This is a genomic window from Asticcacaulis sp., from assembly GCF_035497195.1.
Classification (GTDB): Bacteria; Pseudomonadota; Alphaproteobacteria; order Caulobacterales; family Caulobacteraceae; genus Asticcacaulis.
This window is the reverse complement of sequence record NZ_DATJDZ010000030.1, coordinates 1-55,823: the sequence shown is the minus strand read 5'-3', so window position 1 is coordinate 55,823 and position 55,823 is coordinate 1. Positions and strand designations below refer to the sequence as shown.

Genomic DNA, 55,823 nt, shown 5'->3' with positions numbered 1-55,823 from the left:
ACTATCCACTATCCACTATCCACTATCCACTATCCACTATCCACTATCCACTATCCACTATCCACTATCCACTATCCACTATCCACTATCCACTATCCACTATCCACTATCCACTATCCACTATCCACTATCCACTTTCCCCGCAGCGCAAGGGGATTTTTTTTGCCCGGTAGGAAACGGCAAGGCGCTTCGGAAAATAACATCGAGGCCCCCAAGCTGGCGAAGAGGGCGCGCGCCCGTTTCCGTCACAGACATTGGGTGGGCCCCGAAGCGCGGTAGCGACTGAAGCTATATGGCTTTTGTGTGAAGTTCTGACGAATTTGTGATGCGGGCAGTGAGGCGAAATGAACACAATCAACATAAAGTAATACTTTCTTATATGAAATCTATTTCCATTCGTGATGTATGAGCTTAGAGAAATCCTAGGCCGGACCGTTTTAAGACGGGCGGTGTATCAGGAAGGAAAATAGAAAATGGGAACAATGTCTCGTTCATTAGCGGGCGCGTCGGTTTTTGCGCTTGCGACGGTCTGCATGGCCTCGCCGGCCTTTGCTCAAATAGAAGATAACAAGGTCGCGCCGGCAGCGACTGCCACGACAAATGATTCGGAAACCGTCATCGTGGTGATGGGCTTGCGTAACAGTCTGGCGACTGCGCAGGCCGTTAAGCAAAAATCCGACCAGATCGTTGATTCGATCACCGCGACGGACATCGGCCGTTTCCCGGACGTGGACATCGCCGAATCGCTTCAACGTATTACGAACACCTGGACTCCGCGGTCAACCAGAAAGGTATGAATGAGTACCTTTTCTCAAACTCGACCCGAGCCAGCTATAACTATGTCTTCGACAATACGGGTAAATTCCCGGTTCATGGTACGGACACACCGGGTTATCTGGCAGATCCGGCGAACTATAATTACGGGGCGGTTCAACCAACCGCGACCCGCAATACCGCGACTGCCGATGCCATCAAGCTCGATCTGACTTGGGATTTCGACAACGGCTTCCCAATTACCCCGCCGCACCTCGACTGGTCGCTTGATGATGTTCATCCGAGCTGGACCTGGCCTGGTCAGGAAGGCAAACGGGTTGACGTGGTTGTTTATTCGGAATTCCCGGAAGTCGAACTTTTCCTGAATGGCAAAAGCCTGGGGCGTAAGGCGGTCGGACCGGAATATAAGGCCACCTATTCACTGACCTATGCGCCGGGCGCCCTGACGGCTGTCGGTTATGAAAATGGCAAGCCGGCCGGACGTTGGGAATTGCGCACCGCCGGTAAGCCTGCCGATACGCGCATTTCACTCGACAAGACGCAGATTAAGGCTGACGGCGAGGGCCTGGCCTACGTAACGGTGGCGCTGGTCGATACCAACGGGACACCCATCTATGCCCGGTCTGATGATCGCCAGGTGCAGGTTCGTGTTTCCGGCGCCGGTCAGCTCGCCGGGATTGGTAATGGCGATCCGCAGGACGCGGCCAGTTTCCAGTCCGGAGATCGCAAAACGTTTCATGGGCAGGTGGTGGCGGCCATTCAGGCGGGCACGACAGCGGGCCCGATCGGGGTTGAGGTGACCGTCGAAGGCCTGCCTGCACGCAAGGTTTGGCTGAATGCGATATCCAGATAAGGACACTTATGGGAACTAACTGCGGGCTTAACCCAAACGCGCATGAAAAGTACGACTTTTGCCGTTGAAATAATATTTCATATATGCCGCTAATTTGTGAAGATTGCAGCGTGCCCGGTTCATACAATTGCCGGAAATGGGCTGCGAAAAACAGGGCGCCGCTTGCTCGCGGCCAAGGAGTGAAACATGCGGATCAGTAAACGAAACCTGCTGGCTGGCGCGCCGATTTTGGCGGCATTGGGCCTGGCGACGGCTGGGCGGGCTAAGGCGGGAACGGCTGATCTGGCCTGTAGCACCGCGCCGGTCGCGCCCGATTACAAGCTGCCTATTGCTAAAGGCCCTTTCAAGCCGACGGTCGAGTCCCTGGAAACATATGAGACGCCTGAGTGGTTCCGTGACGCCAAATTCGGCATCTGGGCACACTGGGGACCGCAGGCGGTGCCACGCGCCGGCGATTGGTATGCCCGCTTCATGTATGTGCCAGGGCATCCGCACTATGATCAGCATCTGAAGGCCTACGGCCATCCGTCCGAATTTGGCTACAAGGACATTATCCCGCTGTGGACGGCGGAAAAGTTCGATCCCGAAGCCCTGATGGACAAGTATGTGGCCGCCGGCGCCAAGTATTTCGTCAGCATGGGCGTCCACCACGACAATTTTGACCTGTGGGATTCCAAGCTGCACGGCTGGAACGCCGTGAAGATGGGACCGAAGCGCGACGTGGTCGGCGAATGGAGCAAGGCCGCCCGTAAACGCGGCCTGCGGTTTGGTGTGTCGGAGCATCTGGGCGCCAGCCATAACTGGTTCTATACCAGCCACCAGTTTGACCGCTTCTGGCCCAAGATGGGCGTCAATTATGACGGCGCTGACCCGAAATTCGCCGATCTGTATCATGACAATAAGGGGGAGGAGTATCGTGGCGATGGTAAGAGCTGGTACACCACCGATCCGGCCTATCATCAATTATGGTATAACCGCATCAGCGACCTGATCGACTCCTACAAGCCGGACCTGCTCTATTCCGATGGCGGCCTGCCGTTCGGTGTGGTTGGCCGCTCTCTGGTGTCGCACCTCTATAACGGCAGCGTTGACAAAAAAGGCGCAGTGCAGGCCGTTTATAACTGCAAGGACCTGGGTTCGGGCGAATTCCACGCCAAGACCTGTGTGCAGGATGTCGAGCGCGGCGTGCTCAAGGGCATCAATCCGCGGCCGTGGCAGACCGATACGTCAAACGGCGACTGGTTCTACAGCGACAACTATACCTACAAGACCGCGCCGCAGGTGATTACCATGCTGACCGATATCGTCAGCAAGAACGGCAATCTGCTGCTCAATGTCGTTCTGTATCCCGATGGCAGCCTGCCGCCGGAATCACAGACCCTGCTTGATGAACTGGCGGCGTGGATGAAGATCAATGGTGACGCCATTTACGGTACGCGCCCGTGGCACACCTTTGGCGAGGGGCCATCCGCTACGGTGGACGGCGCTTTCCAAGAAAACAACAGCTACACGGCGCAGGATATCCGCTTCACCACCAAGGGCAATAAACTGTACGCGATCACGCTCGGTGAACCGTCGCAAAGCGTGGCTGTGAAGGCCTTGCATGCGGGGCAGGGGGCGAAGGTCGTGCGTAGTATCAGGCTGCTGGGCGCAAAGAAAGCGCTGACCTTCCGTCAGACCGATGAGGCGCTGGTGATTGATCTGCCGGCCTCGCTGCCCACCCGTCACGCCAGCGCCTTTGAAATCACCTTCAAGGCCTAGATATCTTCACTTACCGGCATCGCCCTGGTGCGGCGTCAGTCTGCCGTTCCGTTTTCAGGAAAATACCTCATGAAACTCAAAGCTCTTCTTATCAGCACCGCCGCCCTGTTCGTGGCGGTCACGGGTGTGGCTTCGGCGCAAAGCGCCGTCGGGCATCCGGACTGGCCGGGCGCCGGGGAACTCTATATCGGCGCCAACTATCAGCCGGTCGATCGGTCGCCGGAGGAGATTCACGCCGATATCGCCCTGATGAAGAAGGCCGGTTTTACGGTCGTCAGAATGGGTGACCTGTCGTGGGATTATTTCCAGCCGGCCGAGGGTGTCTTCACATTTGAGAAGTTCGACAAGGTGCTCGCGGAAATGCACGCCAACGGCATCAAGGTCATTGTCGACATTCCGGGCCAACCCGCGCCGATGTGGCTGCACAAAAAATATCCCGGCGTCGATCTGGTGACACAGAACGGCACCCGGCTTTATGCCGCAGAACGCTATATGGACGATACCAGCGATCCCGACTATCGCCGTCTCGCCAGGGACCTGGCCGAGGCCATGACCAAGCGCTATGGCAAAAACCCGGCGGTCATCGCCATTGGCTACAATAACGAGATCGGCAACGGTTTCATGTCCTATTCGGCGGCCGACCGCGACCGCTTTATCATCTGGCTGAAGAAGAAGTATGTCACGCTGGAGGCCCTGAACAAGGCGTGGGCCACGCAGCGCTGGAGCCGTACCCTGACCGACTGGGATCAGGTCGAGCTGCCTTACGCAGAAGGGCCGGGGCCTTTTGAGCGTTACCTGGATCTGCGCCGTTACTGGTCTGAGGTCACCATAGACAACCTGATGGATCTGGAGCAGGCCCGCCGGAAGAATGCGCCTGACAAGCCGACGATTTCCAACCTGTGGGATTCAAGTGACCGCAAGGGGTTTGACTATCTGTCGACCTATAAGAACTATGTCACCTATGGCTCTTTTGGTTACTATGCCGGCGAGCCTATTGGCGGTGCCTATGAAACCCTGATGATGAAGGGCGCCTTGCCGACAGCGTCGTGGTTCAACGAGTTTCAGGCAGGTGGGGGCGGCTTCTATGGCCAGAAGGGCAAGTCGCGCATGTGGGCCTATTTCGGCCTTCTCAACGGCGGGCAGGGTATGCTGGCCTGGACCTTCAACAGCCACCTCGGCGGCGAGGAGCAGGCCTTGTTCGGCCTGGTCGATCACGACAATACACCTTCATGGAAACTGGACGAATGGGGCCGGATCGCTTCGGAGTTCAAAAAGTTTGAAAAGTTAGGCTTTCCGCGAGAAGTCAAGCCTGACGTGGCCTTTGCCTATTCGTTTGAGAGCCGTGTAGCGTCGGCGCCGATCAGCTGGTCGAATACAGTCAAGCAATACTATACCACGCCCTATCTGACGCAGCAGCACAATGCGTTTGCCCCCATCTATAATGACAATATCGACTCGGCCGTCATCAATATCGGTCATGAAGACCTGAGCCGTTATAAAATGGTCGTGGTGCCGGGCGATTATCTGATGGATCAGGCTTCGGCCGACGCCATCCGCACCTATGTCAAGGGCGGCGGCACGGTGATTATGACGGCGTTTTCCGCGAAGGTCGATGAGCACAATCAATGGTTCAATATCCCCTTGCCGGGGCGGCTATCGGATGTCTTCGGCCTGAAGACGAACGAATTCTACCGCACCGATACGCCGCTGACGGGCAAGATCGGCGACACCGATTTCTCCACCTCAATCAATTTCTATGAGGTTTTGGAGCCGTCCACCGCCAAGGTCATGGCGCGTTTCTCGAATGTGGATGGCGCACCGCCGGTTATTACGGTCAATAGCTTCGGCAAGGGACAGGCGATATACGTCGCCACGCCCGCCCAGCCTTCGATCATGCAGCCGCTTTATCGCAGCCTCTATGCGCAACTGCACATCACGCCGGGACCAAAAACGCCGGAAGGCGTCTATGCGCGGGTCGTCGAAGGGCGAACACTTTACGTCAACACGACGGGAAAGGCGCAGGATATTGCCATCTCCGGGGAAAAGACCGGTGTCATTTCCGGTCAGGCCTGGAAGGGCACGTTACGGCTTGAACCATTGGGCGTCGACCTTCTCCAATAGGCCGTCATGTACCGAAGGCCGTCTCACGCACTTACCTGCGGGGGGCGGCCTTCGGTTTAGGCCCTACTGTTGCGACAACGCGTAAATGCGTTCCATCGGCACCCATTTTTGATCCGGACGAGCAAACGGCAACTGCTTTTGAAATCTCCACATTAGCGTTTCCCACTTTTGAACGTCCGGATTTGCTTCATCGGCCGTCGCCTTGGCCTCAGAATTGTAGTGCGGGCCTGGGGTTAGAACCATAACGAGGCGGTTGCCGGCCAGGAAGATTTCGAGTTCTTCGATATCGGCGCCGCGAATTGATTTGGTTACCTGTTCGGGCACGGCGCCTGCCATATGCCATTTCTTATATGCGTCTATCGTCGCGGCGTCATCCTTCAGATCGAGGACGAAATATTGCTTTTCCATTTGGCTTTTCCGTATTGGGGGAGCGAATTAAGGGTAATTTCAAAATATCTTATACGGTAATTGATATTATTTATAAAACACGCAAATGGCTAATCCCATTTTATCCGGATTGGCCTGTCCTGAATTTACCTCAATGATATGACGCCTGATTGGTTTGTACGGGAATCGCTGTCGCCTATTTGCTGAGGCCGAATACAGCCAAGATTCTGGGTGAGGTAGCGGTTATATTTTGCCGATTATCCGGCGAAGCTTAAATCATCCGCCTTTCACCAGACTGGAACGCCAGGCATTTGATTTTCCAATCGAATTTTCACCGATGCGGCAAGCCGGCGGGCCGCGCATTCACCTAGTGTGCGTTCTGTCATTTGCCTTGCGGATTGGTTGTCATATATGATAGCGAATGTCATATACGATATTTTGACGCACTAACACGAAATGAAATAACGATGAAAGCCATTGTGTGTGATAGACCCTTCTCACTCGAAATTGAGGAACGGCCCGTGCCCGGTCGTAAGGCAGGGGAGGTGATGATCCGAATTCGCCGGGTGGGACTCTGCGGTACGGACTATCATATCTTTTCCGGCGACCAGCCGTTCCTGGCCTATCCGCGCGTTATGGGGCACGAATTGGCGGGAGAGGTTGTCGAGGCTGACGAGGGGACGGCATTGGAGGTGGGGCAACTCGTCACAGTCAATCCCTATATTCCTTGCGGCGATTGCATTGCCTGCCGGAAAAACAAGCCGAATTGTTGTGTAAAAATAAATGTGCTGGGGGTTCATGTTGACGGGGGGATGACCGAATTCATCTGCGTGCCGGCCGCGGCTGTGATCCCGGTCGATGGATTGACGCCCGACCAGGCGGCCATGGTCGAATTTCTTTCGGTTGGCGCTCACGCCATTCGGCGCGGCCAGACAACCAGGGGAGACCGCGCCCTGGTCGTCGGCGCGGGGCCTATCGGTGTCGGGGTAGCGCTGTTTTGCAAGTTTGCCGGCGCCGAGGTCACCCTCATCGATACAAGCGCCGACCGTCTCAACTATGCCCGCGACAAGGTTGGAATTGACCACGTGGGGCAGGTTGGTGATGAGCTGGAGGATTTCCTCAAGGGGCGGTCCGATGGTGAATATTTCGATGTCGTGTTCGACGCGACGGGCAATGGAAAGGCAATTGAAAAAGGCTTTTCATACGTCGCGCATGGCGGCCGTTATGTCCTTGTGAGCGTTGTAAAGGACGTAATTTCTTTTTCAGACCCGGAATTCCACAAGAGGGAAACGACGCTTTTAGGCAGTCGGAACGCGACCCGCGAGGATTTCGAATACGTTATCGAGAAACTGCGATCTGGCGCCATCCCGAGCGAGATGCTTCAAACTCACAATTTTGATCTCATGGACACGCCGACAATGATCAGAGATCTCATGGCAAATCAAGGCTCGGTACTGAAAGCAATCGCAACGTTCTGATCGGCGTCAAAAAAGCAAAAAATCGCATCACAGGAGAGAAAGTATGGCGGATATATCAGGTATGACCGGCCAGTTGAAACAGGAGCATGCGACGGGCGGGCACTTTATCACCCGTGGGTAATGCTTGTCGGGAAGGTCATGACGGGCGTTTCGATCAATTGCCTTTATTATTGCGGCGAATAATGGAGGCGGTAGATCGTGTCCCATCCCCTCGATCAACATGAAGTCGGCCTTAGGGATGCTATTGGCTGTATCCAGGCCACAAGCAGGCAGAAAAAGCGGATCGTCTGAACCGTGAATAACGAGCGTTGGCACGGTAATCGTGGCCAGCCGTGAACGCCGATCGCCTGTGACGGCAACCGCCGCGATCTGGCGCGCCGTCCCGGCTGGGTCGTAGGCACGGCGTAGTTCCGCAAGCACAAGTTCACGGCATGCGCTTTCGTCGAATGGAAAACCTGTGCCTGCGATACGCCGGGCGAACGTAACGCGATTAGCCAGGAAGCCCACCTCATCGGCCGCCGGGTCGGGGGCCGGAGTCGTCATCAGAGCCATTGCATCAGCCATTGGAGGCGGAAGCGCGGGGTTACCGGTGCTTGACATAATCGAGGTCAACGAAAAGGCGCGATCGGGGTACTCACTTGCAACAATTTGCGCGATCATGCCCCCCATCGACCGGCCGACCAGGTGGGCTCCATCTATCCCTAGTGCATCCATGAGGCCGATAGTGTCTTTCGCCATCTCACATAGGGTGTACGGCGCTTCGGGGCGTCGACCAGCCATGAGCGCTTGCCCGATCATTGCGAAATCAGGTGTCCCGCTCCGATCGAAATGGGTTGATCGTCCGACGTCGCGATTGTCGAAGCGGATGACCCGGTAGCCCTTGTCGGCCAAGTCTTCGCAAAACGCGGACGTCCAGCGGATCATTTGTGTGCCGAGACCGGCTATAAGCAGGAGCGGAGCGTCATCCGCCTTGCCAAAACAGTCATAGGCCAGCTCGATGCCATTCGATTTTGCCATATTCATTTGGTGTGTCCGTTTCAATTGTGTTGAGGCGCAGAGCAGTTCCTGCCGGTTGTTGTTTGCGTTAGACGCTAGGCCGCCGCGAGGGACAGTGCATACTCACGGATATCGGCGGGCCAGGCTTCCATCTGCTGAGCCAGCCTGGAAAGATCACCTGTGAATAGCGTGCGAATGGCCTCCTCATAGCCAGAAAAATCGCCGGCGATGGCCGTCATGAACTGGTAGGCCGCCTCCTGTGCAATGCGCTGCTTGGCCTTCGGTAGTTCAGTGCGCCTCGCGTTATCGACGAGCCGGCGCAACGCGGCCGACGCGCCGCCCGGTTGGGCACCCAGCCATTCCCAATGCCGCGGAAGCAAGGTGATTTCGCGCGGAACGACACCCAATTTCGGCCGGCCCCGGCCTCTTGGTTCGGAATCCCTAGTGTCGTCGGCTTTAACTGGCTGACTGACGGGAGAGCGAAATCGGCCAATAAATGTCTGCGGGGGCTGTGACAGTCTTTCGCGGACGTCTTCCGCATTTCCGCGCAGGTCTATGTCGACGGACCGGCCCGTTGCGTCGTCGAACACAAGGAGGCACTCTGTTGAACCGGCGTCTGATGCGGCTTTGACGGTGAGCGCGACTTCCGGGAGCGACGACCTGACAATCAGCCGGTGCCCCTCGAATGCAGTAAAAAGCTTGATTGCAGGTTCAGTCACAGCGTTTTCGCTCCCAATGTATTTTTATTTTACCCGGATAAAATACTTGCGTCAATATTACCCGTATAATAATGCGTGGTGCCGCAAATTGCGGTGCGAAGTTGTGACCAATCAGGAGCCAGGATGAAGAGTGAAGCGCGAAAGGTTGCGATCGCCGCATATAAGGAGCGTAAAAGCAACGCGGGAATTTATGCCGTACGCTGTACCGCGTCCGACGCAGTCTGGGTCGGACACTGGTCAGATGTTGAAACCATCCGAACGCGAATGTGGTTCACGCTACGGCTAGGAACTTACCCAAACAAGGCGGTCCAGGACGCCTGGCGGTCGCATGGCGAAGCACAGTTCAGTTTCGAAGTCTTAGAACGCATCGCGGAGGAGGCTACGCCCTACTTGCTCACAGCAAAGCTGAAAGACCGGGCGGACCACTGGCGTGCGACATTGCTTGCCCATCCGATTTGATCATGCGTGAGATGAAATCGTCCGGCGTTTCGGTGTACGTCCGCTTCTGGGCAATAATAAAGGCCGTCGGCAATTGTCTGCAACGGGTGCGCAAGAGACTGTTGCATCAGCGCAGGCCGTACAATGCGGCCGGTATTTTCCTCATCGATATCTTTGTAGTTTAGCTTGGTTCGTCGGTTTGGTTTTCGATATCTTGTAGATATCTTATTCGGCTCATGATCGCAGCTTTTACACTTTCGTGAATATCCATGTGCCTTCCGACGCGATTTGCATTTCCGTTTAGGAAAGTTTGTGGGGGCAGCTATCGGGTTGTTTACGTCCTCATTCGCCGGTTGTGACGCTCCTGGGGGGCGAATAATTGCCCATAATGGTCGGGCGAAAGGTTCGAAAAATATGACGCTGGGTGCGCCATTTTTCATGATTTAGATATTTGAAGAGTTGGCCCGTCAAATAGTGTTGTCGGTCCGTTTGGGTCCATTACAGATGTTCGCGGCCTCAGCCGATGGCCAAAAAGCAGTCGTCAATTGATTAAAGCTTATCTCGATTGAACGATTAACTCTAAATTTTTAACCGGTAGTCAAGCGGGGCGGCGCCATGATCGAGTGCGCCGTTAAGTGCGACGCGATACTGATCCTTGCATGGCGCCGAATGGCATTGCCGTGTTGGTTTCTTTTATGCTGTTATCTTGTTTTATTTCTCAGTTTGGATCTCTGGCTCGATGCCGGCGCGCGCGATAATTGCCTTGGCCGCTTCCGGCCAGGCATTACTGTGGACCTTGGTGTTGTCGATGAACTGGTTATTCAGATAGTCGGTCCATGAGCCGCTGCGTACGCCGGAATTATACCAATTGCCCTTGGCGGTATTATCCATCGCGGTCCGTCGCGGCGCCAGATTGTCCTGAGAGTTGATGTTGAGCCAGATGCCGACATTGCTGACGACGTTGTTGCGCACCGTGACATATCTTGACCCTTCGTCGAGATACAAGGCAATGCCGCCGGGCACGTCATAGACGTAGTTTTCCGCGATCAGGGCGCCGGGATCGGCGGACAGATGATAGATCGCGCCCCCGTCAGGAAAAGATTGTTTTACCTCATGCACACGGTTGGCGAAGACCACGGTGTCATGAAGGATGGTGGGCGTATTATACACCAGATTGCCGGGCTGATCGTAATAGCCGCGGTTGGCGGTGCGGTAGGCCGGCGACCCGCCCGGATCGTTGGCGCCCCAGCCCCAGCCGATGTCGATGCCGTCATAAGGGGCCTGCGACACGTCATTGTGAGTGATGGTCGTGCCAGCGGCATAGGTCACCATGATGCCGGCCTGCTCGTGATAGTCCTGAGAGATATTTTGCACGAGATTATTGGAGATCAGAATGTCCGCGACGGTCATTTCCGGGCGCGAAGGATGGTGCGCGTCCGGCGTGACGCCGCCAACCATGATCGCGCCGCCAGCCAGATCGACGAAGCGGCTGCGCACGACGTTGATGGTGCTGGCGCCCAGACCGATTCCGCTGGCATTGGCTTCCGCATTGTTGCCGATGCCGAGGCCAATCTGGCCGAGGTGGGTAAATTCGTCATGGGAGAAGGTGATACGCTCGGCGGCTGAGACCTGAATGGCCGCGAGCTGCTGACTCCATTTGTTGCGCATGGCCTCGAAGGCCGTGCAACCCCAGCTACAATCGCGGATCGGGTCCTTTGGGTAGTTGGGCATGTCACCGGCAAGGTAAGCGCCGCTTTGCTGACTGGCGTAGCCTTCGGCCCCCGATGGTTGCAGCCAGCTCGTATGCTGGAAGCTAAGGCCGGTAAATTCGAGGTCGACAATCGGCCGCTCATAGGCGCCGCTGATCGACATCAGCCATTCCAGATGTGGCGCTTCGACATCGGCTGAAGCCATGTCCTCGCCCTTGCGCGGCTTATAATAGATTTTGCCGGCGTTCGGGTCGGCAAACCACTCGCCTTCTGTGCGCAGGAAGGCCAGAGAATTGACGAATTCCAGGCGGGCATTTTCCGGTGAAACCGGCCTGGCCAGGGTGTCGTAACCGACGATATTGTTGCGCCAGCCCGGCTGCTGCATGACAATGCGGTCGCCTTCGATGCGCTGGATCGTAGCGTGTCGATCGGTGAACCAGCCAAGATTTTCGACTTCGAGACGACTTTGATCGGGAAGGTCAGCCAGAAAGCGCCAGGCCGGATCGACGATCTTTAGACCCCAGTCATAGAATTCGAAGGCATTGCGTGGCGCGATGACAGCGGCGCGGCGCGACAGTTTTTCATTCACCCAGATCTGGCGCGGGTCCATGCCCCGTGGCATATCGGCCACCCAGATGTCGCGGTCCACATCGGCGCGGGTCCAGCCCTGGATGCGCACGCCGCCCGAAATGACCGGATGCGCGCCGGGCGCGGCCTGGTAACGCACGGTAAAGCCGCTTTGTCCGCCATCAGCGGCGGTGAATCTCAGAGGGGCGTGGAGTCGATAAACACCGTCGGCAACGCTGACGGTAACGTCACTGTCCTGATTAAGGGTGCGCACGGCGGCTTGAGCGCGCGCGAACGTGGCGAAGGGATGCGTGGACGAGCCGTCGCCATCGTCGGCCCCTTGCGGGGAGAGATAGACAATCGAGGGAATGGGAGCTGGACGGTGCGCCAGATGGACCGAACCGGACATACGATCCGATCTGGGCGGCACGACAACTGGGATATCAGGCGCGGGCGGCAGTTGCGCGAAGGCCGACGTGGCGAACGTCACCAGGGCAGCCGCGCCCAAGGCGGTGCCGCAGACGAAGAGGTTGTCTCTTGGCTTTTTCATGGAGGCGTGTCCTTCCTGTGGGCACTCTGATTATTTTGCGCATAGGATGATCGTTGCGCCGCAGCCCATCACATCATACGTATTATGTTGCAATTGACTTCTCGTCCATTCCGAATCCGGAATTTTTTAACAGACGACAATATTTGATAGATAAAGAATGAGAAAAATAGTGACGCCGGCTGGGCATTTCTGCTGACTGGCTTTCGCAGGCTTTTCCAGTTTGAAGGCGATGGCGACTACATCAGGACTGACGATAATGGCCGGCAGGGTTACTTCCACGTCACCGATGGTCGGTACAAAGTCCGGCGTGGTACGGCGGCGCTAAGCGAAAATGACCGAAGCGACTGGAGCGAACATACGGGCTCGGAAATGCGGTTCTGGTCGGTGAAAAGGAATTTAATCATCCAGCCCCGTCAGAAATGGCGTTTTTTTTGATGCAACCCGAAGTCATACGATGTTTTGACAGTGGTGGGTGATTTATTTTAATAAATTCAATAATTTATCTATATAATGGCGGACAGGGAGGGATTCGAACCCTCGGTACGCTTTCACGTACACACGCTTTCCAAGCGTGCGCGATCGACCACTCCGCCACCTGTCCATCCATCAAATCGCGACAGGTCGAGTGTCGCGCGGAAGGCGGTCTTTATACTCACGCCGCGCAAAGTCGCAAGCGAAGTTTGCCCCTTACCACCGCTTTTTTTGTAACTATATTGACGGCATGGGCGTATATTCGACGCAACAAGAAGGAAAACACCATGTTCGGCCTTAAATCCCAGATGATTTCCGCCACGCAGGCCCTGGCTGGCCGCAACGAAGCCATCCCCACTGAGGACACCCATTTCGTCCTGCATACCCCACTGAAAGGCCCTTATCCGGCCGGTATGGAAACGGTTGTGTTCGCCATGGGCTGCTTTTGGGGCGTCGAGCGCAAGCTGTGGCAACAGGAAGGCGTTTACGTCACCGCCGCCGGCTATATCGGCGGCTATACGTCCAATCCGACCTACAAGGAGGTCTGCTCCGGCCAGACCGGACATACCGAAGGCGTGCTCGTGGTTTATGACCCCAAAAAGATTACCTTCCAGCAGTTGCTGAAAGTCTTTTGGGAAAGCCATGACCCGACGCAAGGCTTCCGTCAGGGCAATGATGTCGGCACGCAATATCGTTCGGCCATCTTCACCAAGACGGAGGCGCAATACGATGCCGCCGTCACCAGCAAGGCGGCCTTCCAGAAATCGCTGAATGCGCTCGGCAAGGGGCTGATCACCACCGAGATCGAACCGGACGCGCCTTTCTATTTCGCAGAGGGCTATCATCAGGGTTACCTCGCCAAGAATCCCGAAGGCTATTGCGGTCTGAAAGGCACCGGCGCGGTCTGCGCCATCTGAGTCAGCGGCCTAGTTGGCTTAAAACCCGCGGCGCGATCTCGCTGAGATCTTCCGAGATCAGGCCCGGTCCGAACAACCGGGCACACTCGGCGTGAATCCAGGCGGCGGCGCAGGCGGCATCGAAGACGTCCATGCCCTGGGCCATCAATCCACCGGCAAAGCCCGCCAGCACATCGCCGGAACCCGCCGTGGCCAAGGTCGGTGGTGCGGCGCGATTGACCACCATACGGCCGTCCGGCGCAGCGATGATTGTATCGGCGCCCTTCAACAGCACCACCGCGCCGCTGGCCTTTGCCGCTTGCAGGGCATCGCTTTCCCGATTGATCACCTTGCCGAACAGCCGGGCGAATTCGCCTTCGTGCGGGGTGAGAAGAACCGGCGAGCGGACGGCCTTGAAAAGCTCTGTCGGCTCATCCTTGAAAACGGTCAGGGCGTCGGCATCGAGCACACAGGCTTTTTCCGCTTTCAGGGTCGTCAGCACGAACGCCTTGGTGCGCTCATTGACGCCGGCGGCCGGCCCCAGGACGACGGCGGTGATGCGCCGGTCGGCCATCAGTTCAGCGAAGGCCGCTTCGTCGCGCACCACTTTCGTCATCACCGCTTCCAGCGCCGTGGCATAGACGATCAGGCTCGACGGATCGCAGGCCACCGACACCAGTCCGGCGCCGATGCGCAAAGCCGCGCGCGCCGCCAGACGCGCCGCACCGGTTGAGGCCACCGGTCCGCCGAGCACCACGCAATGACCACGATCATATTTGCTGCCATCGGTTTTGAGGGCGGGCAGGGCGGAAAGCCACAGGTCTGGGGAATTGTCGGTCATAGGAAGGGTATGATCTCTTTCAGTGTGGCTGAGTCAACCTGTCCGTAACGTGGGGAAAATCCCGCTCGCAACCGCATCCAGTCCTCCATCATCGCCGCTTGTTGTTCGTAGCCGTAATCCGTATAGGCGCGGCCATCGATCCGGTAATGGTATTGCCCGCGTTCGCGCAGGATATAGCGCCACAGGGTCAGGCCATTTTCATACTGCCAGACATGGACCAGTTCATGCGCCAGCAGGCTCATGGCGACCGGATTGCCGCTCATATCCGCCGGCGGACGTGGCCAGTGTATCCGCCGTCTCCGCACCACGATTTGCGGGCCACGTCCGATCAGCCGCGCCAGCCACGATACCCAGTGATGCCGATCGACAAGCCGGACGTCTTCAAACGGCACGGCCGCGAGAAGGCCGGTCGGGAGGGCTTTGATTTCAGTAGTGGTAAGGGCGCGCATTTGAACCATTGTGAGGAAGCCTAACCGCTTATACAGTGTCCGCCAATAATAAACGGGGCGGCCATGCCAGAGGATAGAACGAAAAAACCTTTTTACCGCCATCTCTATGTGCAGGTCCTTTTCGGCGTGGTGCTCGGCGCTGCCATCGGGTTGATATGGCCGGAAGTGGCGGCGCAGCCGTGGGTCAAGGCGGTGGGCGACGGCTTCGTCAAGCTGATCAAGATGATGATCGCCGTGCTGATCTTCTGCACCGTGGTGTCGGGCATCGGTCAGGTGGCTGAAGCCAAGCAGGTCGGGCGGGTCGGCGTCAAGGCCATCGCCTATTTCGAGGTGATCTCGACCTTTGCGCTGATCCTCGGCCTGATTGTCGCCAATGTGGTCCGGCCCGGCGCCGGTATGCACGCCGCCGGCAACGCCGCGGCGGTGGCTAAATATGTGGCGCCGGAAACCCATGAGAGCCTCGTTGATTTTGTCCTGCATCTGATCCCCGATACTTTCCTCAGTGGTTTTGCCGAGGGTAATATCCTCCAGGTCCTGCTGGTCGCTATTCTGACCGGTTTCGCGCTCCAGCGTATCGGCCCGCCGGTTCAGGGCGTGCGTAACCTGATCGATGAAGGCACCAAGATCATTTTCGACATCATCACCCTGATCATGAAACTGGCCCCCGTAGGCGCCGGCGCGGCCATGGCCTATACCCTGGGCAAGTTTGGCGCGGCGGCGCTCGGTTCGCTGTTGATGCTGATCGGCACCTTCTATCTGACGGCGGCCTTGTTCGTGTTCGTCGTGCTCGGCAGTGTGGCCTGGCTGACCGGCTTTTCGATCTTCCGCTTCGTCGCCTATATCAAGGATGAGCTACTGATCGTGCTCGGCACCTCGTCTTCGGAAAGTGCCCTGCCAAACCTGATGCGCAAGATGGAGGCGCTCGGCTGTTCGAAACCGGTGGTGGGACTGGTCATCCCGACCGGCTATTCGTTCAATCTCGACGGCACCAATATCTACATGACCCTGGCGTCGCTGTTCATCGCCCAGGCGATGGGCTACGACCTCAGCCTGATGCAGGAACTGACCCTGCTTGGTGTCGCCATGCTGACCTCGAAAGGCGCTTCGGGCGTCACCGGTGCGGGCTTCATCACGCTGGGGGCGACCCTGGCGGTGGTCAACCCGGCGCTGGTGCCCGGCATGGCCATTGTGCTCGGTATCGACAAGTTCATGAGCGAATGCCGGGCGCTGACCAACTTTATCGGTAATGGCGTCGCCTGCGTGGTGGTGTCGCGCTGGGAAGGCGAACTGGACAAGGCGGCGCTCAGGGCGGGTCTGCATCGTAACGCATTGGAAGTACCGGCGGAATAAGACGCGATTCCCGCCGCAAGCGCGCCTTATTGTAAATTTATGATCGCCGGCGCAGGCTGGCTGGCAAAGGCCTTTTTGCGCCTGTAGGAGAACCCCATGAGACACCTCACAAAATATATTGCGCCCTCCCTGGCGGCGCTCGGCCTGGCCCTGACGTTTGGTTTGCCGTCCGTGGCCCAGGCGCAATACGACAACAAGGCCTATGACGGCTATTGCTACGCCCGCAAGGACAACGCCAAGACCAACGGCGCCGTGATCGGCGCGGTGGTCGGCGGTCTGGCCGGCAGCCAGATTTCCAAGCACGAACGCGGCCTCGGCACGGTCGGCGGCGCGGTACTGGGCGGCGTGGTTGGTTCGCAGATCGGCAAGTCGTCGGTCAAATGCTATAATGGCGCCTATTATGCCTATCGTCAGGGCAACTATTATGCGCCACCGCCGGCGCCAGATGGCTATCAGGTGCTGTACTTCCGCGACCGCCCGCAAAGCGGCTATTACGACAACGTCTATTATGATGCGCCGTCCACCCGCTACAGCCAGCAGGACGACAGCGGATACAACACCGTCCCCTACACGGACAACAGCGACTACCAGTCCCGGCCTTACGATAACAACGGCCCGGATCGCCCCTATGTCGATGACCGGTATAATTCCGGTTCGCAATACGGTTCCAGCCGTCCCGACAATGCCGACGAAGGCTGGCGCGACGACCAGGGCCAGTGGCACAATGGCCGTCCGCGCGCCGTCGGCTGGCAGGATGACGACGGGCGCTGGCATATCGGCCAGGTCGTCGCCTATGGCTGGCGCGACCGTGACGGCGGCTGGCACGAGGAATCCTCCAGCTATTCGAGCAGCAGCTATAATAGTCCGGGTTACTGAGATCATATAGCCAGGGCGGAAGGTGGGAACATCTTCCGCCTGCGTTTATCAGTTACCATGACCATCCCATACTGATCCTTTACACGCGTCGGGCTATGTTCCGGCCATATGTAACAGGGTGCGGCATGAGTAAACTCAGTGCAGCGACAAACCGGCTGGTTCTGCTGGCCGATGACAATGACGAGACCGCTTTCGTCATCGAGGCCATGCTCGATATGATGGACTTCGCCGTCGAGCGCGCCCGCAATGGCCAGGACGCGCTGGAGATGTCGGCCGCCAATGCCTATGCCCTGATCCTTATGGATATCGAAATGCCGGTGATGGATGGTCTGGCCGCCACCAAGGCAATCCGCAGTCAGGAGATTGCGGCGCTGGTGCCGGCGGTGCCGATCGTGGGGATCACGGGGCATTCGGACAAGGCGACGCACCGGCTGTGTCAACTGGCCGGGATGGACGAGGTTTTGTGTAAGCCGTTCCTGATGGAAGAGCTTGAGGCGCGATTGACGGCGCTGTGTGCAAAGCGGGTGAATTGAGCTTTTAAGAAAGTAAGAAACCCCTCACCCCAACCCTCTCCCCTCAGGTGGGGAGAGGGGGCTTTAAAGGTGGAGGAGGGTGTTGCGGCACTTTTCTGACCAGCCACCAGGGGAAACCGATGGTGTTGGGGATTTCCTTGTGATCCGTCGGGGTATCAGGTGGCGGCTTGTTGAGCACCTGTTCGTCATAGCGCGCCGACAGGCTGTAATAGTCCGGATCGTCTTCGCCAAAGAGCGCATAGTCGGGCCAGCGGCCATCGCGGCGGGCCATGGCGCGTGTGACCGCATTGGCGCGGTTCAGCATCAGCAGGGCAGGCCAGCGGTCCTTTTGCAGCGGATCACTATCACACTGGAAAATGGTGAGGCTGTCCGCCCAGCACCACCGATCTTTCGGCGCGGTGGTGTCTTTGTCGAAAGCGGTGCCGTCCGGCCAAATGCCGCTTTCGCGGGCACAGCCTGTGGCGAAGCGATCGGCCTTGGCCATGAATTCAGCGCGCCAATCGGTGGTTTCGGCCTGATCGTCTTCGTCCAGGTCGTCGGCGAAGGCGGGTGATTTGGGGAAGCGCGCATTATACTTATTTGGGCTTTGCGGCGCTTCATAGAGCTGGGAGAGCATGCGGTCGGTGGCCAGCAGGCAGCGACCGGCGCGTTCACCTTCCAGGAAGCTGTCCGGATCGGGGATAAGGCCGATGACCTCCAGCAACTGGTCGGCTCTGGCGCGCAGACGGCGGCGCGGCGGCTTGATAATGACCGGCGCCTGATCGGCGTCGCTGTCATTGTTGTTTGGGTTTTCCGGCTGGTCTTCCGGGATTGTGGGGAGTTGCTGGATAATCCGATCGGCGGCGGTGATGGCGCGCGCGGCGCGTTCAGCCTCCAGAAAGGTGTCTGGCAGGTCCAGGCCTTCGACGATCTGCGCGATCCGGTCGGCATAGGCGCGCACGGTCAGCCGGCGCGTGGCCAGCGCCGCGGCATCGTCCTCGGTTTGCGCAACCCTGTCGGCAGAGGTGTCCATCCGGATATGATGGGGGTGATGGAGGGGAGGGGGATTTGTTTGCTTCTCCTCCCTTGCGAAGCGGGGGAGCCGGGCCGCCGCTGCGGTGGCGGGCGTAGTCCCGCCAGAGGGGGCCTCTTTGTCATAATGATGAAAGAAACCCAGAAACCCCACCACCACATCTAACCGCTACCCGGTGTGGTGAGGTTCCCTTTGAGCGTTCAGTGGGCTGTGCTGTGTCATCGTCTTTGATTTACAGAGCCGGATTGGCAGTGGTATTTGACTGTTTATTTCGTTGCATTGACATATAGTCGTATTTTGACAGCGTGTTTGTTTAAGTTGTGGGGTGCTAAATGCGAATTCAACAAATTAAAATTGATCAATGGCGCCATTTTGAAAACTTAGATATTCGGATGCCCGATGACGCACCTGTTGTATGTATAGTTGGAGGCAATGGCACAGGCAAAAGTCAAATCCTCGAATTGATAGCAGCATGCGCACAACGTGTTGGGTTATCTCCCGGTGTTGAACACCGTCGCGGGGACCCATTTAGTGACAACTCGACCTTTGAAATTACCTTTTTTGTGTCAATCGGTGTGGTGCCTGAGGTGGAGAACTCCGATGTGTATGCACCAGGTTTAAGAGAGGACCTTACGACTTGGGACAGAACTCTTGTAGTTGGTAATCGAAAAGACCACGGATATTACTTGAGAGCAGGCAAGGTTCGTCCAGAGGGAGGAGATCAATTTGCGCATGCAGTTGTGCAAATCATTCAGCAAAGCAAATCAGTCCATTATCTATCTCTTGATGCCGACCGATCATACCATAAGGTCGAAATTCAGCACCACGAACTCGGCCAAGTATTTGACAGAGACTGGGATGCTACGAACAAGCAAAGTTCCTTTAGGATAACAAAAAATTTATATGATGAGTGGTTTAGATTTTTGATTGGAAGCGAAAATCAACAAAACAACAAGTATGTTCAATCAATACGAATTGCAAGAGATACGCAAACTGTTGAACCTATATTTATAGATCAATTTGAAGCATACAAAGACTCTATAAAGAAAGTTTTGCCTCATCTATTATTCATAGGAATTAATCCCCAAACGCGCCAAATTAACTTCAACTCGACTGGATTGCCGCTAACCTTTGATCAACTCAGCGGAGGGGAGCGGGAAATCGCTTTTCTCATTGGGCAGATCGAACGTTTTGGATTAAAAAAAGGTTTAATGCTGGTAGATGAACCCGAGCTTCATTTAAATTACGATCTTTTGAGGTCATGGATTGGTTTTTTAAAAGATAGCGTTGAACTGGGCCAAATTTGGCTGGCCAGCCATTCCCTAGAGGTTGTCGAAGTTACTGGCCGTGACGCAACCATCGTTTTGCAGCGAAACGAGCAAACACGAAAAATAAGTGGCGCAACACGACTTAGCGATCAACCGGTTATGGCAACACTTTCACGTGCCGTGGGCTCTCCTTGTTTTTCAATTTCAAATTTGGCTTTTGTTTGGATTGAGGGTGAGGAGGAGATCGGAGAACGCGAACGTTTGCGGTTGTTATGCAATATACCTTCTCATGTACGCTTTTTGGAAGCAGGGTCTTGCAAAGAAGTGATTAGAAAGGTGTCTAATCTTAAAGAACTTGCAGATGTTTCTGGGCAGCAAATTCGCCTTGGAGGCATTATTGATCGTGACTGGAGACCGTCCGCTGAGCTTAAAGAGTTTACAGATAGAGGTATCTTCATTCTAGGTGTACACGAAATAGAAAACTTATTCATACACCCAGACACAGTAAGGGATTATTCTAATACAAATGGCCAAGATATTGACGATGTTGAGGGGTTAATCCGCGATGCCGCTGACGAAAGAGCTGGTACTTGGATATTTGACGGTGCACGCACAGATCGTCGTTTCAGGGAATATCCGGAACCATCTAAAGCTGTAAGAGAGCTAGTACATCGTTTAAAATGGCAGGATTTTTCAGACATCAAAACTTGTTGTAGCGAAATTGCAAATGCTCATGGAGAGATCAACGCAGAGGAATCCAAAGCGCTCTGTAGAATGTTAGAGGCTCGTGCTGCAATATATGGCCGTAAGAGAGTAGAAAATGATCTTTGGATGATTTGCGAAGGGAAAGAGGTGTCCAAAGCTATTTTCAAAGCACTGGGACTAGCAGATCGACAAAGTGCCGAGCGCGCTATGTTCGCTGTCTGGAAGCGTAGACCCGATCTAGTACCTAACGAATTATCGGCTTTACGAACTTACGTAAATAATCTTTAGAGAGACTGTAATCCGTCTGAATGTCCAATAAACAAATTAGGCTTTCGGGTGCAGGGTCCGTGACCCTGCCCTTTCGCGCTTGCGAAAAATAATCCACCGGGGCTATGGCCATTTGCCGCAGATTCGGTTATAGAGCGCGCAATTCCAAACGATCCAACCCTTCCGGCCTCTCTGTCGAGAGGCTTTTTTGGTGTTCGGAGCGGGAGGCCCCCTCCGTCAGCGACACTCGCGCTGACACCTCCCCCGTTTTACAGGGGAGGAGAAGAGGTCTCTCCTCGCTGCGCGCCACCTCCTCGAAAGAGGGGAGGAGAGAAGGGAAGTCAGAACCCCCACCACCACGCCTTTCAGGCGCGGTCCCCCTCCCCAGCAAGCTGGGGAGGTATAAGTATAGAGACCTTCCCGGCAAGCGGGGAGGTATAAGATGAGAAACCTTTCCGACGAGCGGGGAGGTATGAAGATGAAGTCCTTTTCCAATATGTGGAGAGGGACGAGAGAAGCCCCCTCCGGCGCTGCGCGCCACCTCCCCCATAAATAGGGGAGGCGTATATTGAATAAAAGGCCCTTTATGAACCTGCGTAATATCGCCATTATCGCCCACGTTGACCACGGCAAGACCACGCTTGTCGACGCCCTGCTGGCCCAGTCCGGCGTCTTCCGCGCCAATGAAGCGACGGTTGAGCGCGCCATGGACTCCAACGACCAGGAACGCGAGCGCGGCATCACCATTCTCGCCAAGTGTACCTCCGTGCTGTGGCACGGCAAGGCCGGCGAAACCCGCATCAACATCATCGACACGCCGGGCCACGCCGACTTCGGCGGCGAAGTCGAACGCATTCTCGGCATGGTTGACGGCTGCGTCATCCTGATCGACGCCGAAGAAGGCGTCATGCCGCAAACCAAGTTCGTGCTCGGCAAGGCGCTGAAGCTCGGCCTGCGCCCGATCCTCTGCATCAACAAGGTTGACCGCCCGCACGCCGATCCGGACCGCGTTCACAACGAAGCCTTCGACCTGTTCGCCATCATGGGCGCCACCGAAGAACAACTCGACTTCCCGCACATCTATGCTTCGGGCAAGAACGGCTGGGCGACGATGGACATGAACGTGCCTTCCGATAACCTGGGGCCTTTGTTCGACCTGATCGTTGAGCACGTGCCGGCGCCGAAGGTTGTTGAGAATAAAGACAAGCCGTTCCAGATGCTGGCCGTTCTGATCGAATCCGATCCGTTCCTCGGCCGCGTGCTTACCGGCCGCGTCAATTCGGGCCGCGCCGTTCCGGGCCTGGCCATCAAGGCGCTGAACCGTGACGGCGTTGAAATCGAGCGCGGCCGCATCACCAAGGTGCTGGCCTTCCGCGGCCTGAAGCGTCAGCCGATTGACGAAGGCACCGAAGCCGGTGACATCTGCGCCATTGCCGGCCTTTCCAAGGCGACCGTGGCCGATACGCTGTGCGATATGAGCCTGGTGGAAGCGCTGCCGGCGCAACCGATCGATCCGCCCACGATTTCCATGACTGTTTCGGTCAACGATTCGCCGCTGGCCGGCAAGGAAGGCACCAAGGTGCAGTCGCGCGTTATTCGTGAGCGCCTGCTGAAGGAAGCCGAATCGAACGTCGCCATCCGCGTGACCGAAACCGACGAGAAGGACGCTTTTGAAGTGGCCGGCCGTGGGGAACTGCAACTGGGCGTGCTGATCGAAAACATGCGCCGCGAAGGCTTTGAAGTGGCCATTTCGCGTCCGCGCGTGGTGTTCAAAAACGATCCGGAAACCGGTGAGAAGATGGAGCCGATCGAAGACGTCATGATCGATGTCGACGAAGAATATACCGGCGTGGTGATCGAAAAGCTCTCCGCCCGCAAGGCCGAGCTGAAGGACATGGGGCCTTCGGGCGCCGGCAAGACGCGCCTGACGCTGAAGGCGCCTTCACGTTCGCTGATCGGTTATCAGGGCGAGTTCCTGACCGATACGCGTGGTTCGGGCGTGCTGAACCGCGTGTTCTCGCACTACGAAAGCTACAAGGGCATTATCGACCAGAACCGCAAGGGTGTGCTGATCTCGAACGGTGACGGCGAAACTGCGGCGTTTGCGCTGTGGAAGCTGGAAGAGCGCGGCACCATGTTCGTGGGCGGCAACGAAAAGACCTATATGGGCATGATCATCGGCGAGAATTCGCGTCTCGACGATCTCGACGTCAACCCGATGAAGACCAAGCAGCTGACCAACATCCGCGCTTCGGGCACGGACGAAGCCATCCGCCTGACGCCGCCGCGCCGTCCGACCCTGGAACAGGCGATCGCCTATATCGAAGACGATGAACTGGTGGAAGTGACACCGAAGTCGATCCGTTTGCGCAAGAAGGAACTCAATCCTTCGTTCCGCAAGAAGCGCGTTCGCGCTGACGCATAAGAGACAGGAACGGCCCCGGAAACGGGGCCGTTTTTTATGGGCGCAAAAGCGTTAGTTGCGAGTGCACCGATCCGGCTTGCTATATGTGCAATTCGGCGTACTTTGGTTAACAAAGTCGTCGGGAGCACGGCATGTCGGGCGAGGTGGATGCGTTAAAAGCAGGGCAGCGCCTTGCGGTGATTGATATCCTGCGCGGGTTAATCATCGTGATCATGGCGCTGGACCATGTCCGCCGTTACACGCATATCAGTGGTTTCGCGCTCGATCCCATGGATTTTCATGTCAGCAATCCGGTCCTTTTCGCCATGCGCTGGTCGGCGCATCTGTGCGCGCCGGCCTTTGTCTTCCTGGCCGGTGTTTCGGCCTGGCTGCAATATGTGCGGTTGCCGGAAATCCGCCGACTGTCGATTTTCCTGTTGAGCCGGGGACTGTGGCTGATGGTCGTGGAGGTGACCATTGTGGGGCTGGGCTGGTCATTTGGCTGGCCGGTGCCGGTGCTGCTGGGGATATTGTGGGCCATCGGCTGGTCCATGATCGCGCTGGCAGGGCTGGTCTATCTGCCGCGCAAGTGGGTGCTGATCGTGAGGCTGGTCATCACACTGGGGCATAATCTGCTCGATTCCATACATGCATCGCAATTGGGGGTGTTCGGTATTGTCTGGAACTTCCTGTATGAGCCGCGACTGGTCAGCCTGGGGGGGATGCCTGTGCTGGCGCTATCCTATCCGGTATTGCCGTGGATCGGGGTGATCGCGCTGGGCTTCGGCATGGGCCACATCTTCCTGGCGCCGGACCGGGACAGGCGGCTGATCCTGTTGGGGGCGGGATTGTTGGTCCTCTTCCTGACCCTGCGCGGCGGCAATTTCTACGGCGATCCACGGCCCTGGGCGGTGCAGGCGCACCTGGAAGACAGTGTGATGGACTTCCTGAACGTGCAGAAATACCCGCCTTCGCTGCTGTATTTATGCGTGACGCTGGGCGCTGTTTTGTTGCTGGCCCCGTGGCTTGAACGGTTGCCGGCAAGGCTGGGAGGTATTCTTCGCACCTTCGGCGCCGTGCCTCTGATGGCCTATGTAGCGCATTTGTACATCGTACATGCGGTTACAATTGTGACGCATCTGGCGATGGGCAAGTCGCTGACCGGGCAGTTCAACAGCCTTTACATGGCTCTCAAGCATCCGATGGCTTTGCAAGGCACAGACATGCCCTTGTGGGTAGTCTGGGTCTGCTGGGTGATCGTGATTGCGCTGCTTTATCCGGTCTGCCGGTGGTGGCTAGGTATCAAACATCGGCACAAGAACTGGTGGCTGGCTTATTTGTAGTCGGCAGTGCTTGTTTTTCTTTTGTTCCGCCGGTTGACTCTTATCCACAGTTGGAACAAAATGGGAACATTAACTAGGGAGTGTTCACCATGCTGGATACCAAAGTCTATAGCTGTCCGCCGCAAGTGAAGGATTTGCCGCGCGATACAAAGATCGGTGTCACCTGCCGGAGTTGCGGGCAGCAATGGGGGGAGAGCGTGCAGGGGCTGATCGAAAACCACATGGGTGTGGAGTTCGTCGACCTGCTTGAATGGAAATACCGCTGCACGGATGCGGCCTGCGGCGGCATGGTGCGCATCGCCATTAATGGCGAGGCGCCGGTCGTGCCGCAGGTGCAGCCGCGCGTCAGTGTGCTGGTGCGGCCGAAGGTTTCCGCGCGCACGGCCTATCCGGTGAAAGCGGTGGTGAAGGCGCGGACCTATGCGCCGGTGGTTATTCCGGCGGCAAAGCGGCAGCTTTCCCTGCCATTGGTTCCGCATTGAGATTTTAGGAGCGTGTGGTCTATTTTCGGGTCATGAAAGAAAATCGCGCTGCCTCTGCCGGACCGGATGCCTTGTGGCGATTGCTGGCGGCATTCATTTTCACCCTTATCCCCGCGATCAGCTTGCCGATGTTTCTGGCGCACCTCTATGCGGTGCGCCCGCATGTGACGGATGCGGCGGGGGGCTTCGTGCAGCCGCGGTATCATGACGGCGTGACCTGGTATTTTGCCCATTCGGATGAAGTGATCATCAGGGGGCTGTTTTTCTGGCTGCTGGCCGGGGTTCTGCTGGTGATGTTTCTGGGCGGGATGATGTTGCGCCGGCGGGTCAAGATATGGCTGCGTCCGCCGCGGGATGTCGCAAAAGTGGCGACGGACACGGACGACGAGACCTCTAAGCCAGGGTGACGTCGGCGGTTTTGACCACGCGGGAAATGCGCGGGAAGATGTATTTGAACGCCAGGGCATGGGCTTCGACGGAGGTGGTGGTGCAGGCGTCCTCGACCACCATGAGATTGTAATTGCGTTCCCAGGCGTCGCGCGCCGTCGATTCGACGCCAAAATTGCTGGCGATGCCGGCCAGTACGATGGTCTGGATGCCGCGGCGGCGCAGGTGCAGGTCAAGATCGGTGCCGTGAAAAGCGCCCCAGTTGCGTTTGTGGATGATAATGTCGCCGTCGTGTTTCAGACCATCGACCAAATCCGCCCAACCGGCGGGCGGGCCGTCGGCGGGTAGCTGTGCGGGCTGATCGACCGGTTGTTTCAGGGCGTCACTGTAATCCTTCGCCCAGTGGACGTGGACGAGAAAAACGGGGCTGCTGGCGGCGCGGAAACGTTCGGCCAGAGCCTTGCTCCTGGCCACGACATCCTCGCTGGCATATGGGGCGCGGCCATCACCGGCTATACCCTTTTGCAGGTCGATCAGGACAAGGGCTGTGGTGCGGGGATCAAGCGGGGGGAGGGACATGGCAAGGCCTTTAATGGAAATGATCAGCCCCGGATGCGGTTCTTTAGTAAGGTCAGGCGGAGGCTGTCCACCGCCTTTTCGCGGACGGCCCTAGCTTAAATCCAGAGAAAGTACCCCCACCGCCGCATCTAGCGCTTCGCGCGACGTGCGGTCCCCGGCACCGGCCGCCCGGCTCCCCGACAAGCGGGAAGGTACAAGAAAAGCAAAGTTCCTGTGTTTAAACGCCGCTAACTGCACCGGGGCATTGGCGCAATGAAACGCCTATTGTATCGCGGCGCAGGCCACGCGGACACCGGCGCCGCCGATCGGTTGGGTGGTGTAGTCGTCCGGCAGGGCGTGGATGACGACCGAAGAGCCGTCTTCATCCATCAGGGCGGGCAGCTTGCCGCCGGGCTTGGCCGAAACGAGGCTGGAATAGACCTCGGCGGTGGCCGTGCCGTCGGCATGGGCGAAGAGATTGGGCAGGTCGCCGGCGTCATTGGCGTCGGCATTGAGCAGGCCGTGGGTGACCGGGGTCATGCTGTGAACATGGCCGCCGGCGGAGGCGAATTTCTCGTCGCTGCAGGAGGCCTTTTCATGGAAGTGCATGGCGTGCCAGCCGGGTGTCAGGCCCTTGGCTTCGACGCGCAGGATGACGCCGTTCGGCGCCGGCTTGATGGTGATGGTGCCGAGATCGGCGCCATCAGGGCCGGCCAGCTTGCCGGTCAGGGCGTCGGATACCGGGGGCGCGGTTTGGGCCAGGGCCGGGGCGGCGGCCAGGAGGGCGAGGGCGGCAAGCGTATAACGGATCATGCGGAGGTTCCCTGTTTGCGAATGGTTCTTAAAGCGAGTGCCACAAAAACAAGGCTGTGCAAAGGCGGGATTGTCAGGAATCCATCAAAATTGCGGCATAAAGCTATCAGCCGAGGCGCGATCCCATTCGCGTTTCAGCCGGTCATCGACATCGCCGCTCAGCAGGGCGCCGCGCGGTAAGTGGTGGTAGGCGACATCGCCGCGCACCACTTCGCCGGTGGCCGAGCGCATATGGATATGCCACGGGCGCAGGTCGGCCGGATGGGCGAGGCCGGCGGCGCCGATCACCTGGGCGATGGCGCCGAGTGTATTGTGGTGGAAACTGGCGACGCGCGGGGCCTTGTCGGCGACCACCAGGGCGCGCTGGCGGTGCTTGTCCTGGGTGGTGATGCCGGTCGGGCATTTGTTGGTATGGCAGGCGCGGGCCTGGACGCAGCCGAGCGAGAACATGAAGGCGCGGGCAGCCATGACGTAATCGGCGCCGAGCGCATGGATGCGGCAGAAATCAAAGGCCGTGACCATTTTGCCGGAAGCGCCCAGATGCAGATCATCGCGCAGGCCAGCGCCGGTCAGGGCGTTGTGCATGAAGCTGAGGCCTTCGATGAGGGGCAGGCCGACATGATCGGACAGTTCCATGGGGGCCGCGCCGGTGCCGCCTTCGCCGCCATCGATGACGATGAAATCGGGCCGGATGCCGGTTTCGAGCATGGCCTTGATCATGGCCAGCACCTCGAAGCGGTGGCCGACGCACATCTTGATACCGACAGGCTTGCCGCCGGAAAGCGTGCGCAATTGCTGGATAAAAGACAGCATTTCCAAAGGTGTGGAGAAGGCTGAGTGCCGAGACGGGGAAATGCAGTCGTGCGTGGTGTCGATCAGGCGAGTGGCGGCGATTTCCGGGGTGATCTTGGCCTTGGGCAGCACCCCGCCGTGGCCGGGCTTGGCGCCCTGGCTGAGCTTGAGTTCGATCATCTTGACCTGCGGATCGGTGGCGGTGAGGGCGAACAGGTCGGGATCGAAACGGCCATCGGGCGTGCGGCAGCCGAAATAGCCGGTGGCGACCTGCCAGATGATGTCGCCGCCGCCTTCACGGTGATAGGGACTGATCGATCCCTCGCCGGTGTCGTGGGCGAAGCCGCCCATTTTCGCGCCGGTATTGAGGGCCAGGATAGCGTTGCGGCCGATAGCGCCGAAGCTCATGCCTGAGATATTGAGGATGGAGGCGTTATAGGGCTGGGTGCAGGCGGCGGCGCCGATGGTGATGCGGAAGTCGGCGTCTTTTATCTCGACCGGCATGACCGAATGCGACACCCAGCCGTAGCCGGTGGCGCTGGTATCGAGCACGGTGCCGAAGGGCCGCATATCCGAGGCGTTCTTGGCGCGCTGGTAGACGATGGCGCGCTGGTCGCGGGAAAAGGGCAGGGGGTCGCGCTCGTCCTCGATCAGGTACTGGCGGATTTCCGGGCGGATATATTCGAAGATGAAGCGGAAATGCCCCATCAGCGGATAGTTGCGCAGGATCGAATGGTGCGGCTGGATCAGGTCATAGACGCCGAGCAGGCTGAGGGGCAGCAGCAGAATGAGCGGCCAGGCGAAGTCGGGGTTTGTCGTTAAGGCGAGGGCCAGAAACAGCAGGGTCAGGGCGACGGTCAGATTAAAAACGAAGAAACGCGACATGGATCTGCTCTCTGCTGCCCCCATGCGGTCTTAACACACCGGCCCGCGACGGCAATCATCAGGTGACAAACTATTCATGCGCGCCCGGTTGCAGGCGTGACGAGTTCGGCATAGGTTCGGCTATAATAATAAACCATAAAAGTGGGTTAATATGATCGATCGTCGTTTTCTGGTCGGCGCGCTGGGCGCTTTGCTGGGCCTGACCGCTACCGAAGCGCTGGCCGCAAAGAAGAAAAAACCGGCTGCGAAGAAGACTTCCAAAAAGAGCAAGTCGCGTAAAAAGACACCGAAAACAAAGGCCAGGGCCGCGCCAAGGAAGGCCGCCCCGCCACCCAAGCCCGTTGAGCCGCCGGTGCCCAGCGTGACGCCGCCCGAAGTGGCCGCCGCGCTGAAATCGGCGTTTGATGCGATTCTGCGCGATATGCTGATCGCCTCGCCGGCGCTGGCCACCTATGCGGGACTGGACAAGGGCGAATATGCCGCGTTGAAATCGAAGCTGGACGACCGCAGCGCCGCCGGCCAGGCGGCGCATGTCACGCGGCTGAAGCGGGCGGTCGATCGCCTGAGCGCCATTCCGCGCGATCAATTGGCGGCAACGGACCGGGTGAATTACGATGCCGTGCTGTGGGACAATACCAACCAACTGGCCCTGGCGCGCAATTTCAGCTTTGGCGACAGCGCGCCGTGTGGGGGGCTATGGAGCGGTGGTTTCCCCAATCCCTATGTGGTCAGCCAGCTTTCGGGGTCTTGGCAATATATTCCGGACTTCCTCGACAGCCAGCACACCATTGAAAACGCGGGTGATGCGCAGGCCTATCTCAGCCGGTTAAGCGCTTTTGCGGTCGTGCTCGATCAGGAAACGGCGCGGCTGAAGGCCGATTTCGCGCGCGGTGTGGTGCCACCCGATTTCATAATGAACAAGACGATCGCGGCCCTGACGGCCATGCGCGACACCGATCCGGCGACGTCCGTGCTGGTGACGTCTCTGGCGACGCGCACGGCGGCGAAGGGCGTGGCTGGCGACTGGCAGGCACAGGCCACGGCCATCGTCACCGGACCGGTGAAGGACGCTTTGACGCGCCAGATCGACGCCCTGACGGCGCAGCAAAGCATGGCGAAACATGACGCGGGGGTGCGTTACCTGGGGAATGGCGCCGCCTATTACGACCAGTGCGTGAAGCTCAATACCTCGACAAGCCTGACGGCGAAGGACATCCACACGCTGGGCCTGCAAAAGGTCAGCGAGATCACCGCCGAACTGGAGACGCGCTTCCGGGGGATGGGCCGCACGCAAGGCTCGGTGGGGGAGCGGATGAAGGCGATGTATAAAGACCCGCAATATCTCTATGCCAATGATGACGCCGGCAAGGCGAAGTTGCTTGATGATCTCAACGGCAAGGTGAAGGCCGTGCAGGCCCGCCTGCCGCAGTGGTTCGGCGTGCTGCCGCGGTCCCAGGTGCAGGTCAAGCGTGTGCCGGTGGCGATCGAGGCCGGGGCGCCGGGCGGCTATTACAGTCCGGGCTCGATCGATGGGGCGCGGCCGGGGATGTATTACATCAATCTGCGCGATATTTCGGAACTGCCGAGCTGGACCTTGCCGACCCTGACCTATCATGAGGCCATACCAGGTCACCATTTGCAGGGCACGATCCAGCAGGAGGCGACCGGCCTGCCGCTGCTACGCAAGCTTTCGAGCTTCAATGCCTATGTCGAAGGCTGGGCGCTCTATGCCGAGCAACTGGCCGGCGAGATGGGTATGTATGACAGTGATCCGGCCGGGCGCATCGGTTATCTGCACGACGCCCTGTTCCGCGCCGTGCGGCTGGTGGTCGATACCGGGATACACGCGCAGGGCTGGAGCCGGGAGCAGGCGATCACCTACATGATGGATACCGCCGGCAAGGCGCAGGGCGAGGCGACGGCCGAGGTGGAACGCTATTGCGTGTGGCCGGGCCAGGCGCTGGGTTATATGGTCGGCAAGCTCGAATGGCTGAAGCTGCGCGATGCGGCGAAGGCGAAGCCGGGCTTCGATATCAAGCGTTTCCACGATACCGGCCTCTTGTGCGGCGCCGTGCCGCTGGATGTGCTGGATGATGTTTACAGGGCTGCGGGCCTGATCTGATGAAAAAGGAAAACCCCATGATCAATCGTCGTAATCTGCTGGCCGGAGCCTCGGCCCTGACCGCTGTGGCCGTGACGGCCTGCTCGAAACCGGTCGCCCAGTCCGCCAAAAAGGCCGCCGATCTCAACACGCTTTTCCAGTCGATCTATGACGAGCAGGTGGCCAATTCGCCGATGCTGGCGACCTCGCTCGGCCTCGACAAGGGTAAGCTGGCTGGGCTGAAATCGAAAATCGATCCCGCTACACCGGAAGAGCGGGCGCGGCTGGCGGCCTTCTACGACACGGCGGTCACCAATCTGAAAGCCATCGACCGGACGAAACTGACCAGCATGGACCGCATCAATTACGACACCGTTTTGTGGGATTTCGGCCTGCAATCGGAAGGCTACAAGGCTTACAAATACGGCGACGGCGGCACCTATTGGGGGCCGTATCCGATCACGCAACTGACCGGCAGTTATCAGTACGTGCCGGACTTCCTCGACAGCCAGCATACGGTCGAGAGCAAGGACGACGCCGACGCCTATATGTCGCGCCTGAGCCAGTACGCCACGGTGCTCGATCAGGAGACGGCGCGCTTCAATGCCAGCATCGCCGACGGCATCGTGCCACCTGATTTCGCCCTGCAAAAGGCGATCAGGCAGATGGAAACGCAGCGCGGCACCAAGGCCGATGTGTCGCCGCTGGTGCAGTCGCTGGTCAGGCGCGCCAAGGAAAAGGCCATTGCCGGCGACTGGTCGGCAAGCGCGACCAAGACCTATGAGGACGGCGTGCTGCCGGCGCTCGACCGTCAGATTGCGGCGTTGAAGGCGGCCCTGCCCAAGGCGACACACGACGCCGGCGTCTGGCATATTCCGGGTGGTGACGCACGCTATGCTTTTGGCGTGCGGGCCAATACCTCGACCAATTTCACGCCGGAGGAGGTCCATCAGATCGGCCTCGACAAGGTCAAGGAAATCAACGCCGAGTTGGAAACCATCATGCAGGCGCATGGCATGACCAAGGGCACGACCGGCGAACGCATGGCCGCCATGACGAAAGATCCGAAGTTCATCTATGACAATACCGACGCCGGCAAGGACAAACTGCTGGCCGATCTCAACAAGCAGATCGACGTCGTTTTCGCCAAGCTGCCGCAGTTCTTCGGCGTGCTGCCGAAATCGAAGGTGACGGTGAAGCGCGTGCCGAAGGCGACCGAACTGGGCGCGCCGGGCGGCTATTACATGGGCGCTTCGCTCGACGGATCGCGTCCCGGCGCCTATTACATCAACTTGCGCGATACGGCCGAGGTGCCGTCATGGACCCTGCCGACCCTGACCTATCATGAGGCTATTCCCGGTCACCATATGCAGATTTCGATCCAGCAGGAGAACAAGAACCTGCCCGAACTGCGCAAGATTTCCGGCTTCAACGCCTATATCGAGGGCTGGGCGCTCTATGCCGAACAACTGGCCGGCACCGATATGGGGATGTATGAAAACGATCCGTTCGGCCATATCGGCTATCTGCACGACGCCATGTTCCGCGCCTGCCGCCTGGTGGTCGATACCGGAATGCACGCCAAGCGCTGGAGCCGCGAGCAGGCGATGGACTTCATGAAGACCTATACCGGCGATCTGAATGAGACCGAGATCGAGCGCTATGCCGTCTGGCCCGGCCAGGCGCTGGGCTATATGGTCGGCAAGATCAAGTGGCTGGAGCTGCGTCAGAAGATGCAGGCCAAGGCAGGGGCGGGATTCGATATCAAAAAGTTCCACGATACCGGTCTGCTGGCCGGCGCCGTGCCGCTCGATGTGCTGGAGCAGGTCTATAAGGATGCGGGACTGATCTAGGGTGAAAGAGAGGGCCGGCGTTGCCCGGCCTCTCTTTCACTGGATATTCACGCGCGTTCCGAGGGCGAAGGCGCCCATCGCCGCGTCCCATTTTTGACCTTTCGCGGTGTCGTCTGCATTTGCCAGTCGCGCGGCGAAGCGAGGATCACCCGTAAGCCGGTTGTCAGCATCGGGCAGGGCCAGCCAGACCTCGCGCACACCGGCCGGAAAATCAGTGGGCAGGCTTATCTTCAGCGTTTCAGCCGTATCGGCGCCGGGCAGCCAGCGGCGCGGATCGGCACCCTGGGCTTCCAGGCGCTGGAGGTCCCCGGAGACCGGATCGCGCAGGATGATCTCGACCGGCCGGGCATTATAGATCCGCGCCCAGCCTGAATTGCGGACCAGGATTGAAATCGCCAGATCGCCGCCGCGTTTGGCAAGTTTCGGATGGCTGGCGCTGACCAGGCCGAAGCGGTAGCCCATATGGCTGCGGACCTCGGTCATGCAGCCGCCTTTGGTCCAGTTGTCGTGGAACAGGCGGCGGTAATAGCCATCATTCAGGTAGGTGAGATTGTAGCGCGCGCCCTCGGCCAGGATATCGGTACAGGCGGCGCGGGGAATGGCGCCGGGGTCATCGGCCGGATTGCAGGTCTCGCCGCCGAAGGGACCGGCATCGCCCAGCGCGTCGGTGAACTGCTGCTCGCCGGCGCGGGTGGCCGGGTCTTCCGAATAGGTGCCGACATCGGTCTGGCTGGCCAGGAAACAGTCGTTATGGAAGCCAATGCGGAAATTGTCTTTCAGAGCGGCGGCGACGCCCGGCGGGTTCGGATACCAGTCGCGGATATAGGGCGGATAGCGGAACTGGATGAAGCGCGTCGGCGGCACGGCGTCGAGCAGGGCGTCTTTGATCGCGGTGCGGTTTTCAGGCGTGGTGAGGTTGTTTGACGAGGTGTGCCACTCGCCCCAGGCGCCGATGAAGCCGGCCTGCATGAAGGCGATGACGTCGGCATTGCGATAGAGGAGCGGCTTGAGTTGTGTGAGCTGGCTTTTCACCCGCGCCAGAGGCGCGTCCTGGGCGTCGTGATATTCGGTCTCGCCCTGCGGATAATTATAGGTGGCGCGGACGATCAGCTTGACGCCGGCTGATCGGGCGACGGCGAATCCGGCGTCAAGCCGGTCGAGAAAGGCAGGCGGCAGGTCGACATCACGGTAATCATCGAGATTGATCCGGGCATAAATCAGCCGGTAACCGTCGGCATAGGCCCGCGCCATCTCAGCGGCGTCGAGCGCTTCCAGGCCGGTTGCGGACGCGTGGTAGAAGCCGCGTTCGGGATTGGGAAAATCGGAGTCTGTTGCGGTAAAGGCCGCCTGAACCGCGGAGTCTGGCGCAGGCGGTGGCTCCGCCGGGGATGCCTGCGTGCTGGTGCCGCAGGCGGTCAGGGCCAAAGGCAGGAGAGCCGAAAGCGCCAGAATGCGGCGAGTGCGGGAAAACGCAAACACAGTCATTGATATCTCCCGTGTCACCCGGACCCAGCCGGGTTGTCCTTTTTCTCAGATTAGTCGGCTATAAAAATACTACAAGTTATAAAATGATGCAAAACGAAATAAAAAGAAATAATTCTAGACGCGGTATCTCAAGGTAGCCCCGTTAACGCTAAACCTTCACGGTCCGCTTAGGGTTGGGGTGTAAGATATCCACAGGGGAAAATGGAAACCAGTGGGTTGAGGTAGTAAATGGCCTTGCGTATCAAGGGCTTGCATAGATATTTCTCGGAACGGGCCGGAAGGCTTGGGCACCTGCTGGCGAATGTCAGGTTTGAACTGGCGCTGCTGTGTCTGCTGCTGCTGACTGCCGGCGCCGTTATCTGGCAGGACCAGATTTTGCTGCGCACCACGCGGTTCACACCGGCCAGCACTGTCTCAAACAGTCATCTGATCTTTTCTGATGCCGATTCCGGCGGCAAGACGGTGGTGCAGGGCACCGGACCACTGGCCTGGGCCTGTGATCTGCGCGCCGGCAACCCTTATCCCTATTGTGGTTATGAACTGTTCGTCGATCGCAATCGCGGCACCCACGGGCTGAACCTGACCAATATGCGCACCCTGGCCATCTCCCTGATGTACGAGGGGCAGGCGACGTCGTTCCGGGTGCATCTGAAGAATTTCGACCCGCATTACAGCCGCGCCACCGATGACGACACGCCGAAATATCTGCGCGTGGAGGCCGACACCACGCCCGGCAAGTGGCAGCGGACCAGTTTCGTGCCGGACGATTTCGGCGTGGCCGACTGGTGGCTGCGCAAGTACAAACTGGCCCCGCAGTTCGGCCGGCCGCAGTTCGATAATATCACCTCGATGATCATCGAAACCGGCTCCGAGGCGCCGCTGGGGCCGCACGCCTTCCAGATACGTCAGATCGAGGTGAAGACCGCGATCATGAGCGAGGCGCAATGGTATTCGCTACTGCTTGGCCTTTGGATCATGATGATCGTCGTCTATCTCGGTTACCGGTTCGGCAACCTGCGGCGCGCCCTGCGTGGGCGGCGGACCCTGGAGGCGCTGGCGCTGCGTGAGGCGCAGGCGGCGGCCAACCATGATCATCTGACGAAAATCCTGAACCGGCGCGGCGTGACCGAACGCTTTACGGACCTGAGGAAAGACAGGCGTGAGGCCGCCGTGACCGTGATCCTGATCGATATCGACCATTTCAAGGCGCTGAATGACAGCTACGGCCACGATTATGGCGATCAGGTGCTGGCTGAAATCGCCGGGGTGATCAGTCGCAATGTGCGCGGGGCCGATCTGGTGGCGCGCTGGGGCGGCGAGGAGTTCGTGGTGGTCTGCGCCGGCATCGACCGGCGCGGGGCGCAACGGGTATCGGAAAAGATCCGCGAGTGCATCGAGACCTTCGATTTCGGTGCCTGCGGACAGATTACCGCCAGCTTCGGCATTCACTGGTCGCAGGCATCGGACGCTGAGTTGTCGCAGCTGGTGGCGCTGGCCGATATCGCGCTCTATGCCGCCAAGGCCGGTGGGCGGAACTGTGTCCGTCTGCACCGGCCGACGATGAAGGCGGCTTAATCGCCCGGATAGCGCGGGGCGCCGGTGAGCAGTTCCCACAGACCGCCGAGTGCCCGGCAGAAGGCGCCAAAAGCGAACAGGATCAAAAACACCGTGGCGGCCAGTTCGAGCGGAATGGGCAGGGGCTGGATGAAGAAGGCCTGAATACGCTGGAGGAGGACCTGAACGCTGTCGACCCGGATAGCATTCGCCACCGGTGAGGCGGTCCATATCCACAGCGCGATCGCCAGGCCTGCCAGCCCCATGAAGATGTCGATGACGCCGCGCAGGCGCACGCCGCGGGGCCAGGTCAGGATGACTGTGCCAAACAGGATGAGCGCAAGGGACCACGCCAGAACCGGCCAGTAGACGGCGGCCTTTAGCGCCGGCCAGTCAACATGCGCCAGGGCGCCGGGATCGACGTGCAGGCTGGCGTAATCGACCGGGATCGGGGTCAGGCCGAAGCTTAAGGCGCCCACCCACCACAGGATGAAGACCACGCCGGCGACGATGGCGCTGACGCCGCGACCGGCGGAGGATTGCCGCAGGTTCCAGCCATAATAAGCACCGTAATCGTGTGAAGCAGCTTGCGGACGCGGGGTGCGGGCGGCCATCCAGTCACTGACGTCGGCCCAGTCCCAGGCGGCGAAATCGAGGAAACGCAGGTCGCGGACGCGCCAGGTTTTGAAATAGGCGATGGTGATGCCCTTGCGCTCGATGATCCAGGCGGCGACCGTGGCGAAGCCGATCAGGGTCATGACGCCGGTGATGCCGGAGCCGATCGCGGTGCCGAGGGCCTCGGCGGGATTGGCGCCGGCCATGAGGCGACCGAAGAAGACGAGGGCGGAGATGACGACTTCGAGGATCACCGCCATGCGCACGGCGAAGATCCAGAAGGGATAGAGGGCGGGGCCGACGCTGTATTGCGGTTCGTCGCGGTAGCGCGCGGCCACGACAATCGGATGGCCGAAGTCTCGCAATAGTTGTTCCGTCTCATCAGGCGTGAGCGTGCGGCCCAGTTCGCCTTCCTGGCTCTCGATGCGTGTCAGAATTTCGTCACGCAGTTCGGCGATGATGTCTTCTCGTTTGGCCTTGGGCAGAAGCCGCGATACGGCCCGCAGATAATCTTCCAGCATGTCCATTTTGAACCCCGTTAAACCTTTTCACCTGTTATTTTCTCAAGCGAGGCGCTGATCGCCCGCCATTCTTCGATCAGCCGTTCCAGCATGATCTCACCGGCCGGCGAGAGGATGTAAAACCGCTTTTTGCGCTTTTCCTCTTCACGCCATTCGCTGACCAGAAGCCCTTGGGTCTCCAGGCGGCGCAACAGCGGATAGAGGGTGCTTTCCTCCATATCCAGCCCGTCCTCGGCCAGGGCCTGACGCAGGGTGTAGCCGTAGCGCTCCACCCGAAGCCGGGCGAGGACCGCCAGGCTGAGGGAGCCGCGCCGAAACTCCGCACGCAGGCTCTCAAAAAGGTCGCTTTCGTCCATATAGCTGCGTCTCGTATAGTATGCGTTGTACACTGTATGATCTACAGTATGTGCAATACAGTATGCCTTGTCAAGTGGCGTCCATCCGTTGCTGGTAACCGGCAGTTGTGATATCGTTTGCCGCATAACAGGGGAGCGGAATATGGTCAGGCGCGCGATATCGGGCTTGGTGTTTTTGATGGCTGTCGTGGCGGGACCGGCCATGGCATCCCCCTTCGTCATGCGCATCAATGACACGGTTTATAATGTCGATCCGCGAACCCTGAGCATCGCCGCCCAATTGCCCGATGGCACGGTCGTGGCGGTCATGCCGCCGCTATATCCGGCGCAGGATTTCAAGTTCATCGATGACGGTCCTGACGCCCGTGCGCCTCACTGGACCGATAGCGCCGGTCATGATCTTGTCCTTACGGTGGAAGGCAACGCCCTGCGCCTCAGCATTACGGGAAAGGCCGGGGAAGAGCTGGCCTGGGACCTGCCGCCGACGATGGACGGCACCTGGCTTGTGCCTGATGGTGAGGGCATGGCCTTTACGGTTGATGACCCGTTCTGGAAGGCGGCCTACGCCAACGCGCACTGCATGGGCGGGACCACGGCGCTGTCGTTCCCGGCCTGGAGCTACCTGACCGAAACGAGGGCCGTGACCTATGCCTTGGGCGATGGTCTGCAATCGAAACTGTGCCTGCATGACCAGGCCGGCCTGCAGGGGCAGCTGAAACATGAGTTCGGCCCCGGCGCGGAAAAAATCGAGCTGCTGTTCTCCATCCGGCCGCCGGCGCCGCTGGCGCCGGCGCTGTTCTACCGGGAGGTGCTTAAAGGCCGCGGCCAGTTCAAATCCTTTGCCGACAAGGCGGTGCCGGATCTGCCGCGACTGTTCGGGGCGCCGCACGCCTATGTCTGGGGCGACGGCCGTGATCTGGCCTTTCTCGATGATCTGAAAGCCTTCGGCATAGACCGCATCCTGCTGGCCTATGATCAGGATGAGCGCACCGGCAAATTCGTGGTCACGCCGGATTACCTGAAAAAGGCGGCGGGGATGGGCTATCTGGCGGGGCCGTATGAGTCCTTCGATAACGGCCAACCGGCAGCCACGGCCGACACGCCGGTGGCGATCTGGCCGGGCGATCTCTATCCGAAGGGCTGCGTCATCGAGGCCGACGGCAAACCGAAGACGGGCTTCGCCAATCGCGGCTGTTATATGTCGACCGAGGCGATTGCTCGCTATCCGGGGCCGTTTATTCCCGGCCAGCGCTATGCCCGCCATATCAAGGACGGCGTCAGCCATGTCTTTATCGATGTTGATGCCTTCGGCGACTTCTTCGAGGATCACAGCCCCGATCATCCGATGACCATGGCGCAGGATCGCGCCAATCGCCTGAAGCGGCTGGGTCTGGCGATCAGTGAGTATAAACTGGTGCTGGGGTCGGAAAGCGTCACCGCCTGGGCCACGGGCGTGACCCATTATTCGCACGGCACGGCGCAGGCCCATTCCGCTGCCATCTGGCCGATGCACAAGAATCCGAATTTCGGCGGTTACTGGCCGCCGGAGCGTCCGCCGATGTTTTTCAGGCCCCTGACACCGAGGCCGGACGAGGCGCGGGCGCTGTTTGGGGCGTCGGACCGCCTGCCGCTGTTCGAGGCGGCCTTCCACGACTCTGTGGTGGCGGCCGATCGCTGGGAGTTCGGCCTGATGAAGATCACTGGCGAGGAACGGACGCGTTTCGCCCGGTCGCTGCTCTACGGTACGCCGACCATGTGGAACTTAGATCGCCGCGAACTGGCGCGAGTCGGTCCGTGGCTGAAAGCGGCTGAGGATGATTTCCGGCAGGCGCATGGCGTGGGCGCGCCCGTGGCCCTGACCGGATTTCGCTGGCTCACGCCGGATCGTCTGGTGCAGGAGGCGGCCTATGCCGATGGCCGTGTGCTGATCGCCAATTTCGGAGATGTGGCCTGGCAAGAGCTGGGGCCGGATTGCGTGCGCCTGGCCCTGCCGGGGCAGGTCGCGACCGATCTGTGCCCGCCGGCGGCCCCGTCAGCGTTCAGATAAGCATTTGAATCTATTATGTGTTCTAAAAATGTTCCAAATTGCCTATTAAATTTTGGGAGAACGTATTGCGAACTTGGAACAAATGGGGTACGAATTGGCCTTCACGAGAATGAAAACAGGCCCCGCGGGCGGGGAATCGTGACATAGGAGGGTTTGGTTATGTCATCTCAGGCGGTATTGAAATTGGTAGGCAAGAACGAAGGTGAAAAGCAGCGCGCTCTGGAAGCGGCGCTGGCGCAGATTGATCGCGCATTCGGCAAGGGGTCGGTGATGACCCTCGGCAAGAACGGCAAGATCGCGGATATCGAAGCGGTGTCTACCGGTTCGCTCGGCCTCGACATGGCGCTGGGTATCGGCGGCCTGCCGAAGGGCCGGGTCATTGAAATCTACGGCCCGGAATCGTCGGGTAAAACCACGCTGGCCCTGCATACGGTGGCTGAAATCCAGAAAGAGGGCGGCACGGCGGCGTTTGTCGATGCCGAACACGCGCTCGATCCCAGTTATGCACAACGCCTGGGCGTCAATCTCGACAGTCTTTTGGTGTCGCAGCCGGATAACGGCGAACAGGCGCTCGAAATCACCGATACGCTGGTGCGTTCCGGCGCCGTTGATATTATCGTCATCGACTCGGTGGCGGCCCTGACGCCGCGTGCTGAAATTGAAGGCGACATGGGCGACAGCCTGCCCGGCCTGCAAGCCCGTCTGATGTCGCAAGCCCTGCGCAAGCTGACCGGTTCGATCTCGAAGTCGAAGTGTATTGTCATCTTCATCAATCAGATCCGCATGAAGATCGGCGTCATGTACGGTTCGCCGGAAACGACGACCGGTGGCAACGCCCTGAAATTCTACGCATCGGTCCGCCTCGATATCCGCCGCACCGGCGCCATCAAGGTGCGTGACGAGAACATCGGCAACAGCGTCAAGGTCAAGGTGGTCAAGAACAAGATCGCCCCGCCGTTCCGCGAGGTTGAGTTCGATATCCTGTTCGGTCAGGGTATCTCAAAGATCGGTGAAATCATCGACCTCGGCGTCAAGGCCGGCATCGTCGAGAAATCAGGCTCCTGGTATTCCTACAACTCGACCCGCATCGGTCAGGGCCGCGATAATGCGCGCGACTTCCTCAAGGCCAATCCGGATATGTGCAACGAGATCGAAAAGGGCATCCGCAACAAGTCGGTTGTGCTGGCTGAGGAACTGCTCGGCACGCCGGAACCGGACGCCAATGAGGGTGATGAGTCGTTATAAGTCACTTGGCTGAGCGGGCATCCAAACCCATCGCCCGATCGACTGATGAAGAAGACGCCCCGCAAAGGGCGTCTTTTTTGTTACGCGGTTTGCGGTAGAGGCAAAAAGATAGCCCTGACGCCGCAAAGGCCTTTGCGCTTGGCGTTAAGCCTCTCTATATACAAGCCCTTATTTGATCTTACCTCGAACTGAAGCAGACCATGCCGTCCTTGAACCAGATACGTCAGACCTTCCTCGATTATTTTGCCAAGCAGGGCCATGAGGTCGTTTCCTCTTCGTCGCTCGTGCCGCATAACGATCCGACCCTGATGTTCACCAATGCGGGCATGGTGCAGTTCAAGAACGTGTTTACCGGCGCGGAAACGCGGCCCTATAATCGCGCCACCACCTCGCAGAAATGCGTGCGGGCCGGCGGCAAACACAACGACCTCGATAATGTCGGCTATACGGCGCGTCACCACACCTTCTTCGAAATGCTCGGCAATTTCTCCTTCGGCAACTATTTCAAGGCCGAGGCGATCGAATTCGCCTGGAACCTGATGACGAAGGACTATGGCCTCGACAAGAACCGCCTGATGGCGACCGTCTATATCGATGACGACGAAGCCTTCGACCTGTGGAAGAAGATCGCCGGCCTGCCGGACTCGAAGATCGCCCGTATCGCCGGTTCGGATAATTTCTGGTCGATGGGCGATACCGGTCCATGCGGCCCCTGTACCGAAATCTTCTATGACCACGGCGACCATATCTGGGGCGGTCCTCCGGGCACGCCGGAAGAAGATGGTGACCGTTTCGTCGAAATCTGGAACCTGGTTTTCATGCAGTTCGACCAGTCGGCCGATGGCACACGCACCCGCCTGCCGAAGCCGTCGATCGATACCGGCATGGGGCTTGAGCGCGTCGCCGCCGTGCTCCAGGGCGTCCACAACAATTACGACATCGACCTGTTCCAGACCCTGATCAAGGCCAGCGTCGATGCCACCGGCGTCAAGGCCGAGGGCGACAACCTGCCGTCGCACCGCGTTATCGCCGACCACCTGCGTTCGTCGTCCTTCCTGATCGCCGATGGGGTGACCCCGTCAAACGAAGGCCGTGGCTATGTCCTGCGCCGCATCATGCGCCGCGCCATGCGCCATGCCTATCTGCTCGGTGCGCAGGAACCGCTGCTGCACAAGCTGGCGCCTACTCTGGTCGCTGAAATGGGCGGTCACTATGGCGAATTGAAACGCGCCGAAGCCAGCATCATCGATACCCTGCGCCAGGAGGAAGAACGCTTCCGCCGCACGCTCGGCCGTGGCATGACCCTGCTTGACGAGGCGACGCGCGACCTCCATTCCGGCGACATCATGAACGGCGAAACCGCTTTCAAGCTGTATGACACTTACGGTTTCCCGCTAGACCTGACGCAGGACGCCATTCGCGGCAAGGGCCTGACCGTCGATACGGCCGGCTTCGACACCGCCATGCAGGCGCAAAAGGCGCGCGGCCGCGAGAACTGGACCGGTTCGGGCGAAAAGGCCCAGGCCGCTGAATGGTTCACTATCAAAGATTCGGTCGGGGCTTCGGAATTCGTTGGGTATGAGCATCTGGAAGCGCAGGCCCATGTGCAGGCGCTGGTGCTCGATGGCGAGCAGGTCAAGGAAGCCCTGGCTGGTGATACGGTTGAGGTCGTTTTCGAAAAGACTCCTTTCTATCCGGAAGGCGGCGGACAAGCGGGCGATACCGGCACGGTCGAACTGCTGCATGGCCAGGGCGTCATCAGGGACACTTATCGCCAGGCCGGCGAATTGATCGTCCATCAGCTTGAGATCACCGAAGGTACGCTGAAGATCGGCGACAAGGTGGAACTGAAGGTGGATGGTCATAAGCGCCAGACGACGCGATCGAACCACTCGGCGGCGCACCTGCTGCACGCCGCGCTCAAGCATGTGCTTGGGCCGCATGTGGCACAGAAGGGCCAACTGGTCGACGCCGACCGGATGCGCTTCGATTTCAGCCACGGCGCGCCGCTGACGGATGCCGAGATTGCGCGCATCGAAGCCGAGGTCAACGCCGTGATCCTGCAAAACCAGGCCGCTTCCACCAAGCTGATGTCGCCGGAAAAGGCGATCGAAGCCGGCGCCGTGGCGCTGTTCGGTGAGAAGTACGGCGATGAAGTGCGCGTGCTGGCCCTGGGCCATGCGCTCGAAGGTGACGGCGACTATTCGGTCGAACTGTGCGGCGGCACGCACGTTTCGCGCACTGGCGATATCGCCCTGTTCAAGATCATTTCCGAAGGCGGTGTGGCCGCCGGGATTCGCCGTATCGAGGCCCTTACAGGCGAAGCGGCGCGTCAGTATCTGCTGGGGCAGGCGGGTGTCGCTACGGCGCTGGCCGATCAGTTCAAGGTGCCGGTCAATCAGGTCGAGGCGCGGGTCGAGGCGCTGATGGCGGAACGCAAGCGTCTGGAAAAGGAACTCACCGAAGCCAAGCGCGCGCTGGCGGTTGGTGGCGGCGGCGCAGCCTCCGGTCCGGAAGAGATCAACGGCACGAAGGTGATCGCCCGCGTGCTCGAAGGCGTTGGCGGCAAGGACCTGCGACCTCTGGCTGAAGACTTCAAGAAATCGCTCGGCAGCGGCATCGTGGCGCTGGTCGGCAAGCTGGATGGCAAGGCGGCGGTGACAGTGGCGGTGTCGCCTGACCTGACGGCGAAATACAACGCCGCCGAACTGGCCAAGGCGGCGGTCATCGCTATGGGCGGTCAGGGCGCCGGCGGCAAGGCCGATTTCGCACAGGGCGGCGCGCCGGATGATAGCCAGGCGGATGCCGGAATCGCGGCGGTTAAAGCGCTCATCTGACACATAGCGTCCTTACTTTACATGCTATAACCCTGCATCTGGTTTTGGATGCAGGGTTTTTCATATGAACAGACTATCCGGCAAGATCACCCTTATCACCGGGGCGGCCAGCGGGATCGGCGGCGCCATCGCCGAGGCCTTCGTGGCCGAGGGCGCGCGCGTCATTATCAGCGACATCAATGCGGCGACCGGCGAGGCGAGGGCGGCGGCGCTGGGTGAAGACGCGTACTTCATGCGCCATGACGCCACCGACGAAGCCCAATGGGCGGCAGTCATGGGCAAAATCATGGCGGAACATGGCGGGTTGGATGTGCTGGTCAACAACGCCGGCATCACCGGCACGGAAGGCGGGCATCCGCACGATCCGGAACATACCAGCCTCGAAGACTGGCATCAGGTGATGCGGATCAATCTCGACAGCGTGTTCCTGGGGTGCAAGCACGCGATCCAGGCAATGCGCGCCACCGGCCGGGGCGGGTCGATCATCAATATGTCAAGCCGGTCCGGGCTGGTCGGCGTGCCGAAGACCGCCGCCTATGCGGCCAGCAAAGCGGCGATCCGCAATCACAGCAAGACGGTGGCGCTCTATTGCGCTGAGCAAAATCTCGGCATCCGCTGCAATTCGCTCTATCCGGCCTCGATCCGCACGCCGATGTGGGAGGCGATGATCGATGGCGCGGACGATGAAAAGCGGCTGCTGGCAAATATGCCGCTTCATCGCTTCGGCCGGCCGGACGAAGTGGCCGCCGTGGCGATTTTGCTGGCGTCGGACGAGGCGACCTATATCACCGGCTCGGAATTCAATATCGACGGCGGCATACTGGCGGGTACGGCGACGTCGCCGAAGTAGCCTAGCCGTGCGCGAGGATCAGGGCGAGCGCGGAGAGCGTGAACAGGCTGATCAGGGTCGATTGCGCCACGGACTTGGCGGCGCCCTGAAACCACAGGCCGTACATTTTCGACTGGATGAAGACGCTGACCGCTGTGGGGGTGGCCGACAGGAAGACGAAGACGCGGAAGGTCAGCGGATCGACGTGCAGAAGCGTCAGCGCGATGGCGACGAGGGCCGGGGCCAGCAGGATCTTGCCCGCGATAGCGGCGATGCTGGTGGCGTCGGGCCGGATCAGATTAGCGGCCGGCATCAGGCCCAACATGCCGCCCAGCGCCACGAGCGCCACCGGCGGGCCGGACTTACCGAGGATATCGAGCGCGTTTTCGATGGCCGGCGGGAAGTGGAAGCCGATCAGCATACAGAAAACGCCGATCAACGAGCCGATGACGGTCGGGTTTCTCGCCGTATGGGCCAGGGCCGCCGTGATGGTTTTGCCGGAGGCCTTGGCCAGGCCGGCACAGCCGAGGCTGAACAGAATCAGGAAATCGGCGGCCACGACCAGAGGACCGGTTTGCGAAACGGCTGTGCCAAACAGGCTGAGGGCGATGGGGATGCCGAGAAAGGCCGAATTGTTGATGAAACCGGCCATGCCGGCGGCGATCGAATCGTCCTTGCGGCCCTTGAACAGCCGGGCCATGACGATAACGATGATGGCGGTCAGGACCATTGCGGCGAGATAGGCCAGCAGGGGCGCGGTCATTGCGTCAGGAAAATGCGGCAGTTTGGCGAAGCTGACCACCAGCCAGCAGGGAAAGGCCAGCCAGTAGAAATAGGCTGACAGCCCATCGAGTCCCTGAGCGTTCAGGCGTTTCAGCTTCACTAAAAGAGCGCCGAGGCCGATAAAGGCGAAGAAGACCAGGACGCGGATCAGGGTGTCTATCATCCGCTCAGGCTATAAGGGATTTACGGGGAAAAGAAAGTCAGAACCCCCACCACCCCGCCGCAAGCGCGGCGCGGTCCTCCTCCCCAGTGAACTGGGGAGGTATAAGGACGGGTCAGCCCGCCGGGGTTTCGGGTTTGGGTTCCATATCCGGCGTGGGCAGGCCGATATGGACCAGTTGCCAGTGGGTCAGGCCGTGGCGCTCGAAGGTGAAGGTGGTTGTGCCGCGCACGTCGTCGGTCACCGTCAGGCGGGCGCGTTCCAGGCTGAAAAAGGCCGTCTTGGGCGAGGGCGGTTTGCCTTCATATTGCGATAGATCGAAGGTATTGGCGTCCTTGGCTGTGCCATAGGTCAGACCGAGCAATGCCTTGGGCGTCAGGTATGAATTGGCGTCGATGACTGGCTTCAATGGCGTTTTGGGCGCGTTGGGGTTGACCAGTTCATTGAACGCCTTGCCGACGGAATCGGCGACGCCCTTGATGGCGCTGCCGGTGGCGCCGACCGGATCATTGAGGGCTGAGGGGACGGGCGCGGAGATGCCTTCGTCGCCGGCCAGAAGCTGGGTTTTCAGGCTGGTGCGGACGGAATTGAAGTCGATCAGCTTGGCGAGGGATTCGATGTCCTGACTCTTGCAGGCGCTGCGAATGTCATAAAACGAAATGATCGGCGCGGCGTAGAACAGACCTGCGGCGGCGGCGATGATGACGATCAGTAAAAAACCAAAGATTCTCGACACAGTATATTCCCCCTGGAGACCGCGTTAACCTTTTTAGCACGGGGATTTTCGTTTGTCGCCTGTTGGCTTCGCCGAACTTCGTCACGTGTGGTTCGTGGTCAATCTACTTCCCCTGCCAGACCTGGGGGTGATCGGTCAGGTATTGGATATAGAAATCGGCCACTTTTGCATCGGCGCGGGTGGAGGGATGGCCGTTGCAGCCGATCTTGTCCAGTTCCGGCAGGGTGACGCGATCGATCCTCGTATCGCCGGCGGCCTTGATGGCGGCGAACACATCGTCCGTGCCGCCGCTATAGCCTGCGCCGCGCGCCGGCGGGGTGGCCAGGATGATGAAGGCCTCCGGATTGCGGGCATGAATGGTTTGTACGAAGGCGGTGTAGGTTTTGACGTAATCAGCACGCAGATTGGCTTCGTTGCCCCAGGGTTCATCGGGCCTGACGGGCGTGGAGAAGTCATTGCCGCCAATGCCGATGACAATAACCTGCGGATGCCAGTCGGGTTGGCTGGCGGGTGTCGGATCGTCGAAGAGGACGCGATCGTAGAGCATCGGCATATGGTATTTCGGATGCTCGCGGCCGTCGTAATTGCGCACCATGCCGAGACCGGAGAAGGCGTTGATCTGGTAATCGGCATCGAAATGTTTCGCGGTCAGCGGGCCGAAGCCTTGCTGTGAGTCCGTGGTCTCGAAGATTTCCTCAGGTGTGCATTGGGAAAAGGCCGAGGTATTGCCGTAGCCGACGGTCAGGCTGTCGCCAATAAATTCGATCTGGCGGGGATGATGCGATGGCTGAAGAACATCGTCCTTTTGCGGAACGCTAAAACCTAAAAAGTGGCCGGTCGCGTATTGCGTTTCCGAACGCTTTTCCACGCGGATCGCATGTTCGCCATCATTTGCACGGATGGTTATGGCTTTATTTCCTGGCTTGCGGACCACCATAATTAGATGGTCATCCAGAACGACATTGAAGTTGCTGTTCTCGTCGTTGAACCGAATTTCAATCTGTGTACCGCTGAATCGCGATTCGAAATAAACCGCAGGCCATTGATAGCTGTTGTCTTCGGAACCAGAGGTGGTTCGCCCGCCTATATGTACGGGCAGGCTATATCCGGCATGTGGTTGCAGGGAAGTAGCGGCAGCAGGTATTGCTAAGACGCTTGCAAGTGCAGCCAGCCCGATGGATTTCCACATGTTTTCGCTCCCGTTTTGGCGATAGTGGCCATTGTCAGGGAAGAAAGCAAGACACCCCACCACCACGCGCCAAGTGGCCCGTGGTCCCCCTCCCCACCAAAGGTGGGGAGGTACAAAATTTGGGGCGTACGTCACCAGAGGTCGGGGCGGGCCTCGATAAAAGCGATCAGGCTGGCGGCCACCTGGGCTTCATCCGCCGTGGTCGGGTGCCAGTCGCAGCCGCCGAAACTTAAGTTATTCATCGGTATGAAATCGATTCGGCTCTCTCCCGCAGCGCGCAGGGCGGCCAGCACCTTCTTCACCTCGGACTGGATCTCGCCATTGGCCTGATCCGTGGCCATCAGGATGAAGTAGGCGCCGGGGTTTTTAGCGCGCAAATCCTGCACGAACTGAACATAGGTCTGCTCATAATCGCTGTGTAGTTCGTCACGCGTGGTCCAGACCTCGCCACCGTGGAGCGGGGTGGTGAAATCGTTGGTGCCAAGGCCGATGACGATGATCTGCGGGGTCCAGTCAGCGGTTTCGACGATCTCATGGGCGACGGTATAGGGATAGGCCTGCGGCAGGTGCAGGCCTTCGCCGCCATTATAATTGCGCACGATTCCGCGGCCGGAAATGGCGTTGATGCGGTAATCAGCGTTGAAGTGTTTGGCGGTGAGGGGACCAAAGGCCAGTTGCGTATTGGTGGTGGCCCAGACCTGTTCGCCGGGGCAGGTGCGGGTGGGGGAGGTATTGCCGTAGCCGACCGTATAGGAATCACCGATGAACTCGATTTCGCGCGATGAGGATGCGGGGGCGGGGCGGACGGCGGCGGGATCGGAGACGAAGAAGCCGGTGAATTGCGCCGGGGTTTCGGCGGCTTCGGTCAGTTTTTCGGCGCGGATGGTGTGTTCGGTATCGGCGAAGGGACTGAGCACGATATCGCCTTCACCGGGGCGGTCGGGTGTGGCGACCTTTTGGCCATCGACATAGACATTGAATTTATTGACGGAATCCTTGAGGCGCAGATGGACTTCGGTGCCCTTGAAACGGGCCTCGAAATAGGCGCCCGGCCATTGGTGCGTATAGCCCTGCGCCGGATCATCGGCACTGACCGCCACCACGCGCCCGCCGACATGCAGGGGAAGGGCGTAACCGACCGGCGTGCCGGCGAAGGCGGGCGCAGCCAGGAAAGCGAGCAGGAGCGGTAGGGCAAGGCGCATCTATTTCCCCTGCCAGACTTCGGGATGGGCATCGATCCAGGCGACCAGTTCGTCGCTGACCTTGCGGTCGTCATTCGTATCGGGGTGATAGTCGCAGCCGCCGAAGTTCAGGCCGTTCATGGGCAGGAAGGTGATGCGGGTTTCACCGGTGGCCTGGATGGCGGCCAGGGCCTTTTTAGCTTCCGACTGGATTTCACCGTCCACCTGGTCGGTGGCCATCAGGATAAAGTAGGCGTCTGGATTCTGGGCGCGCAGGGATTGCACGAACTTCACGTAGGTCGCCTCGTAATCGGCGTGGAGGTCTTCGCGGGTCTTCCACTTTTCGCCGTCATGCAGCGGTGTTGTGAAATCGTTGGTGCCAAGGCCGATTACGATAATCTGAGGCTTCCAGTTCCAATCTGGGGCATCATAAGACGTCTTGCCGTCGTAAAGGGTGTAGGGATATAGGGCTGGCAAGGAATCGCCGATGAAGCCACCATAGTTGCGCACCATGCCACGCCCGGAGAAGGCGTTGATCTGGTAATCGGCCCTGAAATGCTCTGCAGTCACGGGGCCGAAAGCCTTCGAGGTATCCGTTGTGGCCCAGATTTCATCCTTGTTGCATTGACGCTTGCCGGCGGTATTGCCGTAGCCGACTGTGTAGGAATCGCCAATAAACTCTATCTGGCGATCGCTCGGATTCCAGTGCGGTGCTGTTTCACCCTTGCCAGCCGGGACGAAAAAGCCGTTGAAAGCGGTCGGCGCGCCCTGATTCTCACTGAACTTTTCGAGTAATATGTCATGAAGCTGGTTATGGAGCCCTGAGATACGATAATCCTGCTTGCTGGGTTTACTGATGATGGTGATTTCAGCGCCATCGATGAAAAGTCTGTATTGATCGGCAGGATCATCGAAGCTTAAGGTCACTTCACTTCCGTTGAAGACGGCATGCCAATAAACGCCTGGCCAGGAATGCAGCCAGCTTTTTGGAGCATCATCCATCAGATTGGGAGTTCCATCCAGGGCTTTCGGCTCAACACGCCCTTTCACGCGTGTGTCGAGTTGCATCATGCCTTTGGTGACGAGGTGATTGCCGGACGTGACTGATTGTGCGTGAGCCGTGCTCACCATCAGTAATCCAGCCAATATTATTCCAGCCCGCATACGCATCGTCCCAACTCCATTATTATTATGGATGGACTATTTCAGGGTGCGCCAAAGGCGTCAAGATCGCGGACTATTTACCCTGCCATAGTTCGGGATGGGCGTCTATATATTCGATCAGGCTGTCGCTGATGCGTTTGTCATCGGTGGTATTGAGGTGCCAGTCGCAGCCTGTCAGGGCAAAGCCGCTGCCGACATCGAGCGCCGCCACACGGGTTTCGCCGACGGCGTTCAGGCGTGTGATGACCTCGGCAATGGCGGCGACGACCCGGTCCTCGCCATAGTCCATCATGATAAAGCGGGCGTCGGGATGGCTGGCGCGGACCTGCTGAACGAAGGCGACGTAAGATTCGATGTAATCGTTGGTGAGGGCGTCTTCACTGGCCCATTTTTCACCAGCGTGAACGGGGGTTGAGAAATCATTGCCGCCAAGCGCGATGACGACGATGGCCGGGTTCCATTGGGGATTATTGTAGGGATGGACGGTTTCATCCTCGATCAGAGCCGAGCGGTACAGCAGCGGCATGTTACGCTTCGGCGCCACGCCATTGTAATTGCGCACAATGCCGATACCGGAATAGGCATTGATCTGATAATCGGCGTTGTAATGTTTGGCGGTCAGCGGGCCGAAGGCTTGTTGCGTATCGGTTGTGGCCCAGATTTCATCCTGGGTGCATTCGCGTTTCGGCGAGGTATTGCCATAACCGGCCGTATAGGAATCGCCGATAAATTCGATCTGGCGGGTGCGGGGGGCAGGCCAGCGGAAGTCTTCATTCGGGCCGATCCACATATTGCCGAACGTGCCGACCGTGTCCTGCGATTCGTCGTTTTTCTCGATGCGGAGGCGATGCCAGCCCTGGGCCAGGCCGCTCAGGCGATAGACCTTATCGCCCGGTTTGATGACTTTCGCGGCGGTCTCGCCATCGATGAGGACGGTGAAAGCATCCGTCGTGTTGTCGAAACGGATCAGAATTTCGGGGCCGCCGAACTCGGCCTCGATATAGGTGCCGGGCCACTGAAAGCTGATCGGCAGGTCATCATCCAGAGATGCTTTGCCGGCGAGGACCGACGCGAGGGCATCGGCGTTGGAATAGCGGCCGTGGATCGACTGCGCGACTTTGATGTAGTCGGCAGGCACTTGCGGGAGGGTTTCGAGTTTCGGTGGTGCGGCGTATGCGCCGGTGGCCAGCAGGCCCGTCAATATCAGTCCCGCCCAGATGCGCATGTTACCTGCTCCGTTATTGTTATGGGATGGACTATTTCAGGGGGAGGGGAGAGCGTCAAGGTGGCATGGGATTGCCTCCTCCGCCAGCGACACCAGCCCTGCGGGCTTAGCACTGACACCTCCCCCGCTTTGCAGGGGAGGAGAAAGAAAAAGCCGCCGCATCGGTGAGGGTGCGACGGCTTTGTGAAAAGTAAGAAACCCCACCACCACGCCCATGAAGAATGGGCGCGGTCCCCCTCCCCGACAAGTCGGGGAGGTATAATGGGACTAAGCGGCGAGGGCCTTGTTGAGGTTTTCGCTGATCTTGTCGAGGAAACCCTCGGTCGTCAGCCAGCCTTGCGATGGGCCGACCAGAAGCGCCAAATCCTTGGTCATGAAGCCGGCTTCGACCGTATCGACGCAGACTTTTTCCAGGGTTTCGGCGAAGCGGTTCAGTTCGGCGTTGTCGTCGAGCTTGGCGCGGTGCTTCAGGCCTTGCGTCCAGGCGAAGATCGAGGCCATCGAGTTGGTCGAGGTGGCTTCGCCCTTCTGGTGCTGGCGATAGTGGCGGGTAACGGTGCCGTGGGCGGCTTCGGCTTCCATGATCTTGCCATCGGGCGTGACCAGGGCCGAGGTCATCAGGCCCAGCGAGCCGTAGCCTTGCGCCACAGTGTCGGATTGCACGTCGCCGTCATAGTTCTTACAGGCCCAGACGAAACCGCCGGACCACTTCAGCGCCGAGGCCACCATGTCGTCGATCAGGCGGTGCTCGTAGGTCAGGCCCAGTTCTTTATACTTCGCGGCGTATTCGGCTTCGAAGATCTCAGCGAAGATATCCTTGAAGCGGCCGTCATAGGCTTTCAGGATGGTGTTCTTGGTCGAGAGATAGACCGGATAGTTGCGCGAAATGCCGTATTCGAACGAGGCGCGGGCGAAATCGCGGATCGAAGCGTCGAGATTGTACATGCCCATGGCCACGCCGGCGCCGGGGAACTGGAACACTTCGTATTCCTGCACCTTGCCGTCATCGCCTTCGAACTTCATGGTCAGCTTGCCGGGGCCGGGGACGAGGAAGTCAGTGGCCTTGTACTGGTCGCCGAACGCATGGCGGCCGACGACGATCGGCTGGGTCCAGCCGGGAACCAGGCGCGGGACGTTCTTGCAGATGATCGGCTCACGGAAGACAACGCCGCCCAGGATGTTGCGGATGGTGCCGTTCGGCGACTTCCACATCTTCTTGAGGCCGAATTCCTTCACGCGGGCTTCATCGGGCGTGATGGTGGCGCACTTGACGCCGACGCCGCAGGCGGCAATGGCGTTGGCGGCCTCGATCGTCACCTTGTCGTCGGTGGCGTCGCGGTTTTCCATGCCGAGGTCGAAATACTGGAGATCGATGTCGAGATAGGGGTGGATCAGCTTGTCCTTGATCCACTGCCAGATGATGCGGGTCATTTCGTCGCCGTCGATATCGACGACCGGGTTCGCCACCTTGATTTTAGCCATTACGGAGTCCTTTTCCAAACGGGAGCTGACCGGAGGACGCACAGGGTCGGACCGGTCGCTAACGGCAGGTGCTATAGCGGAAAAGGCGGGCGGCGCAAAACGGTAAATTGGGTGGCAGAAAAGTGGCCCGGCGCTTGCATTGCCCCTGCGTAAACAACAGTGAGGTGCCGAAATGAACACGCAAGCCTATGACGTCCCCAAGCATCTGGAATGGGTGGATACCGCCCGCGCCCTGGCCCTGTTGCCGCTGGCTCTGGTCGTGCTGGGTTTTCTGGCGATCCGCGAATACTGGTAAGCGCCAGACTCCTACGGTTCGTCGAGCATATCTCCCAGGGCATCGAGTTTTTGCGCCCAGGGTGAGCGCCGCGCCGCCAGCCAGTCGGCCAGAGTGTCAAGGCCGGGTTGGGCCAGCGCGCAGGTGCGCACCCGTCCGGTCTTCTGCGTCGTGATCAGGCCGGCCGCTTCGAGAATGGCGAGGTGCTGGCCCACGGCGGTCAGGCTCATGGCGTAGGGTTCGGCCAGTTTGGAGACGGACAGGGGCGCGTCGGTCAGGCGCTCGACCATATCGCGGCGGGTGGCGTCACCGAGCGCCTGAAAAACTTTGGCGGTGTCGATCAAAGCGTGTCCGCCACCTGGTCGAGCAGCTTGGTCCAGCCGTGCTGGCGCATTTCCGAGCCGTCGGAATTTTCGAAGAAAGCGCCCTGATGCGTCAGGATCAGTTTGGTGCCATCGCCTTCAGTCAGGAATTCGAAGGTGAGCAGGGCGCCGGAAAATGGCGTGCCGTTCATCGCCATATTGGAGCCGATAACGATGCGGCTATCCGGTACGATATCGAGATAAAGGCCGTCACTGGTCATTTTCGCGCCCTCGAAAGGTGTGTCGGCGCCCATGACATAGCCGGCGAATTCGCGGCCGCCGATTTTGAAATCCAGGGTGAAGTCAGACATCTCCTGCCGGCCGCCACTCAACCAGCGCGACTTTTGGGCGGGATCGGAAAAGGCCGCAAAAACGGCAGATGGCGGCTTGGGGTAGGTCTTTTCGACGATAAAGGTGTGATGAACGACGGGCTGGGACATGGGTTTGCCTTTCTGACAGTGAAGTCCAAGCTTCAGTATTGGTCTGTCGAAAATAATAGTCAAGTTAAAACTTTAGTGTTCATCGTTTGACGCAGAATGGCCACGCGCTATAAGCGCCTTTATGAGCGAAAACCTTCCCTGCATTATCCTCGACCGGCCGCAGATGGCCGAGAACATCGGCGCCGTGGCGCGGGTCATGGGCAATTTCGGCCTGAGCGAGCTGCGTCTGGTGGCGCCGCGTGACGGCTGGCCGCAGGAAAAGGCCTGGGCGATGGCGTCGGGGGCGCAATGGCCGCTCGATGGCGCCAAGGTCTATGCCACGGTCGAAGAAGCGACGGCCGATTTGCAGGTGGTTTATGCCACGACGGCGCGTAACCGCGAGGTCAATCTGCCGGTGATTACGCCGCGGGAATGCGCCGCGGATGGCATGGAAAAGGCGCGGCAAGGCCTGAAGACCGGGTTGCTGTTCGGCGCCGAGCGCACCGGTCTGGAAACGCACGATCTCATTCACGCGCATTATATTGTCACCATTCCGGTCGATCCGCGCTTTTGGTCGCTCAATCTGGCGCAGGCGGTCAATATCGTCGCCTATGAATGGCGGTTGCAGATCATGGATGCGCCCAAGGCCGATTTCACCAAAAACCAGGACCCGCCGGCCGAGATGAAGCATCTGGTCGGGCTGTATGAGCATCTGGAAGGCGAGCTGGATATCTCCGGTTTCTTCTTCCCGGCGGCCAAGCGGCCTTCGATGGTGCGCAATCTGCGCTCGTCGCTCAATCGCGCCAACCTGACCGAACAGGAAATCCGCACCTGGCGCGGCGTCGTGACCGCCCTGACCAAGGGCCGGGGGCGCGTTCTCGCGCGGTTGGCTAAGGAAAAAGCGGAGAAGGGCGAATAATGCTGTATCTGGCGATCAAGGCTTTGCTGTCGGGCATCATTATTGCGGCGGTGTCGGAGATCGCCAAGCGCTGGCCGGGATTCGGCGCGCTGGTCGCCTCACTCCCGCTGATCTCGATATTGGGGATGCTGTGGCTGTGGCGCGATACCAAGGACATCGCACGCATGGCCGCTCACGCCGAGGGGACGTTCTGGTTCGTGCTGCCCTCCCTGCCGATGTTCCTGCTGATTCCGTTCCTGCTGCGCCGGGGCGTCGGCTTTTATCCAGCGCTGCTCAGTGGCTGCGTGTTAACGATTGCGCTATATACCGGGATGGTGTTTTTTGGACCGCGCTTCGGGCTAAGACTGTAAAGGCGGGACTTTCAGAAGGGGCAATCATGGCCGGTATCGAACTTTACGCACCCCGCACCGTGCGGCATCGCCGGACCTGGACCTGGGCGGTGATCGCGCTGGGGCTGATTTTCGCTATTTTGGGGCCGATTCTGGCCATGTTCCCCTATATCGTCAAAATGATCATGGCAGGTATAGCGGCCGGTGCGAGTGGGGGACCGGCGCCGGCGCCGGATCCGGCCTTGCTCGATCCGCCGGTGACGGTGCTGATTGTCAGCTATATATTGAATGTCGCCTTTATCTTCGTGTGGGTGAAGTGGTTCGAGCGCCGGGATCTGGATGCGATCGGCTTCAATGCCAGGGGGCTGTTGCGCTTCGGTCGGGGGTATCTGTGCGGCTGCGCTTTTCTGGTGGCGGTGGTGGGTGGCATCTGGTTGTGCGGCGGCTATCAGATACAAAGCGCCGGTTTCTGGAGCGCGCCGACATTGGCGGCAGTCCTGCCGATCCTGCTCTATATGGTCATGTTCATTATTCAGGGGGCCAGCGAGGAAATCTGGATGCGCGGCTGGCTGATGGGGCTGGTGTCGTCGCGCCACGGCATTATCTGGGGCGTGGTGATCAACTCGGTCGTCTTCGGTCTTTTGCACGCCGGCAATATCAAGCCGTCGCCTGAGATGTTTGCCGGAGTGGTCAATGTGGCGCTGTTCGGCGTCTTTATCAGCCTCTATGCGCTGAATGAGCGCTCGTTGTGGGGCGTTTGCGGCTGGCACGCGGCGTGGAACTGGCTGCTGGGAATCGGTTTTGGCCTGGAAGTCAGTGGCATGAAGCTGAAAGTCGCGCCGCTGGTGGTCGATCTGATGGATAAGCCGGGCGCGCCCTGGTGGCTGAGTGGCGGGAGCTGGGGACCGGAAGCCAGTATTTTCACGACAGTGATCCTGTCGGGCGGGATCGCCTGGCTGGTCTGGAAAGGGGCGCTGAAGCCTGTAAATGGCTATCCTGTGCCACTCAAGGGCGCCGAAGAGGCGTTTTAGTCCGTGTTCTGTGTATAAACGGCGTTATATGAGAAAAGTCGCCGATCTGTGTTGACTCATGGAGGAGGGGTGGTTAGAAGCCGCCCTCCCGACGACGATAACGTCTCACGGCGACGACAAAAACTACAGGAAACTGTAGGAATTAGAGTCCCTTAAGGCACTATCAGAGACGGGCGCCGGCCGGTGTTTTTGCCGAATTTCGCAACTGCAAAATTCTTTGAAAAACTTGGTTGACATGGGGTTGGTGGTTCGATTAGAAGCGCCGCTCTGGTTGTTCTGGGAAGCTTCGGTTTTCTGGGATGGCGGGTTGGGTTTTGGTTTTTAAGTTGTTGAAAAACTTTTTAAAAATAAAGGCTTGACTGAGAATTTGGATCGGCTATAAGCGCCGCTCCGCTGACGAGGCCCTCCGGTTTTACTGGAAAGTTTCGGCGGCAGCCGGTG

General features: G+C 59.1%; 48 protein-coding genes and 1 tRNA gene. 26 read left to right on the top strand and 23 right to left on the bottom strand.

What is annotated here, in order from left to right; all coding sequences use genetic code 11:
* The first annotated feature begins 473 nt into the window (after window positions 1-473).
* From VL130_RS17665 to VL130_RS17650, 4 genes are all read left to right on the top strand, one after another.
* Entirely contained in the window at window positions 474-797 is a 324-nt protein-coding gene (locus tag VL130_RS17665; RefSeq protein ID WP_325364989.1) for a hypothetical protein, read from the top strand.
* Window positions 794-1,627: a DUF4982 domain-containing protein gene (locus tag VL130_RS17660; RefSeq protein WP_325364987.1), complete on the top strand. Its 834-nt coding sequence runs from the start codon at window positions 794-796 to the stop codon at window positions 1,625-1,627. Before VL130_RS17665 ends, VL130_RS17660 begins: the two co-directional genes overlap by 4 nt.
* A 186-nt stretch (window positions 1,628-1,813) precedes the next feature.
* Window positions 1,814-3,388 carry an alpha-L-fucosidase gene (locus tag VL130_RS17655; protein ID WP_325364985.1) on the top strand — a complete coding sequence of 525 codons (1,575 nt, stop codon included), beginning with the start codon at window positions 1,814-1,816 and terminating at the stop codon, window positions 3,386-3,388.
* Between the two features lie 69 nt (window positions 3,389-3,457).
* Window positions 3,458-5,509, top strand: a complete 2,052-nt coding sequence (locus VL130_RS17650) for a beta-galactosidase (RefSeq protein WP_325364983.1) — start codon at window positions 3,458-3,460, stop codon at window positions 5,507-5,509.
* 63 nt (window positions 5,510-5,572) lie between these two features.
* Here VL130_RS17650 and VL130_RS17645 read toward each other — a convergent pair whose 3' ends face one another.
* Window positions 5,573-5,917 carry an L-rhamnose mutarotase gene (locus tag VL130_RS17645; protein ID WP_325364981.1) on the bottom strand — a complete coding sequence of 115 codons (345 nt, stop codon included), beginning with the start codon at window positions 5,915-5,917 and terminating at the stop codon, window positions 5,573-5,575.
* 500 nt (window positions 5,918-6,417) lie between these two features.
* Here VL130_RS17645 and VL130_RS17640 point away from each other — a divergent pair, with 500 nt between their 5' ends.
* Complete coding sequence (locus tag VL130_RS17640; protein ID WP_325364979.1) at window positions 6,418-7,374, top strand: zinc-binding alcohol dehydrogenase family protein; 957 nt, start codon at window positions 6,418-6,420, stop codon at window positions 7,372-7,374.
* 27 nt (window positions 7,375-7,401) lie between these two features.
* Here VL130_RS17640 and VL130_RS17635 read toward each other — a convergent pair whose 3' ends face one another.
* Both VL130_RS17635 and VL130_RS17630 read right to left on the bottom strand, forming a co-directional pair.
* The gene (locus tag VL130_RS17635; RefSeq protein ID WP_325364976.1) at window positions 7,402-8,397 is read right to left on the bottom strand and encodes an alpha/beta hydrolase; all 996 of its coding nucleotides are present in this window, start codon (window positions 8,395-8,397) and stop codon (window positions 7,402-7,404) included.
* Between the two features lie 68 nt (window positions 8,398-8,465).
* Window positions 8,466-9,089 (bottom strand): DUF2239 family protein, encoded by a 624-nt coding sequence (locus VL130_RS17630; protein ID WP_325364974.1) that lies wholly within the window; start codon window positions 9,087-9,089, stop codon window positions 8,466-8,468.
* Window positions 9,090-9,212: 123 nt separating this feature from the next.
* Between VL130_RS17630 and VL130_RS17625 the strand changes: the two genes are divergently transcribed.
* Window positions 9,213-9,548, top strand: a complete 336-nt coding sequence (locus VL130_RS17625) for a GIY-YIG nuclease family protein (RefSeq protein WP_325364972.1) — start codon at window positions 9,213-9,215, stop codon at window positions 9,546-9,548.
* Between the two features lie 690 nt (window positions 9,549-10,238).
* Here VL130_RS17625 and VL130_RS17620 read toward each other — a convergent pair.
* Together VL130_RS17620 and VL130_RS17615 are read right to left on the bottom strand one after the other, a co-directional pair.
* Window positions 10,239-12,353, bottom strand: coding sequence for a right-handed parallel beta-helix repeat-containing protein (locus VL130_RS17620; protein ID WP_325364970.1), 2,115 nt, complete (start codon window positions 12,351-12,353; stop codon window positions 10,239-10,241).
* A gap of 511 nt (window positions 12,354-12,864) precedes the next feature.
* A tRNA-Ser gene (locus VL130_RS17615) sits at window positions 12,865-12,954 on the bottom strand.
* Window positions 12,955-13,111: 157 nt separating this feature from the next.
* On the opposite strand from VL130_RS17615, the gene msrA reads away from it, so the two are divergent.
* A complete protein-coding gene (gene msrA / locus VL130_RS17610) occupies window positions 13,112-13,741 on the top strand; it encodes a peptide-methionine (S)-S-oxide reductase MsrA (protein WP_325364968.1) in 630 nt (209 codons plus the stop codon).
* Window position 13,742: 1 nt separating this feature from the next.
* Here msrA and VL130_RS17605 read toward each other — a convergent pair whose 3' ends face one another.
* Window positions 13,743-14,561, bottom strand: coding sequence for an NAD(P)H-hydrate dehydratase (locus VL130_RS17605; protein WP_325364966.1), 819 nt, complete (start codon window positions 14,559-14,561; stop codon window positions 13,743-13,745).
* The gene (locus VL130_RS17600) at window positions 14,558-15,010 is read right to left on the bottom strand and encodes a hypothetical protein (RefSeq protein ID WP_325364964.1); all 453 of its coding nucleotides are present in this window, start codon (window positions 15,008-15,010) and stop codon (window positions 14,558-14,560) included. The genes VL130_RS17605 and VL130_RS17600 overlap by 4 nt, the downstream gene beginning before the upstream one ends.
* Window positions 15,011-15,073: 63 nt before the next feature.
* Between VL130_RS17600 and dctA the strand changes: the two genes are divergently transcribed.
* The 3 genes from dctA to VL130_RS17585 all read left to right on the top strand — a co-directional run bounded on the left by dctA (window position 15,074) and on the right by VL130_RS17585 (window position 17,769).
* On the top strand, window positions 15,074-16,360 hold the full coding sequence (gene dctA / locus VL130_RS17595; protein ID WP_325364962.1) for a C4-dicarboxylate transporter DctA: 1,287 nt from the start codon (window positions 15,074-15,076) through the stop codon (window positions 16,358-16,360).
* Window positions 16,361-16,456: 96 nt separating this feature from the next.
* Entirely contained in the window at window positions 16,457-17,236 is a 780-nt protein-coding gene (locus tag VL130_RS17590; RefSeq protein WP_325364960.1) for a glycine zipper 2TM domain-containing protein, read from the top strand.
* 125 nt (window positions 17,237-17,361) lie between these two features.
* On the top strand, window positions 17,362-17,769 hold the full coding sequence (locus tag VL130_RS17585) for a response regulator (protein ID WP_325364959.1): 408 nt from the start codon (window positions 17,362-17,364) through the stop codon (window positions 17,767-17,769).
* A gap of 43 nt (window positions 17,770-17,812) precedes the next feature.
* On the opposite strand, the gene VL130_RS17580 is transcribed toward VL130_RS17585, so the two are convergent.
* On the bottom strand, window positions 17,813-18,781 hold the full coding sequence (locus VL130_RS17580) for a hypothetical protein (protein ID WP_325364957.1): 969 nt from the start codon (window positions 18,779-18,781) through the stop codon (window positions 17,813-17,815).
* 332 nt (window positions 18,782-19,113) lie between these two features.
* Here VL130_RS17580 and VL130_RS17575 point away from each other — a divergent pair, with 332 nt between their 5' ends.
* From VL130_RS17575 to VL130_RS17555, 5 genes are all read left to right on the top strand, one after another.
* Window positions 19,114-21,042 (top strand): AAA family ATPase, encoded by a 1,929-nt coding sequence (locus tag VL130_RS17575; protein WP_325364955.1) that lies wholly within the window; start codon window positions 19,114-19,116, stop codon window positions 21,040-21,042.
* 565 nt (window positions 21,043-21,607) lie between these two features.
* Window positions 21,608-23,446: a translational GTPase TypA gene (gene typA / locus VL130_RS17570; RefSeq protein WP_325364953.1), complete on the top strand. Its 1,839-nt coding sequence runs from the start codon at window positions 21,608-21,610 to the stop codon at window positions 23,444-23,446.
* Window positions 23,447-23,577: 131 nt separating this feature from the next.
* On the top strand, window positions 23,578-24,768 hold the full coding sequence (locus VL130_RS19605; protein ID WP_325364951.1) for a DUF1624 domain-containing protein: 1,191 nt from the start codon (window positions 23,578-23,580) through the stop codon (window positions 24,766-24,768).
* 89 nt (window positions 24,769-24,857) lie between these two features.
* Window positions 24,858-25,250 carry a hypothetical protein gene (locus VL130_RS17560; RefSeq protein ID WP_325364949.1) on the top strand — a complete coding sequence of 131 codons (393 nt, stop codon included), beginning with the start codon at window positions 24,858-24,860 and terminating at the stop codon, window positions 25,248-25,250.
* Window positions 25,251-25,282: 32 nt separating this feature from the next.
* Window positions 25,283-25,657 (top strand): hypothetical protein, encoded by a 375-nt coding sequence (locus VL130_RS17555; protein ID WP_325364947.1) that lies wholly within the window; start codon window positions 25,283-25,285, stop codon window positions 25,655-25,657.
* On the opposite strand, the gene VL130_RS17550 is transcribed toward VL130_RS17555, so the two are convergent.
* From VL130_RS17550 to VL130_RS17540, 3 genes are all read right to left on the bottom strand, one after another.
* Window positions 25,644-26,216 carry a hydrolase gene (locus tag VL130_RS17550; protein WP_325364945.1) on the bottom strand — a complete coding sequence of 191 codons (573 nt, stop codon included), beginning with the start codon at window positions 26,214-26,216 and terminating at the stop codon, window positions 25,644-25,646. The genes VL130_RS17555 and VL130_RS17550 overlap by 14 nt on opposite strands.
* Before the next feature lie 261 nt (window positions 26,217-26,477).
* Entirely contained in the window at window positions 26,478-27,008 is a 531-nt protein-coding gene (gene sodC, locus VL130_RS17545) for a superoxide dismutase[Cu-Zn] (RefSeq protein WP_325364944.1), read from the bottom strand.
* A gap of 84 nt (window positions 27,009-27,092) precedes the next feature.
* The gene (locus tag VL130_RS17540; protein ID WP_325364942.1) at window positions 27,093-28,685 is read right to left on the bottom strand and encodes an FMN-binding glutamate synthase family protein; all 1,593 of its coding nucleotides are present in this window, start codon (window positions 28,683-28,685) and stop codon (window positions 27,093-27,095) included.
* A gap of 151 nt (window positions 28,686-28,836) precedes the next feature.
* Between VL130_RS17540 and VL130_RS17535 the strand changes: the two genes are divergently transcribed.
* The gene (locus tag VL130_RS17535; RefSeq protein ID WP_325364940.1) at window positions 28,837-30,807 is read left to right on the top strand and encodes a DUF885 domain-containing protein; all 1,971 of its coding nucleotides are present in this window, start codon (window positions 28,837-28,839) and stop codon (window positions 30,805-30,807) included.
* Window positions 30,808-30,824: 17 nt separating this feature from the next.
* The gene (locus tag VL130_RS17530; protein ID WP_325364938.1) at window positions 30,825-32,639 is read left to right on the top strand and encodes a DUF885 domain-containing protein; all 1,815 of its coding nucleotides are present in this window, start codon (window positions 30,825-30,827) and stop codon (window positions 32,637-32,639) included.
* A 36-nt stretch (window positions 32,640-32,675) separates the two neighbouring features.
* On the opposite strand, the gene VL130_RS17525 is transcribed toward VL130_RS17530, so the two are convergent.
* The gene (locus VL130_RS17525; RefSeq protein WP_325364936.1) at window positions 32,676-34,124 is read right to left on the bottom strand and encodes a DUF4832 domain-containing protein; all 1,449 of its coding nucleotides are present in this window, start codon (window positions 34,122-34,124) and stop codon (window positions 32,676-32,678) included.
* Between the two features lie 228 nt (window positions 34,125-34,352).
* Between VL130_RS17525 and VL130_RS17520 the strand changes: the two genes are divergently transcribed.
* Window positions 34,353-35,699, top strand: a complete 1,347-nt coding sequence (locus tag VL130_RS17520; protein WP_325364934.1) for a GGDEF domain-containing protein — start codon at window positions 34,353-34,355, stop codon at window positions 35,697-35,699.
* Here the strand turns inward: VL130_RS17520 and VL130_RS17515 are convergent.
* Window positions 35,696-36,820 (bottom strand): HAAS signaling domain-containing protein, encoded by a 1,125-nt coding sequence (locus tag VL130_RS17515; protein ID WP_325364932.1) that lies wholly within the window; start codon window positions 36,818-36,820, stop codon window positions 35,696-35,698. The two genes, VL130_RS17520 and VL130_RS17515, sit on opposite strands and share 4 nt — an antisense overlap.
* Window positions 36,821-36,831: 11 nt before the next feature.
* Window positions 36,832-37,170: a PadR family transcriptional regulator gene (locus tag VL130_RS17510; protein ID WP_325364992.1), complete on the bottom strand. Its 339-nt coding sequence runs from the start codon at window positions 37,168-37,170 to the stop codon at window positions 36,832-36,834.
* Between the two features lie 202 nt (window positions 37,171-37,372).
* On the opposite strand from VL130_RS17510, the gene VL130_RS17505 reads away from it, so the two are divergent.
* The 4 genes from VL130_RS17505 to VL130_RS17490 all read left to right on the top strand — a co-directional run bounded on the left by VL130_RS17505 (window position 37,373) and on the right by VL130_RS17490 (window position 44,149).
* The gene (locus tag VL130_RS17505; RefSeq protein WP_325364931.1) at window positions 37,373-39,217 is read left to right on the top strand and encodes a glycoside hydrolase; all 1,845 of its coding nucleotides are present in this window, start codon (window positions 37,373-37,375) and stop codon (window positions 39,215-39,217) included.
* Between the two features lie 159 nt (window positions 39,218-39,376).
* Window positions 39,377-40,462, top strand: coding sequence for a recombinase RecA (gene recA / locus VL130_RS17500; protein ID WP_325364928.1), 1,086 nt, complete (start codon window positions 39,377-39,379; stop codon window positions 40,460-40,462).
* 200 nt (window positions 40,463-40,662) lie between these two features.
* The gene (alaS, locus tag VL130_RS17495; protein ID WP_325364926.1) at window positions 40,663-43,299 is read left to right on the top strand and encodes an alanine--tRNA ligase; all 2,637 of its coding nucleotides are present in this window, start codon (window positions 40,663-40,665) and stop codon (window positions 43,297-43,299) included.
* A 64-nt stretch (window positions 43,300-43,363) separates the two neighbouring features.
* Entirely contained in the window at window positions 43,364-44,149 is a 786-nt protein-coding gene (locus tag VL130_RS17490) for a glucose 1-dehydrogenase (RefSeq protein WP_325364924.1), read from the top strand.
* 1 nt (window position 44,150) lies between these two features.
* On the opposite strand, the gene VL130_RS17485 is transcribed toward VL130_RS17490, so the two are convergent.
* The 7 genes from VL130_RS17485 to VL130_RS17455 all read right to left on the bottom strand — a co-directional run bounded on the left by VL130_RS17485 (window position 44,151) and on the right by VL130_RS17455 (window position 52,048).
* Window positions 44,151-45,074, bottom strand: a complete 924-nt coding sequence (locus VL130_RS17485) for an AEC family transporter (protein ID WP_325364922.1) — start codon at window positions 45,072-45,074, stop codon at window positions 44,151-44,153.
* Window positions 45,075-45,186: 112 nt separating this feature from the next.
* On the bottom strand, window positions 45,187-45,807 hold the full coding sequence (locus VL130_RS17480) for a DUF2939 domain-containing protein (RefSeq protein ID WP_325364920.1): 621 nt from the start codon (window positions 45,805-45,807) through the stop codon (window positions 45,187-45,189).
* Between the two features lie 103 nt (window positions 45,808-45,910).
* Entirely contained in the window at window positions 45,911-46,996 is a 1,086-nt protein-coding gene (locus VL130_RS17475) for an SGNH/GDSL hydrolase family protein (protein ID WP_325364918.1), read from the bottom strand.
* 131 nt (window positions 46,997-47,127) lie between these two features.
* Window positions 47,128-48,198: an SGNH/GDSL hydrolase family protein gene (locus VL130_RS17470; protein ID WP_325364917.1), complete on the bottom strand. Its 1,071-nt coding sequence runs from the start codon at window positions 48,196-48,198 to the stop codon at window positions 47,128-47,130.
* Window positions 48,199-49,308, bottom strand: a complete 1,110-nt coding sequence (locus VL130_RS17465; RefSeq protein ID WP_325364915.1) for an SGNH/GDSL hydrolase family protein — start codon at window positions 49,306-49,308, stop codon at window positions 48,199-48,201.
* A gap of 106 nt (window positions 49,309-49,414) precedes the next feature.
* Window positions 49,415-50,566, bottom strand: a complete 1,152-nt coding sequence (locus VL130_RS17460) for an SGNH/GDSL hydrolase family protein (RefSeq protein ID WP_325364913.1) — start codon at window positions 50,564-50,566, stop codon at window positions 49,415-49,417.
* Between the two features lie 267 nt (window positions 50,567-50,833).
* Window positions 50,834-52,048: an NADP-dependent isocitrate dehydrogenase gene (locus VL130_RS17455; protein WP_325364911.1), complete on the bottom strand. Its 1,215-nt coding sequence runs from the start codon at window positions 52,046-52,048 to the stop codon at window positions 50,834-50,836.
* Window positions 52,049-52,220: 172 nt separating this feature from the next.
* On the opposite strand from VL130_RS17455, the gene VL130_RS17450 reads away from it, so the two are divergent.
* Entirely contained in the window at window positions 52,221-52,343 is a 123-nt protein-coding gene (locus tag VL130_RS17450; protein ID WP_325364909.1) for a hypothetical protein, read from the top strand.
* 11 nt (window positions 52,344-52,354) lie between these two features.
* Here the strand turns inward: VL130_RS17450 and VL130_RS17445 are convergent, their stop codons facing one another.
* Both VL130_RS17445 and VL130_RS17440 read right to left on the bottom strand, forming a co-directional pair.
* On the bottom strand, window positions 52,355-52,666 hold the full coding sequence (locus VL130_RS17445; RefSeq protein ID WP_325364907.1) for a metalloregulator ArsR/SmtB family transcription factor: 312 nt from the start codon (window positions 52,664-52,666) through the stop codon (window positions 52,355-52,357).
* On the bottom strand, window positions 52,663-53,124 hold the full coding sequence (locus VL130_RS17440) for an SRPBCC domain-containing protein (RefSeq protein WP_325364905.1): 462 nt from the start codon (window positions 53,122-53,124) through the stop codon (window positions 52,663-52,665). Before VL130_RS17440 ends, VL130_RS17445 begins: the two co-directional genes overlap by 4 nt.
* A gap of 121 nt (window positions 53,125-53,245) precedes the next feature.
* Here VL130_RS17440 and VL130_RS17435 point away from each other — a divergent pair, with 121 nt between their 5' ends.
* From VL130_RS17435 to VL130_RS17425, 3 genes are read left to right on the top strand one after another with little or no spacing between them, the layout of a single operon-like run.
* Window positions 53,246-54,022, top strand: a complete 777-nt coding sequence (locus tag VL130_RS17435; RefSeq protein ID WP_325364904.1) for an RNA methyltransferase — start codon at window positions 53,246-53,248, stop codon at window positions 54,020-54,022.
* On the top strand, window positions 54,022-54,372 hold the full coding sequence (locus tag VL130_RS17430; RefSeq protein ID WP_325364902.1) for a DUF3147 family protein: 351 nt from the start codon (window positions 54,022-54,024) through the stop codon (window positions 54,370-54,372). Before VL130_RS17435 ends, VL130_RS17430 begins: the two co-directional genes overlap by 1 nt.
* A gap of 26 nt (window positions 54,373-54,398) precedes the next feature.
* Window positions 54,399-55,382: a CPBP family intramembrane glutamic endopeptidase gene (locus VL130_RS17425; protein WP_325364900.1), complete on the top strand. Its 984-nt coding sequence runs from the start codon at window positions 54,399-54,401 to the stop codon at window positions 55,380-55,382.
* Window positions 55,383-55,823: the final 441 nt, after the last annotated feature.

What these genes read in the sequence shown, in the direction of transcription:
- VL130_RS17485 (WP_325364922.1), bottom strand. Translation starts at nt 45,074, where the DNA reads ATGATAGACACCCTGATCCGCGTCCTGGTCTTCTTCGCCTTTATCGGC.
- VL130_RS17620 (WP_325364970.1), bottom strand. Translation starts at nt 12,353, where the DNA reads ATGAAAAAGCCAAGAGACAACCTCTTCGTCTGCGGCACCGCCTTGGGC.
- VL130_RS17635 (WP_325364976.1), bottom strand. Translation starts at nt 8,397, where the DNA reads ATGAATATGGCAAAATCGAATGGCATCGAGCTGGCCTATGACTGTTTT.
- VL130_RS17525 (WP_325364936.1), bottom strand. Translation starts at nt 34,124, where the DNA reads ATGACTGTGTTTGCGTTTTCCCGCACTCGCCGCATTCTGGCGCTTTCG.
- VL130_RS17530 (WP_325364938.1), top strand. Translation starts at nt 30,825, where the DNA reads ATGATCAATCGTCGTAATCTGCTGGCCGGAGCCTCGGCCCTGACCGCT.
- VL130_RS17440 (WP_325364905.1), bottom strand. Translation starts at nt 53,124, where the DNA reads ATGTCCCAGCCCGTCGTTCATCACACCTTTATCGTCGAAAAGACCTAC.
- VL130_RS17455 (WP_325364911.1), bottom strand. Translation starts at nt 52,048, where the DNA reads ATGGCTAAAATCAAGGTGGCGAACCCGGTCGTCGATATCGACGGCGAC.
- VL130_RS17645 (WP_325364981.1), bottom strand. Translation starts at nt 5,917, where the DNA reads ATGGAAAAGCAATATTTCGTCCTCGATCTGAAGGATGACGCCGCGACG.
- VL130_RS17435 (WP_325364904.1), top strand. Translation starts at nt 53,246, where the DNA reads ATGAGCGAAAACCTTCCCTGCATTATCCTCGACCGGCCGCAGATGGCC.
- VL130_RS17540 (WP_325364942.1), bottom strand. Translation starts at nt 28,685, where the DNA reads ATGTCGCGTTTCTTCGTTTTTAATCTGACCGTCGCCCTGACCCTGCTG.
- VL130_RS17555 (WP_325364947.1), top strand. Translation starts at nt 25,283, where the DNA reads ATGAAAGAAAATCGCGCTGCCTCTGCCGGACCGGATGCCTTGTGGCGA.
- typA (WP_325364953.1), top strand. Translation starts at nt 21,608, where the DNA reads ATGAACCTGCGTAATATCGCCATTATCGCCCACGTTGACCACGGCAAG.
- VL130_RS17590 (WP_325364960.1), top strand. Translation starts at nt 16,457, where the DNA reads ATGAGACACCTCACAAAATATATTGCGCCCTCCCTGGCGGCGCTCGGC.
- VL130_RS17550 (WP_325364945.1), bottom strand. Translation starts at nt 26,216, where the DNA reads ATGTCCCTCCCCCCGCTTGATCCCCGCACCACAGCCCTTGTCCTGATC.
- alaS (WP_325364926.1), top strand. Translation starts at nt 40,663, where the DNA reads ATGCCGTCCTTGAACCAGATACGTCAGACCTTCCTCGATTATTTTGCC.
- VL130_RS17450 (WP_325364909.1), top strand. Translation starts at nt 52,221, where the DNA reads ATGAACACGCAAGCCTATGACGTCCCCAAGCATCTGGAATGGGTGGAT.
- VL130_RS17660 (WP_325364987.1), top strand. Translation starts at nt 794, where the DNA reads ATGAATGAGTACCTTTTCTCAAACTCGACCCGAGCCAGCTATAACTAT.
- VL130_RS17600 (WP_325364964.1), bottom strand. Translation starts at nt 15,010, where the DNA reads ATGCGCGCCCTTACCACTACTGAAATCAAAGCCCTCCCGACCGGCCTT.
- VL130_RS17430 (WP_325364902.1), top strand. Translation starts at nt 54,022, where the DNA reads ATGCTGTATCTGGCGATCAAGGCTTTGCTGTCGGGCATCATTATTGCG.
- msrA (WP_325364968.1), top strand. Translation starts at nt 13,112, where the DNA reads ATGTTCGGCCTTAAATCCCAGATGATTTCCGCCACGCAGGCCCTGGCT.
- VL130_RS17605 (WP_325364966.1), bottom strand. Translation starts at nt 14,561, where the DNA reads ATGACCGACAATTCCCCAGACCTGTGGCTTTCCGCCCTGCCCGCCCTC.
- recA (WP_325364928.1), top strand. Translation starts at nt 39,377, where the DNA reads ATGTCATCTCAGGCGGTATTGAAATTGGTAGGCAAGAACGAAGGTGAA.
- VL130_RS17470 (WP_325364917.1), bottom strand. Translation starts at nt 48,198, where the DNA reads ATGCGCCTTGCCCTACCGCTCCTGCTCGCTTTCCTGGCTGCGCCCGCC.
- VL130_RS17490 (WP_325364924.1), top strand. Translation starts at nt 43,364, where the DNA reads ATGAACAGACTATCCGGCAAGATCACCCTTATCACCGGGGCGGCCAGC.
- VL130_RS17560 (WP_325364949.1), top strand. Translation starts at nt 24,858, where the DNA reads ATGCTGGATACCAAAGTCTATAGCTGTCCGCCGCAAGTGAAGGATTTG.
- VL130_RS17535 (WP_325364940.1), top strand. Translation starts at nt 28,837, where the DNA reads ATGATCGATCGTCGTTTTCTGGTCGGCGCGCTGGGCGCTTTGCTGGGC.
- VL130_RS19605 (WP_325364951.1), top strand. Translation starts at nt 23,578, where the DNA reads ATGTCGGGCGAGGTGGATGCGTTAAAAGCAGGGCAGCGCCTTGCGGTG.
- VL130_RS17510 (WP_325364992.1), bottom strand. Translation starts at nt 37,170, where the DNA reads ATGGACGAAAGCGACCTTTTTGAGAGCCTGCGTGCGGAGTTTCGGCGC.
- VL130_RS17465 (WP_325364915.1), bottom strand. Translation starts at nt 49,308, where the DNA reads ATGGTGAGCACGGCTCACGCACAATCAGTCACGTCCGGCAATCACCTC.
- VL130_RS17585 (WP_325364959.1), top strand. Translation starts at nt 17,362, where the DNA reads ATGAGTAAACTCAGTGCAGCGACAAACCGGCTGGTTCTGCTGGCCGAT.
- VL130_RS17580 (WP_325364957.1), bottom strand. Translation starts at nt 18,781, where the DNA reads ATGGACACCTCTGCCGACAGGGTTGCGCAAACCGAGGACGATGCCGCG.
- VL130_RS17520 (WP_325364934.1), top strand. Translation starts at nt 34,353, where the DNA reads ATGGCCTTGCGTATCAAGGGCTTGCATAGATATTTCTCGGAACGGGCC.
- VL130_RS17475 (WP_325364918.1), bottom strand. Translation starts at nt 46,996, where the DNA reads ATGTGGAAATCCATCGGGCTGGCTGCACTTGCAAGCGTCTTAGCAATA.
- dctA (WP_325364962.1), top strand. Translation starts at nt 15,074, where the DNA reads ATGCCAGAGGATAGAACGAAAAAACCTTTTTACCGCCATCTCTATGTG.
- VL130_RS17650 (WP_325364983.1), top strand. Translation starts at nt 3,458, where the DNA reads ATGAAACTCAAAGCTCTTCTTATCAGCACCGCCGCCCTGTTCGTGGCG.
- VL130_RS17665 (WP_325364989.1), top strand. Translation starts at nt 474, where the DNA reads ATGGGAACAATGTCTCGTTCATTAGCGGGCGCGTCGGTTTTTGCGCTT.
- sodC (WP_325364944.1), bottom strand. Translation starts at nt 27,008, where the DNA reads ATGATCCGTTATACGCTTGCCGCCCTCGCCCTCCTGGCCGCCGCCCCG.
- VL130_RS17515 (WP_325364932.1), bottom strand. Translation starts at nt 36,820, where the DNA reads ATGGACATGCTGGAAGATTATCTGCGGGCCGTATCGCGGCTTCTGCCC.
- VL130_RS17575 (WP_325364955.1), top strand. Translation starts at nt 19,114, where the DNA reads ATGCGAATTCAACAAATTAAAATTGATCAATGGCGCCATTTTGAAAAC.
- VL130_RS17625 (WP_325364972.1), top strand. Translation starts at nt 9,213, where the DNA reads ATGAAGAGTGAAGCGCGAAAGGTTGCGATCGCCGCATATAAGGAGCGT.
- VL130_RS17505 (WP_325364931.1), top strand. Translation starts at nt 37,373, where the DNA reads ATGGCATCCCCCTTCGTCATGCGCATCAATGACACGGTTTATAATGTC.
- VL130_RS17655 (WP_325364985.1), top strand. Translation starts at nt 1,814, where the DNA reads ATGCGGATCAGTAAACGAAACCTGCTGGCTGGCGCGCCGATTTTGGCG.
- VL130_RS17460 (WP_325364913.1), bottom strand. Translation starts at nt 50,566, where the DNA reads ATGCGCATCTGGGCGGGACTGATATTGACGGGCCTGCTGGCCACCGGC.
- VL130_RS17425 (WP_325364900.1), top strand. Translation starts at nt 54,399, where the DNA reads ATGGCCGGTATCGAACTTTACGCACCCCGCACCGTGCGGCATCGCCGG.